The 57671-nt window shown below is 70.0% G+C and carries 53 protein-coding genes (1 of these 53 running past the window's edge); 41 read left to right on the plus strand and 12 right to left on the minus strand.

What is annotated here, in order from left to right:
• Positions 1-192 precede the first annotated feature (192 nt).
• The 5 genes from FHW12_RS20665 to FHW12_RS20685 all read right to left on the minus strand — a co-directional run bounded on the left by FHW12_RS20665 (position 193) and on the right by FHW12_RS20685 (position 4461).
• A complete protein-coding gene (locus tag FHW12_RS20665) occupies positions 193-678 on the minus strand; it encodes a DUF456 domain-containing protein (protein WP_182532973.1) in 486 nt (161 codons plus the stop codon).
• 280 nt (positions 679-958) lie between these two features.
• Positions 959-1621, minus strand: coding sequence for an energy transducer TonB (locus tag FHW12_RS20670; RefSeq protein ID WP_182532974.1), 663 nt, complete (start codon positions 1619-1621; stop codon positions 959-961).
• A 63-nt stretch (positions 1622-1684) separates the two neighbouring features.
• Positions 1685-2506: a hypothetical protein gene (locus tag FHW12_RS20675; protein WP_182532975.1), complete on the minus strand. Its 822-nt coding sequence runs from the start codon at positions 2504-2506 to the stop codon at positions 1685-1687.
• Between the two features lie 54 nt (positions 2507-2560).
• Positions 2561-3637: a DUF4034 domain-containing protein gene (locus FHW12_RS20680; protein WP_182532976.1), complete on the minus strand. Its 1077-nt coding sequence runs from the start codon at positions 3635-3637 to the stop codon at positions 2561-2563.
• Positions 3638-3765: 128 nt separating this feature from the next.
• On the minus strand, positions 3766-4461 hold the full coding sequence (locus FHW12_RS20685) for an SDR family NAD(P)-dependent oxidoreductase (protein WP_182532977.1): 696 nt from the start codon (positions 4459-4461) through the stop codon (positions 3766-3768).
• A 163-nt stretch (positions 4462-4624) separates the two neighbouring features.
• Between FHW12_RS20685 and FHW12_RS20690 the strand changes: the two genes are divergently transcribed.
• A complete protein-coding gene (locus tag FHW12_RS20690) occupies positions 4625-5122 on the plus strand; it encodes a hypothetical protein (protein WP_182532978.1) in 498 nt (165 codons plus the stop codon).
• Between the two features lie 96 nt (positions 5123-5218).
• On the opposite strand, the gene FHW12_RS20695 is transcribed toward FHW12_RS20690, so the two are convergent.
• Positions 5219-7180 (minus strand): acetyl-CoA hydrolase/transferase C-terminal domain-containing protein, encoded by a 1962-nt coding sequence (locus FHW12_RS20695; RefSeq protein WP_310735311.1) that lies wholly within the window; start codon positions 7178-7180, stop codon positions 5219-5221.
• A gap of 221 nt (positions 7181-7401) precedes the next feature.
• On the opposite strand from FHW12_RS20695, the gene FHW12_RS20700 reads away from it, so the two are divergent.
• Positions 7402-7773 (plus strand): hypothetical protein, encoded by a 372-nt coding sequence (locus FHW12_RS20700; RefSeq protein ID WP_182532980.1) that lies wholly within the window; start codon positions 7402-7404, stop codon positions 7771-7773.
• A 98-nt stretch (positions 7774-7871) separates the two neighbouring features.
• On the opposite strand, the gene FHW12_RS20705 is transcribed toward FHW12_RS20700, so the two are convergent.
• Together FHW12_RS20705 and FHW12_RS20710 are read right to left on the minus strand one after the other, a co-directional pair.
• Positions 7872-9140 carry an RNA polymerase sigma factor gene (locus tag FHW12_RS20705; protein WP_182532981.1) on the minus strand — a complete coding sequence of 423 codons (1269 nt, stop codon included), beginning with the start codon at positions 9138-9140 and terminating at the stop codon, positions 7872-7874.
• The gene (locus FHW12_RS20710) at positions 9140-9538 is read right to left on the minus strand and encodes a YciI family protein (RefSeq protein ID WP_182532982.1); all 399 of its coding nucleotides are present in this window, start codon (positions 9536-9538) and stop codon (positions 9140-9142) included. Before FHW12_RS20710 ends, FHW12_RS20705 begins: the two co-directional genes overlap by 1 nt.
• 521 nt (positions 9539-10059) lie before the next feature.
• Between FHW12_RS20710 and FHW12_RS20715 the strand changes: the two genes are divergently transcribed.
• The 28 genes from FHW12_RS20715 (at position 10060) to FHW12_RS20850 (ending at position 45683) form a co-directional block, all read left to right on the plus strand.
• On the plus strand, positions 10060-11097 hold the full coding sequence (locus tag FHW12_RS20715) for a sigma 54-interacting transcriptional regulator (RefSeq protein WP_182532983.1): 1038 nt from the start codon (positions 10060-10062) through the stop codon (positions 11095-11097).
• A gap of 321 nt (positions 11098-11418) precedes the next feature.
• The gene (locus FHW12_RS20720) at positions 11419-11697 is read left to right on the plus strand and encodes a hypothetical protein (protein ID WP_310735312.1); all 279 of its coding nucleotides are present in this window, start codon (positions 11419-11421) and stop codon (positions 11695-11697) included.
• Positions 11698-11732: 35 nt separating this feature from the next.
• On the plus strand, positions 11733-13715 hold the full coding sequence (locus tag FHW12_RS20725) for a phage tail sheath family protein (RefSeq protein WP_182532984.1): 1983 nt from the start codon (positions 11733-11735) through the stop codon (positions 13713-13715).
• Between the two features lie 10 nt (positions 13716-13725).
• On the plus strand, positions 13726-14259 hold the full coding sequence (locus tag FHW12_RS20730; protein WP_182532985.1) for a phage tail protein: 534 nt from the start codon (positions 13726-13728) through the stop codon (positions 14257-14259).
• A gap of 9 nt (positions 14260-14268) precedes the next feature.
• Positions 14269-15015, plus strand: a complete 747-nt coding sequence (locus FHW12_RS20735) for a hypothetical protein (RefSeq protein ID WP_182532986.1) — start codon at positions 14269-14271, stop codon at positions 15013-15015.
• Between the two features lies 1 nt (position 15016).
• The gene (locus FHW12_RS20740) at positions 15017-15772 is read left to right on the plus strand and encodes a hypothetical protein (protein WP_182532987.1); all 756 of its coding nucleotides are present in this window, start codon (positions 15017-15019) and stop codon (positions 15770-15772) included.
• Positions 15769-17100 carry a DUF4255 domain-containing protein gene (locus FHW12_RS20745; protein ID WP_182532988.1) on the plus strand — a complete coding sequence of 444 codons (1332 nt, stop codon included), beginning with the start codon at positions 15769-15771 and terminating at the stop codon, positions 17098-17100. The genes FHW12_RS20740 and FHW12_RS20745 overlap by 4 nt, the downstream gene beginning before the upstream one ends.
• Positions 17097-19181: an AAA family ATPase gene (locus FHW12_RS20750; RefSeq protein WP_182532989.1), complete on the plus strand. Its 2085-nt coding sequence runs from the start codon at positions 17097-17099 to the stop codon at positions 19179-19181. Before FHW12_RS20745 ends, FHW12_RS20750 begins: the two co-directional genes overlap by 4 nt.
• 93 nt (positions 19182-19274) lie before the next feature.
• The gene (locus FHW12_RS20755) at positions 19275-19565 is read left to right on the plus strand and encodes a hypothetical protein (protein WP_182532990.1); all 291 of its coding nucleotides are present in this window, start codon (positions 19275-19277) and stop codon (positions 19563-19565) included.
• Positions 19566-19770: 205 nt separating this feature from the next.
• Positions 19771-22248, plus strand: coding sequence for a DUF4157 domain-containing protein (locus FHW12_RS21120; protein WP_220484591.1), 2478 nt, complete (start codon positions 19771-19773; stop codon positions 22246-22248).
• Positions 22249-22264: 16 nt separating this feature from the next.
• The gene (locus FHW12_RS20765) at positions 22265-22936 is read left to right on the plus strand and encodes a hypothetical protein (RefSeq protein ID WP_182532991.1); all 672 of its coding nucleotides are present in this window, start codon (positions 22265-22267) and stop codon (positions 22934-22936) included.
• Positions 22933-23319 carry a LysM domain-containing protein gene (locus FHW12_RS20770; protein ID WP_220484592.1) on the plus strand — a complete coding sequence of 129 codons (387 nt, stop codon included), beginning with the start codon at positions 22933-22935 and terminating at the stop codon, positions 23317-23319. Before FHW12_RS20765 ends, FHW12_RS20770 begins: the two co-directional genes overlap by 4 nt.
• Positions 23312-24430, plus strand: coding sequence for a hypothetical protein (locus FHW12_RS20775; RefSeq protein WP_182532992.1), 1119 nt, complete (start codon positions 23312-23314; stop codon positions 24428-24430). The genes FHW12_RS20770 and FHW12_RS20775 overlap by 8 nt, the downstream gene beginning before the upstream one ends.
• A 25-nt stretch (positions 24431-24455) precedes the next feature.
• Positions 24456-25088 carry a phage baseplate assembly protein V gene (locus FHW12_RS20780; RefSeq protein ID WP_182532993.1) on the plus strand — a complete coding sequence of 211 codons (633 nt, stop codon included), beginning with the start codon at positions 24456-24458 and terminating at the stop codon, positions 25086-25088.
• An 8-nt stretch (positions 25089-25096) separates the two neighbouring features.
• Positions 25097-25423, plus strand: coding sequence for a hypothetical protein (locus FHW12_RS20785; protein ID WP_182532994.1), 327 nt, complete (start codon positions 25097-25099; stop codon positions 25421-25423).
• Positions 25424-25430: 7 nt separating this feature from the next.
• The gene (locus FHW12_RS20790; RefSeq protein WP_182532995.1) at positions 25431-25790 is read left to right on the plus strand and encodes a GPW/gp25 family protein; all 360 of its coding nucleotides are present in this window, start codon (positions 25431-25433) and stop codon (positions 25788-25790) included.
• Positions 25787-28519: a putative baseplate assembly protein gene (locus tag FHW12_RS20795; RefSeq protein ID WP_182532996.1), complete on the plus strand. Its 2733-nt coding sequence runs from the start codon at positions 25787-25789 to the stop codon at positions 28517-28519. The genes FHW12_RS20790 and FHW12_RS20795 overlap by 4 nt, the downstream gene beginning before the upstream one ends.
• Positions 28516-31572: a putative baseplate assembly protein gene (locus tag FHW12_RS20800; protein ID WP_182532997.1), complete on the plus strand. Its 3057-nt coding sequence runs from the start codon at positions 28516-28518 to the stop codon at positions 31570-31572. The genes FHW12_RS20795 and FHW12_RS20800 overlap by 4 nt, the downstream gene beginning before the upstream one ends.
• A 3-nt stretch (positions 31573-31575) precedes the next feature.
• Positions 31576-33879 carry a hypothetical protein gene (locus FHW12_RS20805; RefSeq protein WP_182532998.1) on the plus strand — a complete coding sequence of 768 codons (2304 nt, stop codon included), beginning with the start codon at positions 31576-31578 and terminating at the stop codon, positions 33877-33879.
• A 9-nt stretch (positions 33880-33888) separates the two neighbouring features.
• Positions 33889-35562, plus strand: a complete 1674-nt coding sequence (locus FHW12_RS20810; RefSeq protein ID WP_182532999.1) for a DUF6519 domain-containing protein — start codon at positions 33889-33891, stop codon at positions 35560-35562.
• Between the two features lie 48 nt (positions 35563-35610).
• Entirely contained in the window at positions 35611-37293 is a 1683-nt protein-coding gene (locus FHW12_RS20815; protein WP_310735316.1) for a DUF4157 domain-containing protein, read from the plus strand.
• Positions 37290-38816 (plus strand): DUF4157 domain-containing protein, encoded by a 1527-nt coding sequence (locus FHW12_RS20820; RefSeq protein ID WP_259393197.1) that lies wholly within the window; start codon positions 37290-37292, stop codon positions 38814-38816. Before FHW12_RS20815 ends, FHW12_RS20820 begins: the two co-directional genes overlap by 4 nt.
• 1 nt (position 38817) lies before the next feature.
• On the plus strand, positions 38818-39150 hold the full coding sequence (locus FHW12_RS20825; RefSeq protein ID WP_182533000.1) for a hypothetical protein: 333 nt from the start codon (positions 38818-38820) through the stop codon (positions 39148-39150).
• Positions 39151-39152: 2 nt separating this feature from the next.
• A complete protein-coding gene (locus tag FHW12_RS20830) occupies positions 39153-41342 on the plus strand; it encodes an eCIS core domain-containing protein (RefSeq protein ID WP_182533001.1) in 2190 nt (729 codons plus the stop codon).
• Between the two features lie 37 nt (positions 41343-41379).
• Entirely contained in the window at positions 41380-42351 is a 972-nt protein-coding gene (locus FHW12_RS20835; RefSeq protein WP_182533002.1) for a hypothetical protein, read from the plus strand.
• A 105-nt stretch (positions 42352-42456) separates the two neighbouring features.
• Positions 42457-44421, plus strand: coding sequence for a DUF4157 domain-containing protein (locus FHW12_RS20840; RefSeq protein WP_220484593.1), 1965 nt, complete (start codon positions 42457-42459; stop codon positions 44419-44421).
• A gap of 120 nt (positions 44422-44541) precedes the next feature.
• On the plus strand, positions 44542-44793 hold the full coding sequence (locus FHW12_RS20845) for a hypothetical protein (protein WP_182533003.1): 252 nt from the start codon (positions 44542-44544) through the stop codon (positions 44791-44793).
• Between the two features lie 137 nt (positions 44794-44930).
• Entirely contained in the window at positions 44931-45683 is a 753-nt protein-coding gene (locus FHW12_RS20850) for a serine aminopeptidase domain-containing protein (protein ID WP_182533004.1), read from the plus strand.
• Between the two features lie 7 nt (positions 45684-45690).
• Here FHW12_RS20850 and FHW12_RS20855 read toward each other — a convergent pair whose 3' ends face one another.
• A complete protein-coding gene (locus tag FHW12_RS20855; protein WP_220484594.1) occupies positions 45691-46356 on the minus strand; it encodes a TetR/AcrR family transcriptional regulator in 666 nt (221 codons plus the stop codon).
• A gap of 156 nt (positions 46357-46512) precedes the next feature.
• Between FHW12_RS20855 and FHW12_RS20860 the strand changes: the two genes are divergently transcribed.
• Together FHW12_RS20860 and FHW12_RS20865 are read left to right on the plus strand one after the other, a co-directional pair.
• A complete protein-coding gene (locus tag FHW12_RS20860) occupies positions 46513-47025 on the plus strand; it encodes a hypothetical protein (protein WP_182533005.1) in 513 nt (170 codons plus the stop codon).
• Positions 47026-47110: 85 nt separating this feature from the next.
• Complete coding sequence (locus FHW12_RS20865; protein WP_182533006.1) at positions 47111-48601, plus strand: PLP-dependent aminotransferase family protein; 1491 nt, start codon at positions 47111-47113, stop codon at positions 48599-48601.
• Positions 48602-48616: 15 nt separating this feature from the next.
• Here the strand turns inward: FHW12_RS20865 and FHW12_RS20870 are convergent, their stop codons facing one another.
• Positions 48617-49171 carry a hypothetical protein gene (locus FHW12_RS20870; RefSeq protein ID WP_182533007.1) on the minus strand — a complete coding sequence of 185 codons (555 nt, stop codon included), beginning with the start codon at positions 49169-49171 and terminating at the stop codon, positions 48617-48619.
• Between the two features lie 262 nt (positions 49172-49433).
• On the opposite strand from FHW12_RS20870, the gene FHW12_RS20875 reads away from it, so the two are divergent.
• The 7 genes from FHW12_RS20875 to FHW12_RS20905 all read left to right on the plus strand — a co-directional run bounded on the left by FHW12_RS20875 (position 49434) and on the right by FHW12_RS20905 (position 52663).
• The gene (locus tag FHW12_RS20875) at positions 49434-50006 is read left to right on the plus strand and encodes a DUF1579 family protein (protein ID WP_182533008.1); all 573 of its coding nucleotides are present in this window, start codon (positions 49434-49436) and stop codon (positions 50004-50006) included.
• 332 nt (positions 50007-50338) lie between these two features.
• Positions 50339-50665 (plus strand): DUF6881 domain-containing protein, encoded by a 327-nt coding sequence (locus FHW12_RS20880; protein ID WP_182533040.1) that lies wholly within the window; start codon positions 50339-50341, stop codon positions 50663-50665.
• 52 nt (positions 50666-50717) lie between these two features.
• Positions 50718-51020 carry a hypothetical protein gene (locus FHW12_RS20885; protein ID WP_182533009.1) on the plus strand — a complete coding sequence of 101 codons (303 nt, stop codon included), beginning with the start codon at positions 50718-50720 and terminating at the stop codon, positions 51018-51020.
• Positions 51021-51065: 45 nt separating this feature from the next.
• On the plus strand, positions 51066-51233 hold the full coding sequence (locus FHW12_RS20890) for a hypothetical protein (protein ID WP_182533010.1): 168 nt from the start codon (positions 51066-51068) through the stop codon (positions 51231-51233).
• A 90-nt stretch (positions 51234-51323) separates the two neighbouring features.
• Entirely contained in the window at positions 51324-51695 is a 372-nt protein-coding gene (locus FHW12_RS20895; protein ID WP_182533011.1) for a tetratricopeptide repeat protein, read from the plus strand.
• A 17-nt stretch (positions 51696-51712) separates the two neighbouring features.
• Entirely contained in the window at positions 51713-51991 is a 279-nt protein-coding gene (locus FHW12_RS20900) for a hypothetical protein (RefSeq protein WP_182533012.1), read from the plus strand.
• 156 nt (positions 51992-52147) lie between these two features.
• On the plus strand, positions 52148-52663 hold the full coding sequence (locus FHW12_RS20905) for a hypothetical protein (RefSeq protein ID WP_182533013.1): 516 nt from the start codon (positions 52148-52150) through the stop codon (positions 52661-52663).
• Positions 52664-52755: 92 nt separating this feature from the next.
• Here the strand turns inward: FHW12_RS20905 and FHW12_RS20910 are convergent, their stop codons facing one another.
• Both FHW12_RS20910 and FHW12_RS20915 read right to left on the minus strand, forming a co-directional pair.
• Positions 52756-53238 (minus strand): hypothetical protein, encoded by a 483-nt coding sequence (locus tag FHW12_RS20910; RefSeq protein ID WP_182533014.1) that lies wholly within the window; start codon positions 53236-53238, stop codon positions 52756-52758.
• A 130-nt stretch (positions 53239-53368) separates the two neighbouring features.
• The gene (locus FHW12_RS20915; protein WP_182533015.1) at positions 53369-54631 is read right to left on the minus strand and encodes a M12 family metallo-peptidase; all 1263 of its coding nucleotides are present in this window, start codon (positions 54629-54631) and stop codon (positions 53369-53371) included.
• 325 nt (positions 54632-54956) lie between these two features.
• On the opposite strand from FHW12_RS20915, the gene FHW12_RS20920 reads away from it, so the two are divergent.
• Together FHW12_RS20920 and FHW12_RS20925 are read left to right on the plus strand one after the other, a co-directional pair.
• The gene (locus tag FHW12_RS20920) at positions 54957-55877 is read left to right on the plus strand and encodes a M23 family metallopeptidase (protein WP_182533016.1); all 921 of its coding nucleotides are present in this window, start codon (positions 54957-54959) and stop codon (positions 55875-55877) included.
• 465 nt (positions 55878-56342) lie between these two features.
• A protein-coding gene (locus FHW12_RS20925) for a GDSL-type esterase/lipase family protein (RefSeq protein WP_182533017.1) crosses the window boundary here: on the plus strand, positions 56343-57671 show its 5' portion. Its footprint extends 273 nt past the window's final position; 1329 of the gene's 1602 nt are visible here — the first part of the coding sequence; its start codon is at positions 56343-56345; the stop codon falls past the right edge of the window.

Here is a 57671-nt window from a genome sequence, read left to right on the forward strand (position 1 = left end):
AGCGATTGCACAGCGCGCTGGGCAACCGCTCACCCGAAGACTTCGCCGCGCAGGCGGTGTCTAATTAGACTGTCCGAGAAACCCGGGGTGGTCCAGGTGCTTGCGCTGGACTGTGCTCCTGTCCGGACCTGCTCACTGTCGAATGTTCTTCCTTCGTGTCCTTCGTGTCCTTCGTGTTTCAATCTTTGCTTCTCACGCCAGGAAGGCGAACGCGAAGATGCCGAGCATCGCGAAGCAGATCGCGAGCTTGGCGATCGCGCCGACGAGGAAGCCGATCCACGCGCCGACGCCGACGCCGGTCGCCTTGCGCAAGGTGCCGCCGGCGACGAGTTCGCCGACGAGCGCCCCGACGAACGGGCCGAGCAGCAGGCCGGGCAGTCCGAAGAACAGGCCGAGCAGGGTGCCGAGCGCGGCGCCGATGACGGCATGGCGACTCGCGCCGACCTTCTTCGCACCGAGCAGGCCGGCGACGAAGTCGATGCCGAGTGCGATCACGGCGAGCGCGCCGAGCACGAACAGCGTGAATGCACCGACGTGGGCGAAGCCGTCGGTCCAGGCCGCGAGCAGCAGGCCGCAGAACACGAGCGGCACGCCCGGCAGCGCGGGCAGCACGGTGCCGACGAGACCGACGACGACGAGGATGACGGCGAGGACGTACCAGAGGGCGTGAAGGTCCATTCGGCGATCCGGTTCGGCGGTGCGGCCACTCTAGCCGATCCGGGTTTCGATCGTGCGCGCGCCGCAAGGCGCGAGTCGCTCGTCCTCACCGGGTTGTCCACGATGTGCTAGCAACGATGGGTGTGCGGTCGTGATGTGTTCAACCCTTCAAGGGGAGGGCTGGGTGGGGATGGTGTTGTTCGAGCGCCGCGCGATTGAAAACACCGTCCCCTCCCGACCTCCCCCTTGAATGGGGAGACTTCAAAGCGCGAAGCGTGGCGTCAGCCTGACGTTCTCGCTCTCATGCGCGATCGAGGCGGAACTCGATCGGCACCGTGCCCCACGCCGCGATCGCCTGGCCATCGCGCAGCACCGGCTTGAAATGCGCACGCTGCACCGCCTCGCGCGCGGCGTTGTCGAGATCTGCATGGCCCGAGCTGCGTGCGATCTCGATGCGCTGCACGTTGCCGCTCGGGTCGACGAGCACGCTGAGCAGCACTTCCCCCTGCTGGCGCGAGCGCAGCGCGGTCGCCGGATACTTGAGCTTCAGGGCGCCGTCGTAGGCGAGGCGTCGCGTTTCGCCGGTACCGGCGCCGTCGGCGACGTCGCTCGTCGCCGACGGCGTCGTCGGCTGCACCGGCGTGGCATCGATCGGCGCGGGCGGCGCCGGTACTTCGATCACGCTGCGTACCGGTACCGGTGGTGCCACCGGTGGCGGTTGCGGCGTCGCGTGATGCACGGGCGCACGCGGCGGTGGCAGCTGTTCCGGCGGAGGTGGCGGCACCGGCGGCGGCGTGTCGATGAGGCTCGCGGCCACCGGCCGCGATTCGATGCGCTCGACCTGCATCGCGAGCGGCACCGCGACCGCCATCGCGGCGACCGCGTGCATGAGGAAACTCGTGCTCAGCGCGGCGATGCGCTGCCAGTCGGGTTGCGGATGGTGTGCGGCTGCGCGGGTCGCCATGGTCGTGCCTCCTCCGGTAGTTGCGAAGGCGGTAACGCGGCAGCGTGCGCGGCGGGGTTGACGTCAGCGCGTGTCGCCGTCGGTCGGCGGCTCGCCCATCGCTCGCGCGAAGCGTTCCTCGAAACGGCCGAGCCTGCGTCCCCAGATCGGCAGGGTCAGGTTCGTCAGCTGCAGGAACAGGCGCCAGCCGACCAGCCAGAACGCGAAGAATGCAGGCGCGACGAGCGGCGTGCCGCGTTGCACGAACGCGTCGTCCGCATGCAGCGCGAACACGGCGATGAGCAGCGCGCCGCCGAGCAGGAAGGCCAGCGCGAACGGATAGGTGAACCCGTAGCGTGCGGTTTCGCGCGGACCGAAGGCGAGGTAGGCGTCGATGTAGTCGCCGCGGCGCACGACGTCGAGCAGCAGGAAGGCGGCCGTCGTCAGTGCCGCAACCGCCATCGAGCGGTGATCGAAACGTTGCAGCAACGGCGCGAGCCAGTCGTGCAGCGAAGCGCCCGTGGGTTTCGGCGCGACGCATTCGATCAGGCCGAGGCCGAGGCCGCCCCACACGACGGCGAGGTGGATCGCGTAGCCGAGCGCGGTGAGCGCGCGCGGTCGTTCGCCCCCCGATGGCGGCGCCGCCGTGGACAGCACGCGCGCGATCACTGCGACGCCGTAGATCGTGCCTTCGGCGAGGTAGAGCAGGATCACGTCGAGGGGTTGCAGCCGCCCGAGGAGCCACAACACGATCGGCAGCCCGCTGCTCGCGACGATGAGTCCGGCCTGGCTCCACAGCCGCGCCGACGGCGGCGGTTCGGGCAGCAGGTGCTGCAGGCCGCGCATCGTCGCCTTGTTCGATGCGGAGGCCTGCAGGAAACGCTGGTAATCGCGCGGTTCGGGCATGAGTCGGGCGTGCGACGCGGCAGAGTCGGTCGACCGTACCGGATCGCGCAGCGATCAGGCGTCCTTGGCCCCGAATGCATAGGTGCGACACGCGTCGGAGTCGTCGTCGAAGGAGTCCCGGCCGTTGGGATCGGCGGCGCGCTTGGCATCCCTCACGGCGTACAGGCGCTTCGCTTCCTCGCGATCGTGCATCTGGCAGGCGAACTGCGCGAACTCATGCCACGTCGCCGGCGCGGCGAGCTGGGGTTCAAGCACGCGAAAGCCTTCCTTCATCAGCGTCCAGTCCGCCTTCGTGTCCGCCAGGGTGTAGCGGCCCTGGTCCCAGGAGGCGAGCGAGTACAACAGCGGATACATGCCTTTGCCCAGGCGCTTGGCGCGCCGGGTCGCCGTCCGCGCCGCTTCGTCCATCGCCTCGAACGAGCCACCCCATTTCGGTTGTGCGAACTCCATCGGCAGGCGCGCGATGTCGACGCTGTCGGGCCAGTGTTTCGCAGCTTCGGCGACGAGCTTCTCGCCTTCGCGCGGATTGGAGGCCTGAAACGCATAGGTCGCCTTGAGCTGACACCAAGCCCCCGATTTGCGAACCTTCGGCGATGCTGCGTCGAGCGCCGCCATGGCCTTGCCGAGATTCTTGCGGAAAAGTTCCCATGCTTCTGGCGCCACCGTGGATGCGAATCCACTGCCGCGAGCAGCCCAGGCGCGCCTACCCCAGAGCATCGCTTCTGCCACTGCGGCGAAGCCGTCGTCTCCCTTGGCATCCTTCCAGCTCTGGATGATCGCCTGGGCTTGTTCGACCGGTTGGCGTAACCCGCCGTTCATCCCCTGTATCCAGGCTTCGAAGAAATAGTCGCCGGATTCGAACTGCGCGTTGGAGTATGCGAGGTCGTCCTCCGCGCGCTGGACCAGATCGAAGTCCGGATTCGCGAATAGCATGCGGACATGCTCGAGCGCGATGGAGTACGTCGGCCATGGCGGCGCCTCCGCACACTGCGTGCCCGGCAATGCATGTCCCCCGTAGGCGAGGCATTTGTTGGGCCGCATGTCCCATGGCCAATGCTTCGCGGCCGGCGCGGGGGATTGCGCGAACACCAGCGGAGCAGCCAGTGCGAAGAGGGCGAGCAGGGGCTTCATCGGTCTCTCCTTTGGTTTACGCGCGATCGTACCCAGCGCCCGCAACCGCGTTCGCGCGGGGCACGATCGTCGTGCCGCTGGTCGCGGCACACTCATGGCGAACGAGCGAAGCGAGGGAAGCGTCGGGCCTAGACGCGCCCCACCACCGGCAGCAGTGCGCCCGTCACCGCGGCAGCCTGGTCCGAGACGAGGAACAGGATCACCTCGGCGAGCTGTTCCGGTTTCACCCACTTGCCGAAATCCGCCTTCGGCATGTCGGCACGGTTCGGTGGCGTGTCGATGATGCTCGGCAGGATCGCGTTGACGGTGATGTTCGCGTCCTTGAGTTCCTCGGCGAGCGCCTCGGTGAGGCGCATCACGCCCGCCTTCGACGCGGCGTACGCGCCCATGCCGGCCGCGGCTTTCGTCGCCGCATTCGCGCCGACGTTGACGATGCGGCCTGCGGCGCTCTTGCGCAGGTGCGGTAGTGCGGCCTTGCTCGCCGCGGCTGCGGTGCGCACGTTGATGCGATAGAGCAGGTCCCAGGTGTCGATGCTGCCGTCGGCGAGCGTTTCCCAGCGGAACGCACCGGCGATGTTGACGAGTGCATCGAGGCCGCCGAGCGTGTTCGCGGCGTCGTCGATCGCCTTGCGCGCGCCGTCGCCGTCGGCGATGTCGGCGCCGCCGATCGCGACGACGCCGGCGTCGGCGAGGCCGGCCGGTGCGCTATCCGCGCGGTCGATCGCGGCCACCTTGGCGCCGGCTGCGCTCGCCACGCGCGCGACCGCCGCGCCGAGCGTGCCGAACCCGCCGGTGATCGCGATGCGCTTGCCCTGCACGTTCATGAAACCTCCTGCACCGACTTTGGAACGAACATCATAGTCGAGCGCGCCCGCATGCGGCGTCGCAGCACGGCGGCTGCGGCGTGTTAAGGCGCGATTGAGGCGGGCAGGACTAGCGTGCAATCGCGATTCCGCCCGGGTCCACATGCGACCGAGGAGGCAGCGAATGAAATTCCGCCAGGTTTTCTGCGCACAGGACTTCGCGACCGCCCAGGCGGCGATGCTCGCCGCACGCGCGGCGGGCGCCGACGACGAGGACATCTCGCTGATCGCGCGCGCGGACATCGAGATGGAGCGTTTGCCGCACGAACGGCTCGACACGTCCACCGACATGCTGCCGTCGGCGCTGCGCGGCGCCGGGCTAGGCGCCGCGCTCGGCATCTTCGGTGCGCTCATCGCGCTGCTGATTCCCGCGGTCGAGATGAACTTCGCAGGTGCCTGCCTCGTCGTGCTCGTCGGCGCGATGGTCGGCGCGTGGAGTGCCGCACTGGTCGGCTCGACCGTGCCGAACCACGTGCGCCGCAAATTCGAACGCGAGATCGACGCCGGCAACATCCTCGTCGTCGTCGACGACCAGCGCGACCACGAAGCGCAGGTGCGCGAGGCGGTGCGGCACGCGGGCGCGACGCCGCTGCCATTCCACGACGCGTCCGTGCTGAGCTGACAGCCGGGCGAGTCCCACCCATTTTTTTGGGCGGCTTCGATCGCGACCGCGTTATTGGGGACGCGCTCCGGTCGAAGTCCGCCTCCCTTCGAGCCTTCAATGTGCGCGCGAACGCTCGATCGCGCCGCGCACGAGCCGCGCCAGTACGCGTTCGCCGACCGACGCGGGTCGCTCGAGATCGAGCCGCGCGAGCAGCGCAGCATCCTCCGCGCGTCCGCCCGGTGCGAGCAGCGCCGCGACGAGCGACGGCCAGCGGCGCGGATCGCCGATGCGCGCCTTCAACCACAACAAGGCCGGCAGCACGCGCAGCTCGGTCGCGTCGAAGTCGCTGCCGAACGGGAACGCGGGCAGCAGGCCGGCCGCCTTCGCCGCGCGCAGGCGCTCGGCGAGCGCCTCCGGCGTGTTCGCACGCCACGCGTCGGGCACGCGGAAATCGCGAGGAAGCTTGCCGTTGCGCACGGCAGTCGCGGCGAGCTCGTCGACGAAGCGCGCGTCGGCGATCGCGAGCATCGCGCGCACGCACGCCTCGTCGGAGCGGCCGCGCAAGTCGGCGACGCCGTACTCGGTCACGTAGATGTCGCGCAGGTGGCGCGGGATCGTCGTGTGGCCGTAGCTCCAGCGGATGTTCGATTCGAGTACGCGCCCGTTCGTTCGCGTCGCGCGCAGCAGCAGCGCCGATCGCCCGCCCGCGAGCGCGTGCGCCATCGCGACGAAGTTGTACTGGCCGCCGACGCCGCTGACGACGCGGCCGTCCTCGAGCGCATCCGAGGTCGCCGCGCCGAGCAGGGTGGCCATCATGCAGGTGTTGAAGAAGCGCGCGTCGCGGCGTTGCGCGGCGTCGAGTTGTTCATGGCCGCCGTAGAGCTGGTTCACGTCCGACACCGCGCTCATCGCGAGCCCGGCGTAGTCGTCGCCGTCGAGCGCGCGCAGCCACGCGTAGAAATCCTTCGAGCCGAGGTAGAACGCACCCTTGAGGTAGTGCCCGCCACGCAACGTGGCCGGATCCACGGCGCGCCCGTCGGCGAGCGCGCGTTCGACCTCGAGGTCGTCATGCACGCGCCGCACGAGGATGCCGGCTTTGCGCAGGTGCATGAAGCCATCCATGATCATCTCGCTGGCGCCGTACAGGCCGCGCTCGAACGGCGCGACGCCGCCCCAGCGCGCGACGAGCGCGTCGTCCGCCGCGTCGCTGCCGCGCAACGCGGCGACGGCCGAGCGATAGTCGGCGTTGCGCTGCTGGCGCAGCAGCAGCGCCTGCACGATCGCGTCGGACAGCGCGCCGATGCCGATCTGCAAGGTGCCGCCGTCGCGCACGAGCGTGCTCGCGTGCAGGCCGATCGCGTACTCGGCGGGGTCGACCGCATTGCGCGGCAGCGCGAACAGCGGCTGCGCCGGCGTGCTGCCGTCGACGAGCCCGTCGAAGAACTCCGCGCCGACTTCGGCCGCGCCGCCGAGGAACGGCAGCTCCGGGTGCACGACGCCGATCACCAGCGGCCGGCGGCCGCCGTTCGCCGCGATCGCTTCGAGCACGTCGAGCGTCACGTCCGGGTTGCACGACAGGCTGTAGCGCGCGTCGGCACCGCTGCCACGCGCGGCGACGAGCTGCACGATCGCGTGCAGCCCGGCGCGCTCGGCGAGATCGCGTGCGACCGAGGTGTAGTTGATGCTCGCGTAGTCGCGCTGCGCACGCGCCGCGTGCATCATCGCGCCGGACTGGAAGTAGAACTCCTCGACGCGCACGTTCGCCGGCACGCGATCCGCCTTCATGTCGACGACGTAGTCGAGCCGCGGATAGTCCGCACCGAACTGGCGCGCGAGGAACGGTCCGAGGAAGCGCCGCTCGAGATCGGTGGCGGCTTCGGGCAGGTCGAGCGACAGTGCGGTGTAGAGCGTCAAGCGGCGTGTCGGATCGGCTTTGAATCGTGCATAGAGCGCATTCAGCAGGTGATTCGGCTTGCCCAGCCCGAGCGGGGCCGCGACCGCGACGCGCTCGCCGCCGCGCTGCACGATGCGTTCGACCGCATCGGCGATGGACAACGAGGCACTCGTCGCGTTCACGCGGGCTCCGTGGCCGGAATCGACGTGACGAAGCGTACCGCATGCGTGGCCGGATCGAGCGTCGTCGCGCGGATCCCGGCATGACGCATGCTTGCGCGAACTGCTCCTGAGGAGATCGACGCATGGGGAACCGCAGTCCGATCGGGTGCTTTCTCCCTCGGCGAACGGCATGATCGTGCCCGATGCGAGGAAGAGCCGGATCGACAGCTGGGAGGAACGGCATGAGGCGCTTGCTTGTCCTGGGATCGATCGTCGCCTGCGCTTCCTGCGCGTCGTCGACGATCGGCATGCGTCCCGACCGCATCGGAGTCGCAGCCCTCGTCGCGGACCCCGCGCACAGGGATGGCACCCGCGTGGACGTGGTCGGGCGGTTCGAATTCTCGCCCGACACGAGCGCCCTGTATGCCGATTCCGGCGGCGCGTCCGTTGCGCTCGACCTGCCGCGATCGGAAGCGGAGATGGTCGACCTCCAACGCAAGGACGGACACAGGCTGCGGGTGATCGGTATGTTCGACGCACGGTGGTGTTCGCATGCCTGCCTGGGCCGTGGGCACATCGGCAGCATCGAGCTGGTCGAGGAAGCGCGGGAATGACGCGACTACACGCCGGATCGTGGCTCTCGTTGCAGGGTCGAGCGATCGATCCGGGCGGCGCGTGCCGGGGCGGTGCCACGCGGCAACTCATGCGTCGATCAGGGTGACGCTCGCGGCGTCCCGCTGCCCGCATCGCCCAGTCGTGCTGCCTGCGCGACGAGGTAGTCGCGCTCCGGCGTACTCGCGGTCTTCGCCGCTGCGGCGAGGTAGTGCTCGATCGCGCGCGCGGGTTCGCCGGCACGCTCGAACAGGTGCGCGCGCACGGCGTCGAGTCGATGATGGCCGGCGATGCGCCGGTCCGTCGACAGCGCATCGAGTCGTTCGAGTCCCGCAGCGGGTCCGTGCACCATTGCCAGCGCGATCGCGTGGTTGAGCGCGACCATCGGGTTGTCGGCGAGGCGCAGCAGCACCGTGTAGAGCGCGAGGATCTGCGGCCAGTCGGTCGCGGCCGCGCTCTCTGCTTCGTCGTGCACGGCGGCGATCGCGGCCTGCAGTTGGTACGCGCCGACCGCGCCGCGTGCGAGCGTCGCCGAGATCAGCGCGACGCCTTCGTCGATGAGCGCGCGGTTCCATAGCCCGCGGTCCTGTTGGTCGAGCGGCACGAGTTCGCCCGCGGCGCCGGTGCGTGCGGGGCGGCGCGCGTCGGTGAGCAGCATCAGCGCCAGCAGGCCGGCGACTTCGCCCTCGCGCGGCAGCAGTGCGTGCACGTCGCGGGCGAGGCGAATCGCCTCGTCGGACAGGTCGGTGCGGTGCAGCGCATCGCCGCTGCTCGTCGCGTAGCCCTCGTTGAACACGAGGTAGAGCACGTGCAGCACCGCGTCGAGGCGCGCGGCACGCTCGTCTGCATCGGGCATCGCGAACGGCACGCCCGAATCGCGGATCGTCTGCTTGGCGCGGCTGATCCGCTGCGCCATCGTCGCTTCCGGCACGAGGAACGCGCGCGCGATCTCGGCCGTGGCGAGGCCGCCCACGGCGCGCAGCGTCAGCGCGATCGCCGACGACGGCGTGAGCGCGGGATGGCAGCACATGAACAGCAGCACGAGCGTGTCGTCGCGATCCACGGGGAAATCGCCGTCGTCGAACACGGGTTCCAGCGCCGGCGCTTCCCACAATGCGAGCAGCGTCTCGCGCTGCCGCCGGGCGAGCTCGCTGCGCACCTGGTCCGTCATGCGCCTGCCGGCGACGTGGATGAGCCATGCGCGCGGATTCTCCGGCCGCCCTTCCGTCGGCCACTGCAATGCGGCGGCGAGCAGCGCTTCCTGCACCGCGTCTTCCGACGCGGCGAAGTCGCCGTAGCGGCGCACGACGGCGCCGAGCACCTGCGGTGCGAGCTGGCGCAGCAGGGACTCGACGCCGGTGCGTTCCATCACGCGTCGACCGGCGGTGCGCTCATGACCTGGCGCACTTCGATCGGCATGTTGAGCGGTGCACCACCCTTGCCGGGCGCCGCCGATGCCTGCGCCGCGATCGCGTAGGCGCGCTCGGTGCTGTCGACGTCGACGATCCAGAAGCCCGCGAGGAACTCCTTCGCCTCGGCGAACGGCCCGTCGGTGTCGGGAGAGCCGTCGGCGCGGGCGCGCACGAGCTTCGCTTCCTCCGGTCCCGCGAGTCCCTGCGCGTCGACGAGCTCGCCGGCCGCCTTGAGCTGCGCGTTGAGATCCATCATGAAGCGGATGTGCGCCTGGATGTCCTTCGGCGGCCAGGTGCCGATGCCCGCGGTCGACCAGCCCGCCTTCGGCGCGTGCATCATGAGCATGTATTTCATGGACTTTCCTCCTTTCGAGCCGACCGGAATGGCTGGCTTTCACGGGTAAGTCGGAGCCGGGCCCGCGTTCTCTACATGCCCGGCGAAAAAAGATGGAGCGATCGAGGTTACGTCGTCGTCGGCGAGCGCGTCCACGCTACGCGTCGCGGCCGCTTTCGCACGGCGGAGTCTGCCCGTACGCGGGCGGCCTGACACCGGCGCGCCGGGCGCTGCTTCGCGCCAAATTGCATGCCAGCAGTAAACGCATTCGCCGGACGATGTCTCAAAGCCGCGCCGTCCGGCGTACGTCGACGCGTGCGGGCGGCGTGCGCTGCAACCTCGTACATCGCGCGTAGGAGATTTCGTACACACGAAGGAACGGTGCGGTCACGAACGCGCGCGATAATGCGACCTCGCACGAATGGAATTTTGCACAGTGCGGATCGGGAGCTCGCCGCGATCCGCACGAAATCGGCACGTCGCGGACGCGGCGACCGGCATCGGCGGGTGCGGGAACACCACGATCCGTGGTGGGAGCTGCAATGATCGGGCGGTCTCGGCAGTTCAATGCGATGCTCGCGCAGCTGCACCGTTTCGCCGCGTGCGGCGCGCCCGTGTTGCTCGAGGGGGAGACGGGCACCGGCAAGGAGCTCGCCGCGCGCGCGATCCACTATGCCGGGCCCCGGCGCGACAAGCCGTTCGTGCCGGTCAACTGCGGCGCGATTCCGGACACGCTCGCCGAGAGCGAGCTGTTCGGCCATCGACGCGGTGCGTTCACCGACGCGCGCAGCGAGCAGCCCGGGCTCATCGAACACGCGCGCGGCGGCACGCTGTTCCTCGACGAGGTCGACAGCCTGTCGCCGAAGGCGCAGGTGACCCTGTTGCGCTTCCTGCAGGACAGCGAATACCGCCCGGTCGGCGGCGGGCCGACGCGCGCGGCGGACGTGCGCATCATCGCCGCGACGAACGCGTCGTTGCAGGCGCTCGTGGTACTCGAACGCTTCCGGCGCGATCTCTACTACCGGCTCAATCCGTTGTACGTGCGCCTGCCCGCGCTGCGCGAGCGCGGCGTCGACATCGCGCTGCTCGCCGAACATTTCCTCGAGGCTTCGGTGCGGCGGCTCGGCCTCGACGCGAAGCGCTGGAGCGACGATGCGCTGCACGCGCTGCAGGCGCACGCATGGCCCGGCAACGTGCGCGAACTCGAGAACGTCGTGTTGCGCGCGTGCCTCTGCGCCGACGGCGACGAAGTCGGCGTGCGCGAGATCGGCGCGGCGGAGCCGGCGCTGCTCGCGCGCGTGCCGCGCGAGCGAATCGAAATCGATGCGATCGACGACGCCGACGACGACGGCATGCTCGAGGCCGTCGCCGATTCGCGTGGCGCCTATTTCAGCGGCAGCTTCAGCGCGGCGAAGGCGTCCGCGATCGCCTCGTTCGAACGTGGCTACCTGACCGAGCTCATGCGCCGCACCTCCGGCAACGTCAGTGCGGCGGCGCGCCTGTCGTGCATCGAGCGCCGCCAGCTCGGCAAGATGCTCAAGCGCCGCGGCATCGAGAAGGGCGACTTCCGCGAGGGTTGATCGCTCCGGGCCGTGCATCATGCCCGCAGCCGAGGATCCGCGTCCGGCCCGAATGTCGAGCCAGCGTCGTGCGCGCGTGTGCGGCGCGCGGCGTGCTACTACCTCAGGCGCCAAGGCGCCCTGCCGCTTCGTCCGCTTCCGCCGCGCGTCGCCGCGCATGGGTCGCGCGCGACCCGGAACGTTCGCGCCGCGGGTCGCCGTTGCCCCGGGTTGCGTAGTCCGCAAAGTATAAAAAACGCCGCTGTGATGCGCCGCGCGGGTGGCTTCGCGCGTGGCACGCCGTTTGCGTTACCCGGTGCATGTGTGCGTGGAGGGGCCGGCGTGAGTGATCGCAGCGAAGGCGGTTCCGACGGCACGGGCCAGGAGATCGAGATGACGGTCGTGAGCTACCTGCGCAGCCATCCCGAGGCGGCGGACACGCTCGAAGGCATCGTGTCGTGGTGGCTGCCGCTGCAGCGCTACGCGCTCGAAAAGGCGCGCATCGAGGCGGCGCTCACGCGCCTCGTCGACGCCGGCGTGCTGAGGCGCGACCCGCTTCCCGACGGCGAGAAGCTCTATTCGCTGGTGACCGACGCGCGACACACGACCCGCGGGCAATGACGGCGGCCACGGCCGCGAAGACGAAGGAGATGACTATGCCAGCTGCGCTCACTTACCCCGGCGTGTACGTCGAGGAGATCCCGAGCGGCGTACGCACGATCACGGGTGTCGCGACCTCGATCACGGCGTTCGTCGGCCGCGCACTGCGCGGCGCGGTGAACGAAGCGATCGTGATCAACAGCTATGCCGACTACGAACGCGAGTTCGGCGGGCTCTGGCTCGACGGCAGCATGAGCTTCGCGGCGCGCGACTTCTTCGCCAACGGCGGCCAGAAGGGCGTGATCGTGCGTCTCTTCCACGCCGCCTACGCCGACGCCGACATCCCGGCGACGAGCGCAGCGGCGAAGAGCGTGGCCGACGCCGCCAAGGGCGCCGCCAACGCCGCCGCCGCCAAGGCCGCGGCGAAGACCGCGTCCGACGCGATCACCAACGACGCGGGCAAGTCGGCGGCGGAGAAGGTGGCCGCGAAAGCCGTGCTCGATGCCGTCGCCGCGCTCGCCGACACGGCGACCACGGCCGACATCGCCGCCGTGGCGGACGCGGCAGCCGCGCCGGCGAGCGTGCTCGCGAGCGCGCGCATCGTCGACGAGGGCAACACGTTCCGCTTCGTCGCGGCGAACCCGGGCAAGTGGGGCGCGGGCCTGCGCGTGGAGATCGACGGCAATACGTCGAAGGACTACGCGCTCGCGCTCGGCCTCGGCGCGAACGACCTGTTCAACCTCGCCGTCATCGACGTCGGCAGCGGTCGCAGCGAGCGCTTCCTCAACCTCAGCACCAAGGCGAGCGCGCGGCGCGTCGACAAGGTGCTGCTCGACGAGTCGGACCTGATCCGCTGGGATACGGCGGCGGTCGACCTCGACGGCGCGGCGCCGACCGTGCCGGCAGCGCTGCACACCAGGAACGCGGACGGCACCTGGCCGGTGCTGCGCGACGCGGTGCGCAAGCTCGAATGGGAGCTCGCCCAGCTCAAGGCGAAGGTCGTGCCCGACACGGCCGCGATCGCCGCCAAGCAGGCTGCGTTGTCGGCCGCGATGCAGGCCGCGCTCGATGCGGTGACCGACGGCGGCCAGGTCGACATCAACGACTTCCTGCCCGACCAGGGCGAGGCGAACAAGCTCGGCATGTACGCGCTCGAACAGCTGTACGCGCGCGACGAGCTGTTCAACCTGCTTTGCCTGCCGCCGTACACGCCGACCTCCGCGGTCGGCTTCGACGCCGACGTCGACGCCAACCTCGTCGCGCGAGCGGCCGCGTACTGCGAGAAGCGGCGCGCGATGCTCATCGTCGACCCGCGCTCGAACTGGGACAGCAAGACCGCGGCGATCGGCGAGTTCACCGACGCGACCACCGAGAAGGTCGGCACGCGCAGCCGCAACGCGGCACTGTTCTTCCCGCACGTCGTGATGCCCAATCCGCTGCGCGGCAACCAGCTCGAGTCGTTCGTGCCGAGCGGCGTCGTCGCCGGCATCTTCGCGCGCACCGACGCGCAGCGCGGCGTTTGGAAGGCCCCCGCCGGCATCGACGCCTCGCTCGCCGGCGTGTCGATGATGGGCGTGCCGCTCACCGACGACGAGAACGGCGACCTCAACCCGCTCGGCATCAACTGCCTGCGCAGCTTCCCGGTCTACGGCCGCGTGCTGTGGGGCTCGCGCACCTTGCGCGGCGCCGACGCGTTCGCCGACGAATACAAGTACATCCCGGTGCGGCGCACCGCGCTGTACATCGAGGAGAGCCTGTATCGCGGGCTCAAGTGGGTCGTGTTCGAGCCGAACGACGAGCCGCTGTGGGCGCAGATCCGCCTCAACGTCGGCGCGTTCATGCACAACCTGTTCCGCCAGGGCGCCTTCCAGGGCCGCTCGCCGCGCGAGGCGTACTTCGTCAAGTGCGACTCCGAAAGCACGACGCAGAACGACATCAACCTCGGCATCGTCAACATCATCGTCGGTTTCGCGCCGCTCAAGCCGGCCGAGTTCGTCGTGATCAAGCTGCAGCAGATCGCCGGCCAGATCGAAGTGTGAGGAGACCGCCATGGCCCAGTTCAAAGCCAATTCGACCCGATTCGATCCGTACAAGAACTTCAAGTTCCGCGTCGTGTGGGACAAGCACACGGTCGCCGGCGTCAGCAAGGTCAGCTCGCTCAAGCGCACGACCGAAGTGGTCAAGCACCGCGAGGGCGCCGATCCGAGCAGCAGCCGCAAGTCGCCCGGTCGCACCGAGTACGAGGCGATCACGCTCGAGCGCGGCGTCACGCACGATCCCGACTTCGAGCAGTGGTGCAACAAGGTGTGGAACTACGGCGCCGGGCTCGGCAAGGAGGTCTCGCTGAAGGATTTCCGCAAGAACATCCAGATCGAGATCTTCAACGAGGCCGGCCAGCTCGTGCTGCGCTACAACGTGCATCGCTGCTGGGTGTCCGAGTACCAGGCGACGTCCGACCTCGACGCGAACGGCAACGCGGTGCTGATCCAGCACCTCAAACTCGAGAACGAGGGCTGGGAGCGCGACTACGCGCTGGCCGAGCCGACCGAGGAAGCGTTCGACGAACCGCCGCTGGTCGCCTGACGCGCCGCCATGCGCATCCCGTCCGACAGCGACCTGCTCGACGCGTGCGAACGAGGGCGCGGCGCGACGCCGGTCGCGCGCGCACTGCTGTTGCTGCGGGCGGCCTGCCCGGAGCACTCGTACGACGAACTCGCGCGCTTGCCGCTCGGTCGCCGCAACGCGCTGCTGATTGCGTTGCGCGCGCGCTGCCTCGGCGACGCCATCGTCGGCGTCGCACCGTGCCCGCGCTGCGGCGCGACGGTCGAGATCGCGTTCGATGCAGCCGATTTCGGCGTCGGCTCCGATGCGGACGCAGACAGCACCGAGGCGGCCGAATACGAACTGCGGTTCGGCCCGTATCGCGCTCGCTTCCGCCTGCCGAACAGCGCCGACCTGCGCGGCCTCGACGAGGCCGGCGACGCGCTCGCGATCGGTCGCGAACTCGTGCGGCGCTGCGTCCTCGACGTGCGCCGCGGCAGCGCGGCGTGCGCGGACGCGCAATGGCCGACCGCGCTGGTCGAGGCCATCGCCGAGCGCTTCGGCGAGCTGGATCCGCACGCGGACATCACGCTCGCGGTGCATTGCGCCGACTGCGCGCATGCCTGGCAGCAGGCGTTCGACGTCGGCGAATTCCTCTACGGCGAATTCGCCGCGCGCACGCGGCGTCTGCTCGACGAGATCGTCCGCCTCGCGAGCGCGTTCGGCTGGACCGAAGGCGAGATCCTCGCGCTGCCGGCGGCGCGCCGGCAGAGCTACCTCGAGCGGCTGGAGGGCTGACATGCTGCGCGCACTCGGCCATCTCGCCGCACGCGAACTCGGCATCGCGCGCACCGATGCGGTGCCGTTGCTCGCGCCGCGACTGCCGTCGCGCTACGAGGCGGTCGAGGCGGCCGCGCCGACGCCGGTCGACGCGGACGCCCCGCACGACGCGGCGCGCCGACCGGTCGTCGACCGGTCGGCGGCGCCGCTCGCCACGGCGAGCGAGCGGATCGACGCGGCACCAGGCATGGACGGCGAACGCGTCGCGCCGACAGACGCCCCCGCATCGGTGCCCGCGGTCGTCGTACACGAAGTGCGCAGGCCCGTGCCACAACCCGACCCGGTGCCACGCGTGGTCGTCGTGCCGTCGCCGCGGTCGCCCGCGTCGACCGAGCGCGAAGCCGCTGCCGCAGTCGCGCCGCTCGCATCACCGCGAACCGCCGAGCCCGCGCGTGGCGATCGCGAACCACCGACGCACGGTCGCGATGAGGCATCGCACGCGCTGCCGCCGTCGCAACCGCGTGCGAAGACACCCGCGCGCGACGACACGTCCGGCCCGCGCGAAGGCGCCGCGCTGCAACCGCTGCTGCCGCCGCGGATGCCCGTGCGCAGCACGTTGCCGACGGCGGCCGCGCCGGTCCACGTCACGATCGGCCGCATCGAAATCCGAGCGGCCAAGGACGCGGCGGCGGAACCGGCATCCGGCGCCCGTCGCGCGAACTCGCCGAGCCTCGCCGCCTACCTGCGCCGGCGCAGCGAAGGAGGGCGCTCGTGAGCAGCCCGCTTGCCATCGCCACGGTCACAGCGACCCTGCTCGACCTGCTCAACGACGGACTCGTCAACAACGACCTCTCCGCAGTCGGCAGCTACAAGGTCAGCGCGATGCCGCCGGACCGCGTGTCGACCGGTGCGCAGGAGCCGAATCAGATCAACCTGTTCCTCTACCGCGTCTCGCCGAACAGTGGCTGGAGCAACGTCGGCCTGCCGTCGCATGCGGCGAACGGTGACCGGCTCGCCAATCCGCCGCTCGCGCTCGACCTGCACTACCTCATGACCGCGTACGGCCAGCAGGATCTCGCCGCCGAAGTGCTGCTCGGCTACGCGATGGAACTGCTGCACGACATGCGTGTGCTGCCGCGCGGCGCGATCCGCAAGGCGCTCAGCCCGGACAACCCCGTCACGCAGGCGCTCGCGCTCACCGACGCGCAGGGCCGCAGCGCGGCCGACCTCGCCGAACAGATCGAACAGATCAAGCTCGCGCCGAACTACCTCGGCTCGGAGGAACTTTCCAAGCTGTGGACGGCGATGCAGGCGCGCTATCGGCCGAGCATGGCCTATACCGTGTCGGTCGTGCTGATCCAGGGCGTGAAGGCGACGCGCGACGCATTGCCGGTGCTGCGCCGCGGCCCCGAGGATCGTGGCGCGCAGGCGTCGACCGGCATCAAGCCGCCACCGCCGAGCATGCCGACGCTGCTCACGCTCGTCATCCGCGACGCGGCGAACCGGCGCAGGACCGCAGCGGAGCTCGCCGACACGCTCGTGCTCGACGGCGTCAATCTCGCCGGCGACACGGTCACCGCGCAGTTCCGCCACGCGCTGCTCGCGGCGCCGATCGAACGGCCGCTCGACGCGGGCGCGACGGCGTCGAGCGTGCGCGTGACCTTGCCCGATCCCGCGGTCGACGCGACCGCGGCGACCGACTGGCCGGCCGGCAACTACACGATCACGCTGCGCATCCAGCGCGCGGGCAAGCCCGATCGCTACACCGACGCGCTGCCGTTCGCACTCGCGCCGCGCCTGCAACCGCCGCTGCCGATCGCCGCCGCGCGTGCGGCCGACGGTTCGCTCGCGCTCGCCCTCGACGTGCTGCCGCAGGTGTGGCCGGGCCAGCGCGCATACCTGCTGCTCGGCGGCGACGGCTACGCGGCGCCGGCGCCTGCGGCGAAGACCGGCACCTTGTCGTTCGCGATCCCGCACGTGGAGCCGACCGAAACCCCGCTGCCGTTGCGCGTGCAGGTCGACGGCGTCGACAGCGTGCTCGTCACCGACGTCGACGCCTCGCCGCCCGCGTTCGATCCCGACCGGAGCATCACGATCACATGAGCACGAAGAGCGAGTGGGAACGGGCGAACCAGGCCTACCTGTCGGCCGCATTGCAATGGCTGCGCGTGCGGCTCGCGCAGGCGAGTCCGGCGACCGTCGCGAGTGCCGCGCCGGTCGTCGCGTCCACCGCGCCCTCGTGGTGGCGGCGTGGCGCAGGCATCGCGCCGGCGGTGGCGCCGACGACGCCTGCAGCGATCCCCGATGACGGCGCGGTCGCCGCCGCGCGCGCGGCGATGGCGTCCGCCGAGGAATCGACACCGCCGCCGGCGCTGCGCCTGCTCGCCGACGCGTGCGGGCTGTCGACGTTCGAGCGGCAGACCCTGCTGCTGTGCGCCGCGCTCGAGATCGACAGCGGCTTCGCCGCCGCGTGCGCGCGTGCGCAGGGCGACCTGGCGAAGCCGCATCCGACCTTCGCGCTCGCGCTCGCCTTGCTCGAGGAGCCGAGCTGGGAAGCCCTCGCGCCCGAGCGGCCGTTGCGCGCGCTGCGCCTGATCGAGATCGCGCCGTCGGGCAGTCAGGCGCTGATTGCCGCGCCACTGCGCATCGACGAGCGCGTCGCTGCGTTCCTCAAGGGGCTCAATTACCTCGACGAACGCCTCGCCACGCTGTGCTCGCCGATCGAGGAACTCGCCGCGCCGGCGTCCGATGCATTGCCGCTCGCACAGCAAGCGGTCGTCGATGCATTCGAGCACGGCGTGCGTTCCGGCGCGTCGCTGCTGCACCTGCACGGCGCGAGCGCGCGCGAGCGCCTGGCGCTCGCCGGTTCGCTCGCGCAGCGACTCGGCCTCGGCGCGCTCACGTTGCCGGCCGACGTGCTGCCCGCACGCGGCGTCGAACTCGATGCATTCATCCAGTTGTGGCGGCGCGAGAGCCTGCTGCTGCCCCTGCTGCTGGTGGTCGAACTCGCCGACGGCGAGACCGCACCGGACGCGGTGTGCGCGCGCGTGCAGCGGCTCGCCGCGCGCATCCACGCGCCGGTGGTCGTGTCGGCACAGGATGCGCTCGGCAGCCTGCCGCCGGAGACGCTCGTCGGCGAAGCGCGTCGCGCGAGCGCGGGCGAACAGCGCGCCGCGTGGCAACACGCGCTCGTCGCGCTCGGCGACGACGCGGAAGCGCTCGCTGCGCGCATGGCGGGACAGTTCGATCTCGATTTCGCCACGATCGCCGCGACCGCCGAACACGCGCTCGCCGAAGGCGACCGGACGGCGCTGGCCGCGCGTCTGTGGTCCGCCTGCACGCAACGCGCGCGCCCGGCGCTGCGGCAACTCGCGCGGCGCATCGAGCCGCGCGCGGACTGGGACGCGCTCGTGCTACCCGCCCACGAGAAGGAGCAGCTTCGGCGCATCGCCGAGCAGGTGCGCCAGCGCGGTCGCGTCTACGACGACTACGGCTTCCGCGCGCGCAGCCACCGCGGCCTCGGCATCACCGCGCTGTTCTGCGGCGAGAGTGGCACCGGCAAGACGCTCGCCGCCGAGGTGCTCGCCGGCGAGCTCGGCCTCGCGCTCTATCGCATCGATCTCTCCGCGGTCGTCGACAAGTACATCGGCGAAACGGAGAAGAACCTGCGGCGCGTGTTCGACGCGACCGAGGACGGCGGCGCGATCCTGTTCTTCGACGAGGCCGACGCGCTGTTCGGCAAGCGCAGCGAAGTGCGCGACAGCCACGACCGCTACGCGAACATCGAGATCAACTACCTGCTGCAGCGCATGGAAGCATTCACCGGCCTGGCGATCCTCGCGACGAACATGAAGCACGCGCTCGACGTCGCGTTCATGCGGCGCCTGCGTTTCGTCGTGAACTTCCCGTTCCCGGGCGCGGCGGAGCGGCGCGCGATCTGGGCGTCCGCGTTCCCCGCGGCGACGCCGCGCGACGGCATCGACCTCGACCAGCTCGCGCGCATCAACCTCAGCGGCGGTTCGATCCAGAACGTCGCGATGAACGCGGCCTTCCTCGCCGCCGAGGGCGGCGCGCCGGTCGACATGCCGCACCTGCTCGACGCGGTGCGCATGGAGATGCGCAAGCTCGAGCGTTCCACCCACGGCGCGCGCGCGCCGGCCACCGCGCCGCGCGCGGTGCAATGAGGACGCGACCGTGGCGCAGGCGAACACGCGCGACCTCGACGGCCACCCGGGCGCGAAGGGCCGTTGCCCTGGGCGGTGGATGAGGGCAGGCGCATGAGCGTGCACCTGCACATCGACCGCCTCGTGCTCGACGGCGTCGCACTCGACCGTGCCGAGGCGCGCCGGCTGCAGCTCGCGCTGGAACGCATGCTCGCCGCGCGCTTCGCCGATCCCGCGTTGCAAGCGGGTCTGCGGCGATCGCCGTCGATCGAGTCTCGCGCGGTGAACGCTGCGGAGACCGTCGCAGCGGCGCCACCCGAGGCCAGCGCGGCACGGATCGCCGACCACGTCGCCGCGATCGCGCTCGGAGCGCGATCACGCCCCGTGCCGCCGCGGAGTCGATGATGAGCCGCCCCTCGCAACCGCGTCGGGAGTGCGCGCCGTGAATGCGCACGCCGCATCGAAGGGCGCCGTCGCGGCCGTGCAGGGAATGCGGCGCGCCTCGATCGCGCGTCCGTGCGCGTGCGAGGAGACCGGGCAGCACTGCGAACGCTGCGCCATGGGCGGCACCGCGCAGCGTGGGATCGCTCGCTCGCATCCATCGCCGGCCATGCCGCGCGAAGCGCGCGACGTCCTGGCGACGCCCGGCGTGCCGCTGGATGCGCCGCTCGCGGACGCGTTCGGACGGCGATTCGACCACGATTTTTCCGGCGTGCGCCTGCACACCGACGCGACGGCCGCAGCCGCGGCGCAGGCACTGGACGCGAACGCGTTCACCGCAGGCCGCCACATCGTGTTCGGTGCAGGACGCCATCGTCCCGAGAGTGGCGACGGCCTGCACCTGCTCGCGCACGAACTCGCACATGTCGTGCAGCAATCACATCTTCGTGACGCACACGTGCGCGTGCTGGGCGTAGGGGCAGCGGCATCGCAGGCGGAAGTCGAGGCGCATCGTGCCGCTGCGCTGGTCACGCGGGGCGGCCGAGCGCGCGTGGCGAGGGTGGCCGAGCCGCTGATACAGCGCGACGGTCCTGCGTCGAAGCAGGGCAACAACGCGCCGGCGCCCGTGGTGCCGCCGTTCGAATCGTTCAAGGAGCTGTGGAATCGCTTCGAAGACCTGCGCCAGGCCGGCCGCGATCGCGAGGCCGAGGCGCTCGCGCCCGCGATCGTCGGCAGCCTGATGGGCGACGACGTGATCGCGCACGCCGGTGACCTCGTGCATTGGCTGCTCGCGCGCGGGCTTCGCGCGCTGGCGCTGCAGGCGCTCGGGCATCTGGAGACGGTCTGGTGGATCCGTTTCGTGGCGGACAAGCCGGCTGCCGCCAAGGCCGCCGGATGGTTCGATCGCTCGAGTGCGCAGGACCTGATCGCCGAGGCGGAGACGAGCGTGGCGGCGAACGACCACACGATGGCGTTCGAGTTGCTCGGCGTCGCCTACCTGATGCTGCAGATCCAGTACCTCATGCTGTCGGATGCGCGGATACGTTCATTGAACGACCTGATGCAGACCCAGCGCCGTTCCGCCGCGCCGGGCAGCCGTGCGTTCGACGTGCCGATCGCCCGCATCATTACCTACTCGCAGATCGGCGGCCTGCTCGCCGACATGCGCAAGATCCTCGCGTTCTACAGCGTGCGCGAGCGCGAGGCGACCGCGAAAGGGCTGACGCTCGACGCGACGCGCTTCGCCATGCTCGGTGCGCGGCTGCGCCAGCGCATCCGCGACCGTTACCTCATCTCAGGCGACGGCGACGCGCAGCGCGGCGTGACGATGGAAGCGACCTTGGGGGACGATCGCCGACGCGGCCCCGGCTACGACCTGCACGGCGCGCGCGGTCCGGACGAGTTCGTCACGCCTCTCCCGGGCGAGCCGCTGCCCGACGAGCTCGGCACGCATCCGACCTACAGTGCGTCGATGGACGACGTCTTCGCGCGCGTCGGCGGCCAGGAGGATTTCCTCACCCAATTGCTGGCGCACCCGGAGATCCGCCGGCGCTTCGGCAGCCGCCGGATCGACATGAACGACGACGCCACGCGCTACGCCGTGTGGAGCGAGATGCTCGCCGTGTTCCAGCGACAGCCGACCGCCGGTTGCTCCAACGCACTCTGCTCGCTGTTGCGCCTGATCGAGCGATACCTGCAGAACTTCACCGTGCACACCGGCTACAACATCGACGACTTCGGCACGTCGTACCTGAACCGGCCGTTCCCCGAGGACTTGCTGGGACGCGTGGTACGCGACTGCGGCGTCTACGCCGTGACGGTGGCGTACGAGGTCTATCGCAGCGCGCGCGCGGCCAAGCCGCAGGTGCCGGTCCACCTGCAGCTGTTCAACACGCTCGAGCACTTCATGCTCGTCGTCCACGACGACACCACGCACGAGCACTACGTCGTCAGCAACGACCAGATCATCGGTCCACGCACCGGCAATCCCGTCGGCAGCGTCGCCACCACGTACGCCGGCGTGATGGGACATCCGTTCGGCGTCAGCGCGGCCGGCAGCAGCCAGCAGCTCGGCATCGATCTGTCCGATGCGGCGTTCCGCGCGCGCCTGTGGCAGAGCTACGAAACCGGTGCGCGGCTCGCGCTCGATGCGGGCAAGCCGCCGCCGGGCAATACCCGCCCGGCGGGGGAGCGCACCCACGAGGCGTACAAGGGCTACTACGACGCGATGACGCGTTTCGATGCCGCGGCGCAGGCGTCACACGCGCAGCTGGAGCAACTGATGGCGACGTTCGCGCAGGCGCCCGCGACGCGCATGCGCGCCGTCGACGCGGCGTTGCCGCAGCTCGACCGGGCCGGAACCGCGATGGCGGCGATCATCGACGCGATCGTCAGCAGCCCGCGCATCGGCCTGCGCCCGGGACCGAACCTGCCGATGCAACGCGAGGCGCTGTTGACCGCGCCCACCGGCGTCCCCGTGCAGCCGCTTGCCCGCATCGGCAAGGCGTTGATGTTCGCCGAACGCAACGGACACGCGTTGACGAAGGACGAAACCGTGTTGCTCGCCTGGTTGCGGAAGTCGCCATTCCCGAGCTTGAGCAGCGAACTCGCGACTTACGACGCGGCCGGGCGGCCGCCGCGCTTCTGACCGACGGATCGATGCCATGCCTGCGCCCGACACCGGTTTCCCCGCCTCCCCGCAGATCCTCAAGGCGGGCCTCGTGCTGCTCGATCCGGTCACCGGAACGCAGCGCAGGATCATCGTGCTGCAGTACAACCCCGACCAGTTGCACCGATCGCTGCAGGTGCAGGCGACGAGCGGCGAAGGGGGCGAGCGTTCCGAAGCGCTGCGCCTCAAGGGTCCGCCGGTCGAGACGATCAAGCTCGAAGCGGAGATCGACGCGACCGACCAGCTCGAGGATCCCGACAGCCACGCGATCGCCGTGCAGAACGGCATCCATCCGCAGCTCGCCGCACTGGAGCTGATGGTCTACCCGACGTCGGGGCAGTTGCTCAACAACCTCGCGCTGTCGATCGCCGGCGCGGTCGAGATCGTGCCGATGCAGGCCCCGCTCACCGTGTTCGTGTGGAGCCGCAGCCGCATCGTGCCGGTGCGCGTGACCGAGTTCTCGATCACCGAGGAAGCGTTCGACACCGAGCTCAATCCGATCCGCGCCAAGGTCAGCCTCGGCATGCGCGTGCTCAGCGTGAACGACCTCGGCTACGAGCACCGCGGCAGCGCGCTCTACCTCGCCCATCTCGCCGCGAAGCAGGTGCTCGCCGCGCAATCGGCCGACGGTGCTCTCGGCGCGTTCGGCCTGGAGAAGCTGCCATGATCGATGCGATGCAGTACCAGCTCGGGGTGGATCCGGCGCAATTGCTGCTCGGGCTCGACGCGCTGCGCGTGCGCCCGTTCCCGGTCACGAGCCGCTACTACAACGTGCCCGTGAAGATCGTCACCGACGCGAGCGGCGAAGACCGTGCCTGCCTCGCGCGCCGTTTCTCGCCCGATCCCGATCGCCTCGCGCTCGTGCGCCTGCACGCGGTAGTCGAGCACGAGCGCCTCGACCTCGTCGCCGCGCGCGAGATCGGCGACCCCGAACAGTTCTGGCGCATCTGCGACGCGAACCGGGCTCTGCGCCCCGACGACCTCGAGCAGGTCGGCCTCGCGCTGCGCATCACCTTGCCGGAAGGCGTGCCGGGAGCGGGCGATGCTTGACGGCATCCAGCTCACGCTGCTGATCGGCGCGCTGTTGCCCGAGCCGGTGCCGCAGGCGCTCGTCGATGCGCTGCAGAGTGCGCAGGTGACGTCGCAGGCGGGCGAACGCAGCGGCTTCCAGCTCGTGTTCGGCGTCGGCAAGGGCGCGCCGGGCGTCGGCGCGCTGCTCGAACAGGGCTACTTCGACCCGCCGCGTCGCGTCGTCATCGTCGCGATGGTGAACGGCTCGCCGAACGTGCTCATGGACGGCGTCATCACGCGCCACGATCTCGCGCCGAGCAACGAGCCGGGCCAGTCGAAGCTGACCGTGACCGGCGAAGACCTCAGCCGCATGCTCGACCTCATCGACTTCAGCTGGCTCATCAAGTATCCGGCGATGCCGGCCGAGGCGCGCGTCGCGCTGATCCTCGCCAAGTACGCGATGTACGGCATCGTGCCGGCGATCGTGCCGAGCATCATGATCGACGTGCCGCTGCCGACCGACACGATCCCCGGCCACCGCGGTACCGACCTGCAGTACCTCAACCTGCTCGCGCAGCGCGTCGGCTACGTGTTCTACCTGCAGCCGGGGCCGCTACCCGGCATGAACATCGCGTACTGGGGACCGGAGATCCGCGTCGGCGTGCCGCAGGCCGCGCTCGTCGTCAATTCCGACGCGCACAGCAACGTCGAGTCGATGAGCTTCAGCTTCGACGGCTTCGCCAAGACCTTGAACGTGATCCTGATCCTGCTCAAGGAAACGCACATCCCGATCCCGATCCCGGTGCCGGACGTCAATCCGATCAGTCCGCCGCTCGGTCCGCGCATGCCGGTACCGCTGCGCATCGAGCCGATGACCGGGCTCGCCAAATTCACGCCGATCCAGGCCGCGCTCATCGCGATCGCGCGCGCCGCGCGCACCGCCGACGTGGTCAGCGGCTCCGGCTCGCTCGACGTCGTGCGCTACGGCCAGCTGCTGCAGGCGCGCCAGCTCGTCGAGGTGCGTGGCGCGGGCCTGCCGCACGACGGCTGGCATTACGTCAAGAGCGTCACGCACCAGATCAAGCCGGGCGAATTCAAGCAGAGCTTCACGCTCGCGCGCAACGCATTCATGCCGTGGACCGGCGGCTGACACACGACACGGAGGAGCCAAGCACATGGCCAAGCGCAAGACGATGCAGGATCTGGGCTACGTCGAGGACATGTCGGGCATGTTCTCGCCGCCGTCACCCGACGACGACGACGCGGGCAGCCGCTCCGGCGTACGCCACTACTACGGCAAGTACCGCGGCACGGTGCTGCAGAACGTCGACCCGATGCGCAGCGGCCGCCTGCAGGTGCAGGTGCCCGACGTGTATGGCCCGAACTTCTCGACCTGGGCGCTGCCGTGCCTGCCGTCCGGCGGCATGCTCACCGGCATGTACGTCGCGCCGCCGATCGGCGCAGGCGTGTGGGTCGAGTTCGAGCAGGGCGATCCCGATTATCCGATCTGGGTCGGCTGCTGGTGGGGCAGCCTCGCCGAGACGCCGAACCAGGCCAAGATCACCACGCCCGGCGTGCCCGTGATCACGCTCGAATCGCTCGGCCAGAAGGCGATCGTGATCAGCGACACGCCGGTGCCGCCGCTGCTGCCGCAGGGCGGCATCCTGCTCAGCGCGGGCCCGCAGACGTTTATCGCGGTCGGCCCCGCCGGCATCAACATCCAGAGCCCGTTGACCAGCCTCAACCTGACGCTGCCGCCGGGCGCGGGCGTGGTCAACGTCAACAACGGCGCACTGCTCGTGAAATGAGGTGTCGCATGCCCGGTTTCCTGCTCACCGTCGCTTCCCCGTGCACCTGCACGCACCTCACCGGCAAGGCGACCACGTCGGCGCCGAATCCGCGCGTGATCGTGATGGCGCAAGCGAGCGTGCTGATCACCGCGCCGTACCTGATCGCGGGTTGCCTCAATCCCGTCGTGAGCGGTGGGCAGTGCACCGCCGCGAAGTTCCTCGCCGGCGCGACCCGCGTGCTGTCGATGGGGCAGCCGCTCGCGCTCGCGATGACGCCGTCGCCGTCGCTCGGCACGCCGACGCCGGCACCGATGGTGACGCCGCCGAGCCAGACGCGCGTGTTCGCGATGTGAGGGCCGCATGGACATCGACTATCCGTTCCGCTTCGGCAACGACGGTCGCACCGCGAGCACCGGGCTCGACGACCACGTGCGCGACATGATCGAGCAACTGCTGTTCACGAGCCCGGGCGAACGCGTCAACCGCCCCGAGTTCGGCAGCGGCCTCATGCAGCTCGTGTTCGCGCCGAACAGCCCCGAGCTCGCGGCGACGCTCAAGTTCGGCCTGCAGGCCTCGCTGGTGCAATGGCTCGGCGACGTCATCGACATCGTCGCGATCGACGTCGCGGCGCAGGACGCCGAACTGCGCGTCGAACTCGCCTATCGCGTGCGCGCGAGCGGCGAACTGCGCAACGACAGCTTCGTGCGGAGCGTGCCATGAGCGAATCGACGATCGCGCGCATCGGCTGCGACGCGCTGCCCGCGTGCGGCGAGCAGCGCCGCCGCGCGACGCTGCATGCCGGCGCCAACCTCAACGGCATCGACTACATCGAGGTCGGCGCCGACATGCGCACGCTGTGCGTGCACCTGTTCGCCGGTGTGCCCGAAGGCCTCGGCGTCGCCAACGTGCGCGTGCGCGGCGGCCGTCGCGTGCAGGGCCTCGTCGCGCTCGAGGTCGACGTCGACGAAGCCGACGACATGCACGACGACGCCTGCCTGCGCGTCGTGCTCGACCGCGCCGGCGACCATTCGCCGTACTGCCTGTGCCTCGTCGAGGCGGATTCGCCGGCCGATCCCGACGCCTGGCGCGCGCTCGCGGGCTTCGATCCACGCTACGCCTGCGCCGAGTTCCGCGTGCGGCTCGACTGCGGCGAGCAGCCCGATTGCGTCGCGCCCGCCCCGCCGTGTCGGGACACCGAGCCGACGCCGCCGATCGACTACCTTGCCAAGGACTACGCGAGTTTCCGCAAGCTCATCCTCGACCGCCTCGCGCAGACGATGCCGCAATGGCGCGAGCGCCACGTGCCCGATCTCGGCGTCACGCTGGTCGAGCTGCTCGCCTATCGCGCTGACCGACTCAGCTACTTCCAGGACGCGGTCGCGACCGAGGCCTACCTCGACACCGCGCACCGGCGCATCTCGGTACGACGCCACGCCCGCCTCGTCGACTATCGCCTGCACGAGGGTTGCAACGCACGCGCGTTCGTCACGCTCGCGCTCGACGGCACGGACGAGCTCGATCTCGCGCTCGCCGACCTTCGCTTCGTCGTGCCGCCGCCGGACGAACCGCTCGCCGTGCCGGGCACGCTCGACACCGCGCGCCTCGACGCGATGCGCGCGCGCGGCGCGCTCGTGTTCGAGCCGATGCCGCTCGCCGCCGGCGTCGACACGCTGCACGTCGTCGCGGCGCACGCCGCGATCCGCATCCATACCTGGGGCGACGACATCTGCTGCCTGCCGCGCGGCACGACGCGCGCGACGCTCGTCGATGCGCGCGACACGCCGCCGCCGACACCCGTGGGCGCGGTGCCGAACGCCGCTGCCGCGCCATCGCGTCCGCTGCAGCTCGCCGCCGGCGACCTGCTCGTGTTCGAGGAGGTCCGCGGCAGCCAGACCGGCAACCCGGCCGACGCCGATCCGGCGCACCGCCACGTCGTGCGCCTCACGCGCGTCGAGCCGGGCGTCGATGCGCTCTACGGCGTCGACCTGCTCGAAGTGGAATGGGACGCCTGCGACGCGCTGCCGTTCGACCTCTGCCTGTCTGTGCGCCTGCCTGCGCCCGGATGCACGCGCGTGCACGACGTCGCGCTCGCGCGCGGCAACGTCGTGCTCGTCGATCACGGCGAAACCCTGCGCGGCGAATGCGATTGCGCACCGCTCTGCGCGCCGCCGGGTTCGGTCGTGCTGCCGCCGGGCATCGCGCGCTCGCTCGCCGCGATGCCCGACGCGTGCGAGCGTTGCGCGAACCTTGGCGAAGAGTGCTGGCTCGTCGACGGCGAAGCCGGCCATGGCTGTTGCGGCTGCGAGGACGGCGTCGGCGACATCATGCAACGACCGGGCGCGCGCACGCGCCGACTGCGCGGCGCGCCGCTCACGTTCGCGGTGCCGCTCGAGCCGGGCGTGCCCGCGTGCCGCCTCGCGCCGCAGGATCCGCGCGCGGCGCTGCCGCAGCTCGCCGTGTACGGCGGCCCGCTCGAACAGATCCTCGTCGCCGGCGCGCCCGACGCGACGTGGCGCTGGCAGGCGCGTCAGGACCTGCTCGCGAGCGAACCGGATGCGCGCGACGTCGTCGCCGAGATCGACGACGACGGCGGCGTGCAACTGCGCTTCGGCGACGGCACGCTCGGCCGCGCGCCGCAGGCGGGCGAGTTCTTCCGCGCGCGCCTGCGTATCGGCAACGGCACGATCGGCAACGTCGGCCGCGACAGCATCGTCTGGCTCGTGCTGCGCGACGGCGCTCCGTCGGGCGCGCGCCTGACGCCACGCAATCCGCTGCCGGCGCAGGGTGGCTGCGCACCGGAGACGATCGCCGACGCGAAGCTGTACGCTCCCGGTGCGTTCCGCGCCGAGCTGCGCCGCGCAATCACGCCCGACGACTACGCCGCGCTCGCGCGCCGCACGCCTGGCCTGCAAGGCGCGGGTTGCGCGTTCGAGTGGACCGGCAGCTGGTACGAGGCGAACGTCGTCGTCGATCCGCTGGACACGGAGCGGCTCGATCCCGCGCTCGCCACGCGCATCGCGCGCGACCTGCATCGCTTCCGCCGCATCGGCCACGACCTCGCCGTCGACGGCGCGCGCTACGTACCGCTCGCGATCACCGTCGCGGTGTGCGTGCAGCCCGATTTCCTCGTCGCCCACGTCGAGGCGGAACTGCGCGACCGCTTCGGCTCCGGCCTGCGCCGCGACGGCGCGCGCGCGTGGTTCCATCCCGACCGCCTTCGCCTCGGCGAAGCGGTGTACGCGAGCCGCATCGTCGCCGAGGTGCAGTCGGTCACCGGCGTCGCGCACGCCGAGGTCGTCGGGCTCGCGCGCATGGATCCGGTCGACGCCAGCGACGCGGTCGCTGCCGGCGTGCTCGTGCTCGCCGCGCGCGAGATCGCGCAGGTCGACGGCGATGCGGATTACCCCGACCGCGGCAGCATCCGCTTCGTGATGGGAGGTGGCCGATGAGCTGCTGTGCATCCTGCGGGCAGCACGCCTGCGCCTGCGGCTGCGGCCCGCGTGCGGGCACACCGCTGCCGCTGTACAACCGGCCCGGCCTCGTTGCGATCGATTACCGCGTCGGCCGCTGGGGCGACTTCCGCGCGACGATGCAGGCACAGCTGAGTTCGGCTGCGCTGCCCGCGCTCGGCGGCCTGCGCACGCGCGAGGACGACGACGCTTCGATCGCGTTGCTCGACGCGTGGGCGATGACCGTCGACGTGCTGTCGTTCTACCAGGAGCGCATCGCCAACGAGGGCTACCTGCGCACCGCGACCGAGCGGCTCTCGCTCGCCGAACTCGCGCGCCTCGTCGGCTACGAGCCGCGGCCCGGCGTCGCCGCGAGCGTGCACCTCGCCTATACGCTCGACGACAAGGCCGAGCCGGTGCGCATCCTCGCCGGCTCGCGCGCGCAGAGCGTGCCCGGCCCGGGCGAGAAGATGCAGTCGTTCGAGACGAGCGACGAACTGCTCGCGCGACCGGAATGGAACCGCCTGCAGGTGCGTTCGGGACGGATCGAGCAGATCGCGCCGGCGGACGCGCTGCTGCGCGGCGGGCTCGTGCTCGCGGGCGCGGCGACGCGGTTAGGCCCGGGCGAACGCGTCCTGTTCGACTACACGCGCAGCGCCGGCCTGCAGATCGTGCGCACGGTCGCGAGTGCGGAATCCGACTTCGCGCCCACGCACGACCGCCTCAACGTGCGCCTGCAGCCGACCGCGTTCGCGCGCAATGCGGCGATGCGCGCGGTCGCCGCGCAGCTCGTCGCGACGGGCGCTGCGGCGCACGATGCGCTGAAGGCGCCGGGCGCCCCCGCGACGCCGCCGGCGTGGGTGCGCGAGGTCGTCGTCGCGCTGCGCAGCGCGCTGCTCGACGCCGACGTCGGCGAACTGTTCGTGCGGCTCGATCGCAACCTCCCCGATGCGCCGCCGGCCGGCGTGTTCCATTCGTTGTTCGTCGCCGCGGCGAAGCTGCACGACATGATCGCGGATGCGACTGACGCACCCGACGACGCCGATCCGCCACCGCCGACGGCAAGCGCGATCACCGACGTGATCGGCGTGCTCGACCATCGCGCGGTCGTGCCGCGACTGCCGGCGCTGTCGCCGGTGACCCTGCTCGCGGCGGGCGGCGACGCGGTGCCGCAGCTCATGAGCCGCTTCGCACCACGCCTGCGCGACGTGCTCTATCCCGCCTGGCGCAACCTGCCGGTCAGCGCGACCGCGGCGACGCTCGACGGCCTGTACGCACTGCGCATCGCCGCGCCGCTGTTCGCCTACAACGCGCCGCAACCGCCGGCAGGACCGGGCATCGTGGCGCTGGCCGCGACCCAGGGTTCGCCACGCGCGGTGATCCATCTCGACAACGTCTATTCGGGCGTGCTCGCCGGCAGCTGGGCGGTCGCGCAGGTCGACACGCGCAGCATTCCGCTGCGCGTCGAGGCGGCGAAGACGGTCACGTACTCCGAGCGCGGCGTCACCGCCGCGACCACGCAGCTCGCGCTCGTCGCGCCGGACGCGTACTCGGGCGCGCTCGTGCGCACCGCGCAGGCGCAGCAGTTCGACCGCATGCTCGTGTTCGCGCAGGGCGAACGCCTGCAACTCGCGCGCACGCCGTCGGCGACGCCGCTCGCCGGCGCGTCGATCGAGCTCGACGAACTCTACGACGGGCTCAAGCCGGGGCGCTGGATCATCGTCGGCGGCGAGCGCCGCGACGTGCTCGATCTCGACGGCAAGCCGGTGCCCGGCATCCATGGCGGCGAACTCGCGCTCGTCGTCGGCGTCGCGCAGGCGCACGATCCGGCCGTTCCCGGCGACTACACGCACACGACGCTGCAGCTCGCGCAGTCGCTGCGCTATGCCTACGCCTACGACGACGAGCTCGCGGTCTACGGCAACGTCGCCCGCGCGACGCACGGCGAGACGCGCGGCGAAGTGCTCGGCAGCGGCGACGCACGCAAGCCGATCCAGCGCTTCGCGCTGAAGCAGGCGCCGCTCACCTACGTCGCCGCGGCGACGCCGCAGGGCGTCGCCACCACGCTCGAAGTGCGCGTCAACGACGTGCGCTGGCACGAGACCGCGCAGCCTGCGTTCGCCGCGCCCGGCGAGCGCGTCTACAGCGTGCGCCAGGACGACGAAGGCAACAGCACGGTGATCTTCGGCAGTCGCGCCGCGCGCGTGCCGAGCGGCAGCGAGAACCTGCGCGCGGCCTACCGCAGCGGCATCGGCCGCGACGGCAACGTGAAGGCGGGCCAGGTCAGCCTGCTCGCGAGCAAACCGAGCGGCGTGCGCGACGTGGTCAATCCGTTGCGCGCGTCGGGCGGCGCCGACCGCGACGGCATCGAGGCGATCCGGCGCAACGCGCCGATCGCGGTGATGGCACTGGACCGCCTCGTCTCGCTGCCGGACTACGCCGACTTCGCGCGCGCGTTCGCCGGCATCGGCCAGGCCGCCGCCGATCGCGTCGGCGACCGCGTGGTCGTGACGATCGCCGGCGGCGACGACGCGCCGATCGACGAGGATTCGGACCTGTACCAGGCGCTCGCGACCGCGCTGCGCCGCTACGGCGATCCGCAGCTGCGCGTCGAGGTCGTGTCGCGTGAGCTCGTCGCACTCGTCGTCGGCGCGAACATCGCGCTCGATCCCGACTACGACTGGAAGGTCGTGCAACCGCAACTGCGTGCGGCGCTGCTGCACCGCTTCGCCTTCGAACGCCGTGCGCTCGGCCGGCGCGCCTACCTCAGCGAGGTGGTGGCCGAACTGCAGCGCGTGCGCGGCGTCGTCTACGCCGACGTCGACCTTTTCGACGGCATCGACGAGCTCGACCTGCGCGATCCGCAGCGCCTGCAGCAGCGCCTCGCCGCGCTCGCCGCGGCCGACCAGCCGCACGCGTTCGTCGCCGCGCGCCACGCGCGCGACGAAAGCGCCGCCGACGGCTCGCGCAGCCTGCGCCCGGCGCAGCTTGCCTACCTCGTGCCGAGTGTCGCCGAGACGCTCGTGCTGAACCTGCTGCCTTCCGCGAGGTGACCCTTGGACAACGGTCTCGACACGCTCTACCAGCTGCTGCCCGCGTTCCATCGCTCGCGCGATGCCGACGCCGGCCATCCGCTGCGCGACTTCCTGCGCGTGCTCGAAGCGCAGGCGCAGGTGATCGACGCGGACATCGCGAGGCTGTACGACAACTGGTTCATCGAAACCTGCGACGACTGGGTGGTGCCGTACATCGGCGACCTGCTCGGCTACACCCTGCTGCCGGAAGCGGCGACGCTCGGCGACCTCGGCCGGCCGGCGCGCCGCCTCGGTCGCGTGCTCGCGCCGCGCCGCGACGTCGCCAACACGATCGCCGCGCGCCGCCGCAAGGGCACGCTGTCGCTGCTCGAGGACCTCGCGCGCGACGCCGCCGACTGGCCCGCGCGCGCGGTCGAGTTCTACCGCCTGCTCGGCTGGATGCAGCACCTCGACCACGTCCATCCGCAGCGCGGCCGCACCGCCGACCTGCGCCGGCCCGGTCCGTTCGAGCAGCTCGGCGGCGCGTTCGATCCGTTCGCGCGCAGCGTCGACGTACGCCGGCTCGGCAGCACGCAACGGCGGGGGCGCTACTCGATTCCCGCGGTCGGCCTGTTCGTGTTCCGCCTGCGCAGCTACGGCGTAACGCGCACGCCCGCCTACTGCCTCGAGGAACGCGGCGCGCATTGCTTCACGTTCAGTGCGCTCGGCAACGACACGGCGCTGTACCAGCGCGTCGTCGCCGAGACCGAGCCGACGCACATCGCGCACGAGGAGAACTTGCCCGTGCCGCTGCGCCATCATCGGTTCGCCGTGCGCGGCGACGATGCGCGCTACGGCGAAGCATCGGCCGCGTGCTACGGCGAAGGTCGCAGCGTGCTCGTGCACGCGCCGGACTGGCCGGCGAAGGGGCAGGGCGTGCCGGTGCCGCGCGAGCGCGTGATCCCGGCCGATCTCGGCCGCTGGAAGGCGCACGTGCCGCGCGACCACGTCGCGATCGACGTGCAGCGCGGCCGCCTGATGTTCCCGGCGGACCAGCGTCCGCGCCGCGGCGTCTGGTGCGACTACCGCTACGGTTTCGCCGCCGACCTCGGCGGCGGCGAGTACGCGCGCTGCACGCCGCTGCTCGACGATGCGGTGCGCTACTACGTGCACGCCGCACAGCCCGACGACCCGGCGCCATCGAAGCCGCTGTCGCCGCAGCACCACGCGAGCATCGACGATGCGCTGCAGGCGTGGACGCAGGCGAAGGACGCTGCGGTCGCCGCGGCCGTGCAACGCGCGCTCGACGCCGGCATGTCGCCGGACGATGCGGCGGACGAGGGACGCCGCCAGCGCCCGCGCGCGTTGATCGTCGAGCTCGTCGCGAGCGGCATCTACGACGGTCGCATCGAGATGCAACTCGAAGCGGGCGAAGCGATCCAGATCCGCGCGGCCGACCGCACGCGACCGATCCTGCGGCTGCTCGACTACCGCGCGAGCCAGGCCGACGGCATCACGCTCGCCGGGCGGCGCGGCAGTCGCGTGATCCTCGACGGCCTGCTCGTCGCCGGGCGCGGCATCGAAGTCGCGCCGCCGACGGGCGACGGCGTGGCCGCGGACGACGACCTGTGCGAGGTCGTGATCCGCCACTGCACGCTCGTGCCCGGCTGGTCGCTGCATTGCGACTGCGACCCGCGGCGACCGGGCGAACCGAGCATCACGCTCTCCGGCTCGCGCGCGGCGCTGCGCATCGAGCACAGCATCGTCGGCCCGATCGCGATCGTCGGCGCGCACGGCGAGGCGCCCGTGCTGAACCTCTGCGACAGCATCGTCGATGCGACCGGTCGCGAGCGCGTCGCGATCGGCGCGCCGGAAGAAGCGGTCGCCCACGTCGAAGCACGCATCGTGCGCTGCACGGTCGTCGGCGAAACCCAAGTCCACGCGATCGCGCTAGCCGAGGACTCGATCTTCGACGGACGCGTGCGCACGTTGCGGCGCCAGCGAGGCTGCATGCGCTTCTGCTGGGCGCCGTACGGCTCGCGCACGCCGCGCCGCTTCCATTGCCAGCCCGACCTCGCGCTCGAAGCCGCCGGCCACGACGCGGCGAAACGCGCCGCCGTGCTGCGCGCGATCGCGCCCGCGTTCATGAGCGAACGCTACGGCACGCCCGACTACGCGCGCCTCGACGACGCCTGCTGCGACGAGATCGCGAAAGGCGCGTCGGACGAAGGCGCGATGGGCGCGTTCCACGACCTGTACGAACCGCAGCGCCTCGCCAACCTCGCCGCGCGGCTCGTCGAATACAGTCCGGCCGGCGCGGGCGCCGGCCTCATCCTTGCGAGCTAGGAGCAGATCATGAAAGGCGATTTCGCGCGCGTGACATTCGACCGCACCCGGCACTACAGCCAGGTGCTGCAGCAGCAGGGACGCGTGCTGCTCGAGGCGGACTGGAACGAGCAGGGCGCGCTCATGCTGCATGCGTTGCGCGCCCTCACGGTCGACCTCATGGGCCCGTGCTGGGCCGCCGGCGACGGCTTTCGCATCGACACCAGCGATCCGAAGAATCCGAACAAGACCGTACCGACACCGGCCTGGCGGCTGTCGCACGGGCGCTTCTACGTCGACGGCATCGCCTGCGAGAACGACCGGCCGTGCGCGCTCGCGGCGCAACCGTACGCGCCGACGCCCGACCACGATCCAGGCAGCGCGAAGTCCGGCTTCGAGCAACTCGACGCGCCGTACGCGCTCTGGCTCGACGTGTGGGAGCGTCACCTGAGCGCGGTCGAGGAGCCGGCGCTGCTCGACGGCGCGCTCGGCGGCATCGACACCGCCTCGCGCGCGCAGGTCGTGTGGCAGGTGCGCGCGTGGACCGAGGAGCGCGCGAAGGCATGGCTGCTCGACCTCGAGGCCGCGATCAAGGCGCGCGCGGACGCGGCCGATCCACAGTCGGCCGAGGCCGCGCAGCTCGGCAAGGTCGGCGCCGAGATCGACAAGCTCGTCAAGGGCGGGCTGCACGCGGCGTTCGGCAAGCTCGGCGGCAATCCGCCGACCGCATCGGACGACAGTTGCGCGCGCCTGCGCTGGTGCCTCGACGCGCGCGCGCGTTACGCGTGCCCGCAACTGCGTGCGCAGATCAAGCCGGCCGAGTCCGACGAGGATCCGTGCGTGATCGCCGCCGACGCGCGCTACCGCGGCTGCGAGAACCAGCTCTATCGCGTCGAGATCCATGCCGGCGGCGCCGCGGGCACGGCGACGTTCAAGTGGTCGCGCGAGAACGGTTCGGTGCTGTTCCCGATCGTCACGCAAGGCACGCCTGGCGAGGCGGCGGCGGACGGCAGCGCGTCGATGACGATCGAACTCGCGCACCTCGGTCGCGACGAACGCCTCGGCTTGCGCAACGACGATTGGGTCGAACTCGTCGACGACGACTACACGCTCGGCCAGCGCGCGTGGGCGCTGCTGCAGGTCACGGCGGTCGACGCGGTGCATCGCGCCGTCACCGTGCGCGTGCCGAAGAACGTGCAGCCCTACCTCGTGTCGGGCAGCCAGCATCCGTTCCTGCGCCGCTGGGACCAGCGCGAGGACCTCGGCGTGGCCGGCGCCGTCGACGTCGTCGAAGGCAAGGCGATCGACCTCGAGTGCGGCATCCAGGTCGCGTTCGAGACCGGCGGCTTCTACGCGACCGGTGACTACTGGGTGATTCCCGCGCGCGTTGCCGGCAACGGCTCGATCGACTGGCCGACCGACCCGGCCGCGCCGGACCCGGACCTGCCCGGCGTCGCACGTCGCGCGAGTGGCCTGCATCACGTCGCCGTGCTCGGCGGCGCGGATGCGGAAGGCCTGTGGCGCGAATGCTGCTGCCGTCACGTGCCGATCTGCCTCGAGCACGCGGTCGCGTTCGATCCCGTCGTCGATGCGGTCGCGTCGCCGGCGAAGCCGCCCACGAAGACCGCACCGGTGAAGAAGGCGCCGGTGAAGAAGGCGCCCGTGAAGAAGGCGCCGTCGAAGTCCCCGCACGGCCACGGCTAGCGACGCATGCACGCGCAGCGCACGGCGGCCGGCGAGACGAAGCGATCGGTGGATTCATCGCTCGCCTGCGCCGCTCGCGCGCGTGCGGCGTCGCACGCGCACGCGACGATCGCCTCGCCGTCGACGCGTGGATTCGATCTCAGCATCGTGCCCGCGTCGGTGTCGGTGCAACGCAAGCCCGCGTTGAGCGAACCCGGCGACGCACTCGAGCGCGAAGCCGACGTCGCCGCCGACCGCGTGATGCGCATGGCCGACGCGCCGGCGATGACGCCCGCATCCGCGCCGCCGCTGCAGCGCAAGTGCACCGCCTGCCAGGACGACGAGCGCAGGATCCACGCGCGCCGCGAGTCCGCCGCGCCGGCGTCCGCCGATGCGGACACCGCGACGGCCGCGCGCGTCGCGAGCCGCGGCGGCGCACCCTTGCCGGACGCGTTGCGCGGCTACTACGAACCGCGCTTCGGCCACGATTTCAGCCACGTGCGCGTGCACACGGACGCGGAAGCCGCGCATGCGGCGCGCGACGTCGGCGCGCAGGCCTACACGTTCGGCCATCACATCGTGTTCGGCGGCGGCCGCTACGCGCCTTCGAGCACGGCCGGGCGGCACCTGATCGCGCACGAACTCGCGCACGTCGTGCAGCAGGGTTCGCGCGGCGCGAGCCTGCAGCGCAAGCTGCTCGTCGACGAGAAGGCGTCGGACGACCCGAAGACCGCGTCGGCGACGATCGACGCGCTGATCGGCAAGCTCTGTCCCGACTTCGAGGTCGCCAAGGGCGGCCTCGTCACGCCGAAGAAGGGCAGCGATTGCGCGAGCTTCAAGTTCGGCGCGATCGCCAAGGGCAAGCAGAAGCTCGGCTGCTGCTGCCTGTGCACGCTGACCGCCGCGCCGGATACCTGGCGCGTGGTCGTGTCGATCAACGAAGCGCCGACCACCGATTCGGCCAAACGCGAAGTGCGCATGACGCCGACGTCGGGCGCGGCCGCGCCGGACCTGCGCTACTGGACCTCGGGACCGACCCAGACCGTGAAGGCGCAAGCGCCGGAGGAAGCGTTCGGCCACGAGCTGTGCGGACACGCGGCGCTCATGCAGATCAAGGCGCACCCGTCGAGCCTCGCCTCGACGCCCGATCGCGCATTCAGCGACGTGCACGATCCGACCGTGCGCGTGCAGGATGCGCTCGGCAAGGAAGTGGGTTTCCCCGGCGATCGCGGACTCGCCGGCGGCGGCTCGCATCGCGGCGAATCACTGCGCGTGTTCTCGATCGGTCCGTTCGGTGCCGACGCCGACGATCCGGCGCCGTTCGCGGCGCAGATCAAGGCCGCGGTGGATTTCATGAACGGCAACGCGAACCTGTTCGTCGACGCGGTCGGCTTGCGCGATGCCAAGGACAAGAAGCCGAGCGTGAGCGGATCGCGCGCGAGCAAGGTGCAGGCGGAACTCAAGACGGGCGTGAAGGCACTCACGACGAAGGTGAAGACGACGCCGAAGGGGCCGGAGGAAACACTCGACCGCGTGCAACCATCCACCGACGGCGGCAGCGGTGCGAGCCCGATCGTCGACCTGCGCATGGCGTTCAGGCCGGCCGGCCTGGTCAGTCCGGTCGGCAAGGCGCCGCCAGCGACGCCCGTGCACGTCGATCCCGAGTTCCCCGCCGTGGTGAAGGCGCTCAAGGCCGGCGGCAAGGGCACCAACGAATGCCACAAGCTGCTGTCCGACACGGCCTGGCCATGACGATGCACGCGCATGCGCACAAGCCGAACGCGCCGGTCGCATCCGCGTGCGTGCCGCCGCCGATCCAGCGCAAGCCGTCGATCAGCACGCCCGGCGACGCCTTCGAGCGCGAAGCCGATGCGGTCGCCGATCGCGTGCTGCGCATGGCCGATGCGCCCGTGTCAGGCGCGACGTCACCAACCGTGCAACGCACGTGCGCCGCCTGCGAGGACGACGCGCGCAAGCGCATGCAGCGTCGCGCGGCGGGCGGCGATGCCGCGCTCGACACGACGGCCGCCGCGCACGCCGCAGCGCACGGCGGCGAACCGCTCGCATCGGAGGTGCGTGCGTACTTCGAGCCGCGCTTCGGCCGCGACTTCAGCCGCGTGCGCGTGCACACCGACGACAGCGCGACGCGCGCGGTGCAGGCACGCGCGTACACCTACGGCAGCGACATCGTGTTCGGTCGCGGCGAGTACGCGCCGTCGACGCACGCGGGCCGGCACCTGCTCGCGCACGAGTTGACCCACGTCGTGCAGCAGGGTGCTGCGAGCTTGCACCCGCACGCACGTGCGGCACCGTCGATCGCGCGCGCGCCATCGGCCGTGCAGCGCCAGGCGGCGCAGGAGCCGCCGCTCGAGTCGGACGATGCGCTGCTCGCCTGCCTCGCGCTCGCGCCGTGGCCGTTGAAGGGCATGTGCTTCGACCTGGCGTCGAAGCCTCGTGCGAAGCCGAAGACGTTCGACGATCCGCGTTGTCGCGATCCGAAACCTCCCGCGCCGACGCCGGCGCCCGCACCGGGCGTGTCGCCGCCGCAGGGACTTCCGCCGCTGCCGTTCTTCCACGGTACCACCTGGGCGATCGCGCAGACGATTCCCGGCAACGTCAAGCCGCTCGGCGGCGGCGACTTCGGCCAGGGCTTCTACACCCATCACGACGCGGACATGGGCAAGGCGTCCGAACGCGCGCGCTGGGAAGGTTGCCGCCTGTGCCAGAAGCTGACGCCGAAGGTGCGCTATGCGGGCGTGATCCGCTTCGACGTCGAGGCCGATGCGTACAAGAAGCTGTTCAGCAGTCGCAAGACGTTCGGCCTCACCTCGACCAAGCAGGCCGACTACGCCGCGCGGCAGAAGGATTGGCTCGACTTCGTCAGCGGCACCGGGCGCGGGCGCGAGGCGAAGCCGGGCTACGACACCGCGCATATGGCGTGGCGCCACCCGCGCGTCGATCCGCCGCCGGACCAGGGCTTCGACCTCATCGAAGGGCCGATGTACAAGGGCGTCGAAGGCCTGCCGGGTTCGAGCGTGCCGGCGCGCTCCGCCTTCGATCCGTACGCCGAAGGCACGGCGTTGCCGCAGCAGGTCGTGTGGAACCACGATCGCGCGCTCGGCGTGCTCAACGCGGCGAAGACCACGCTCAAGCAGTACGACGCGCAGGACCACTGCAAGGAAGTCGATCCGCCGGTCGCGGTGAAGGCCGCGGCATCCGCCACCGAAGATCCGAAGGCGCGCGAGGAAGCGCGCATCGGCATGACCGGACACTGACATGCGCCTCGACGAGCTGACCCGGCGCCTCGACGCGATCGCCTGGCACGAGCAGGTCGAACACACGCTGGCCGAGCGCACCGCGCCGGCGGCCGTACCCGACCACGCGATGGTCGAGCGCGAGCTCGGCACGCTCGCCGGGGAGGTCGATCGCGCATTGCTCGACGCGCTCGAGGCCGAAGACGGCTACCTCATCTGGGCCCTGCGTCTCGCTGCGCACATCGATCCGGCGGCAGCGCGCGAACGAGCACGAGCCTATTGCGACAGCAGCAATGCGCGTGTGCGCTACTGGGCCCGTCGCATCGCGCGTGCGAACGAAGCGCTGGAGCCGTGAGCATGCACGCGAGCGCACGATCGAGCAGCGCCACAGCGGCCGCGGCGGAACCGGCCGCGCGCGATGCGGCGACGCGACCGCGCCTGCCCGGCGCGCCGACGACGGCGACCGCGCACGGGTTCGATCTTGCGCGCGTGCCCGCGCGCGCCGCGCCGATGCAGCGCAAGCCCGCGATCAGCACGCCCGGCGACGCCTTCGAGCGCGAAGCCGACGCGGTCGCCGACCGCGTGCTGCGCATGGCCGATCCGCAGGCGATCGGCGTGACGCCGCCGGCGGTGCAGCGGAAGTGCGCTGCCTGCGAGGACGACGAGAAGAAGAAGCTGCACGCCAAGCACGATGCGCCGACGGCCAACGATGCGACGCTCGATACCGATGTCGCCGCGCATGCGGCGCGGCACGGCGGTCGACCGCTGTCGCACGACCTGCGCGCGTACTTCGAACCGCGATTCGGCCATGACTTCAGCCAGGTGCGCGTGCACACCGACGGCGACGCGGCGCAGGCCGCGCGCGGCGTGCAGGCGCGCGCCTACACGCTCGGCCGCGACATCGTGTTCGGCGCGGGCCAGTACGCGCCGGCGACGAGTTCGGGCCGCCACCTGCTCGCGCACGAACTCACCCACGTCGTGCAGCAGGGCGGCACGCGCCGCGCGACCACGACTACCGCGGCCGGTACCGTGCAGCGCGCGCCGCCCGCGCCGAGTACCGCGGCCGGCAGCGACTTCGACATCGTCGGCAAGCCCGGCAGCGCGGCCGGGCACACGACGCGCATCCACTTCGACAAGAACAGCGACACGATCGACAGCGACGAGGACAAGAAGCTCGCGCCGTTCAAGAGCGACGAGGTCACGCTCAACGCGCACCAGAGCGAGGAGGAGGCGGCGGGCACCGCGGGCAAGCGCGCGACTGCGGCGAAGGCTGCGCTCGTCGCGCTCGGCCATCCGGCGGCGACCATCCACGTCACCGTGGTCGGCGTGACCGCGCAGCTCGACTACGCCAACGCGCGCATCGTCGAGATCGTGCCGAAAGGCAAGAAGGCGACGAAGAGCAAGTGCCCGGTGTCGCCGAAGCTGGCGGACATGGCGGTGTCGTGCAAGGGCGTCAAGCGCAGCGCGCCGTTCCGCGCCGCGGTGAAGGCCGCGCGCGACGCGATCGCCAAGTCGCGCGACAAGCTCAAGAAGGACGTCGCCAAGGGCACGCCGGACGCGGCCACGCTCGCCGTCGTCAAGACGCATTTCGCGAAGCCGTCCAACGCGGACAAGGTGCGCACCAAGCTCGGCGAGATCGACGCGTTCCTCAAGAACCTGCCCGCGATCACCGAATGCCACAACGAGTGCGACCCCGATTGCGCCAACCCCGCCTACTGGGACCCGAACCGCACGAAGATCGTGTTGTGCGCAGGCTTCGACGGTCGCGACCCGCAGGCGCAGGCCGGCCTCGTCATGCACGAGGCGACGCACGGCGTGCCGACGATCCAGAGCCAAGACCTCGGCTACGCGAGCGATCGCATCATCAACTTCCTCGACGAGACGCACGCGTTCAAGAACACCGACAGCTACACCACGCTCGTGCGCGACCTCACCTCGATCGGCAAGTTCGCCGACGACGTGCCCAAGGACACATTCAGCGGACTCGGCAAGCACAAGATCGGCGGCGTCGACGTCGACGACAAGGACACGATCGGCGAAGCCGCCGCACTCGCGGAGAAGTGGTGCATCTGGGCCTACCAGGACCTGCAGTTCCTCTACGGCGGCATCCAGGACGCGATCGCCGGTTCGAAGACGCTCAACGGGCCGAACCTCAAGGAAGTGCAGGGCTCGCTGCACACGCATTTCGGCCTCACCGACGCCGCGCTCAAGCCGACCTTCGCCGACCAGACCAAGGTCGCCGCGCTCGAGGATCACTTCGAGCGCTTCGGTATCAACACCTTCAACCAGCCGGTCGCGTTCGCCAAGGCGGCGCCGGCGAAGGACACGGCTTGGGGCACGTCGAAACCGGACGTGCCCGGCGGCAAGGCCGTCGTGCAGCCGAACGTCGACGTCGGCGACGACTTCTGGGCGAAGTCGTCGCCGCAGGCGCGCGCGCGCCTGCTCATCGAGGCGATGGTGCGCGCGAGCAAGGATGCGAGCGCGGCGAAGGCGAACGCGTACGCGCTGTTCGCGTTCGATCGCAGCAAGACGCCGGAGCGCCTCTGACCATGGGCACGCATCGCACGCCGACAGGAGACGCAGGATGAGCAGCGAAGCGCTGCTCGCGACGGTCGAGCTGCCGTTCGGTGGCGGCGACGGCACCTGCGCGGCGGCGTTCGACGGCCGGCTGCACTTGTTCGTCGTCGACGGCGCGCGCAGCACGCATGCGTCGATCGACGCTTCGGGTCGCGCGAGCGCGTACTCGCACGATGTCGCGTTCGCGGTCGTCGATGCCGCCGCGACCGGCGACGGTCTCGTGCTCGTCGGCGACGTCGACGACGGCCGCCTCGTCGTCGCCGCGCTCGATGCGGACGGCCGCGAGCGCTGGCGCCACGCGCTCGACGCCGCGTCGCCACTGCTGCACGCGCCGATCGTGCGCGCGTACGGCGATCGCGCAACGGTCGCGTGGGAGGAGGAGCGCGGTGACGCCAGCGTGCTCGCGTGGTGCGACGTCGACGCGGACGGTGCGACGCCGGTGCAGCGCATGCCGCTCGCCGATACGACGCTGCGGCTCGCCGCGACGGCGATCGACGACGGGCTCGTCGTCGCGCGCCTCGCCGGCATGCCGCCGCGCGCGACGCTCCTGCGCATCGTCGGCGGCGCGGTCGTCGCGCAGCGCGAGGTCAGCGACGCTTGCAACGGGCCGATCGCCTTGGCGCGCGACGGCGATGGCATCGCGCTCGCCGGATGCGATGACGCGCACCTCGTCGTCTCGCGCTTCGATGCGAAGCTCACGCCGCTCGGACCCGCGCGGACCGTGGCCGCAACGAAGATCGATCGCCTGGGCGCGTTCGACGGCGGCCACGCCGTGTTCGTCGGCACGCGCTGGCCCGCGAAGCCCGCCGTGCACGGCATCGTTCCCGCGGACGGGGCATCCGCGCGCGTCTTCATCGCGCAGCGCGCGTTCGAGTTGCCGCAACCCGTCGGCCGCGTCGAGGCCGGCGGATGGATCGGCGATCGCTTCGTGCTCGTGCACGGCGACGACATCCTCGCGGCCAGCGTCTTCGCGGGCTGAGGCCGCGCGCTCGTCCTGATTGCACTCCCGATGGCGTTCTCCGTAGCGTCGCACCCGCCTTCGCGCCGACGCGATGCGGTGCAGACCCAGCCATGGAGGTGCCTCGTGTTCACAGCCGTCGACAAGGCCCGTTCCCCGACGCCCGGCACGTCGTCGCCGGCGCGCGCGCACGACAGGCCCCCCGCTGCGGCTTCGGCATCCACCGCGCCCGGCTTCGACCTTGCGGCGGTCCCCGCACGCGCGCAACGCAAGCCCGCGGTCAGCCATCCCGCCGACGCAGCCGAGCGCGAAGCCGATGCGGTAGCCGATCGCATCATGCGCGACGCCGCACCCGAGCCGATCGCGCGCGCGGGCACCGGCGTGCAGCGCAAGTGCGCCGCGTGCGAAGACGAAGGCAAGCCCGCGATCCAGCGCAAGCCCGCGGCACACGCGCCCGCGGCTGCGCTCGATACGCCCGCGGCCGCTCGCACCGCGAGCAGCGGCGGCTCGCCGCTGTCGCCCGCCCTGCGCGCGTTCTACGAACCGCGCCTCGGCCACGATTTCAGCGACGTGCGCGTGCATGCCGACGGCGAAGCCGCGCTCGCGGCGCGCGGCGTCAACGCGCGCGCGTATACGTTCGGCAGCCACATCGTGTTCGGCGCGGGCCAGTTCGCGCCGGCGACCCCAGGCGGGCGGCGCCTGCTCGCGCACGAACTCACCCACGTCGTGCAGCAGGGCGGCGCGGCCGCCGCCGACGGCGTCATCGCGCGCGACGCCGAGGAAGCCGAACCGATGATCGAACTCGAGATCGACTCGTTGCCGCAGATGCCGAGTGCGGCCGAGCAGGAAGCGTTCAACCGCGAACGCGAAGCCGGCGTGATGCCGAACGCGCCGCCGGTCGCGTTCCACGACCGCGGCGCGCACACCAACTGGGCGGCCGCGTTCGACTACCGCGACAAGCAGATGCAGGCCTGGAGCCGCCTCGCCCGGCTCGAAGCCGACGTCATCGTCGTGCTCGAGTCCGGCGGCGATCCACCGGGCTTCATCACGACCGGGCCGACGCAACGCTCCGCGGATGCGGACTACAACGTGGTCGAGTACCGGCCACGCATCTTCCACGTGCTCGATGCGATCGAGTGGACGGTCGAGCACATCGACCGCGACGACGCCGCGAGCGCCTACCTGAAATTCGTGTTCGGCGATCTCGGGCGCAAGCCGAACCAGGGCACGCCGGTATCGTTCATCGGCTCCAATCCCGGCTACCTCGACATGCAAGGCCTCGACCCGGACGGCAGCAAGCGCATCGAAGCATTCAAGCGCGGCATCGAGAAACGCAACCGTCGCCTCGGCCGCAAGCCGAAGACCGCCGCCGATCCGAAGCCCCAGCCGAAGATCGCCGTCGACGCCGATTTCCAGGTCGACACCGACCAGCGCCGCAAGGGTCGCAACCCGTGCGAACCGCACCTCACGCTGCCGGAAGCCAAGCGACCGCACTACGGTCGTTACCGGTCCGACGTGCTCGGCTCGCGCCTCGCCGCGTACCCCACGGAGATCATCAACCGCCTGCGCACCACCGCCTACGAACGCGAGTCCGACCAGGTCAACAAATGGCTGAAGGCGATGGACCCCGACACCGGGCTCATGACGAAGAGCGTGTTCCAGCGCGGCATGGACATGCTCACGAAGGACGCGAAATGCGGCAAGGACAAGGACTGCATCGCCAGGCAGCGCAAGCGCGTGCTGAAGCCCGATTGGGCACCCGACGGTTCGAAGAAGCAGATGGACGTCGACCACATCATCGAGCTGCAACTCGGCGGCCTGCTCGGCAACGAGGCGCTCGACCAGTTCGACAACTACGAACTGCTCGACTCCAGCACCAACTCGTCGGTCGGCTCCACGCTCGACAAGGACCTGCAGAAGGAACGCGCGCGCCTCAAGAAGGAATGCCCCAAGTACGTCCCCAACTGGGACCACGTGATGATGGTGTTCTCCCTGCCGATCTTCGCGGGCGGCGGCAAGGCGCCCGGGCAGCGCTGGTCGCGCCAGCAGATCGCGGGGGGCGAGCATCTGGATGCCTACAGGAGACGGTGACAAGTCCGTCCGGTGTGCTCCGATGGATAGCGCCTGCCGGGCATCGTCCGCTTGTGCGCGACGCATGCCGATGTTGGCGTAGGATGGCCGTTCCTCGTCGATGAGTCGGCGCACGGCGCGATGAGCCAGCAGCCCGCCACCACCGGTCAAGTGATCCAGGCCATCGGCCTCGTCCTTGTGATGCTCGCCGCGCTCATTGCGGGGGTCGTCTATCCGGACAGCGCGATCGGAAGCTTGATCGCGACGTCCCATGGGATCTTCGCGATCATCGTAGTCGGCGTCCTGTTTTCGACCGCCGTCGCAGCAGCCTTCGAGCGGTGGAGCTCGCGGCGCGCGCCGCCTGCGCCGGGCCCTGAACGGAGCGAAACGTGAATGCATCGTCGTCCAGACTCATTCATGGGCTCGTGGTTTGCGCCCACCGACTCTTTCGTCCTTGATGGCAAGGCGTTGTCGGCGTGAGGTCGAGCGCCGCTTCCGCGCCACCGGCTCGCCGATACGGGGCTGCACTCGTGGTCCTTCCCGGTCTGGATGGATCGGCGGTCCCGTCGGACGCGTTCGTCGAGGTCGCGCGATCGAGGTTCGAATCCGTCGTCGCGATTTCATATCCGCCGGATCGAATCCTCGACTACGGCGAGCTTGAGGCGTTTGTTCGAGACCTCTTGCCGAACGAGCCCTACATCCTTCTCGGGCAGTCATTCTCCGGCCCCATTGCACTTGCGATCGCAGCGAGCCGCCCACCCGGTCTGATCGGCCTGGTTCTCTCGACGACGTTCTCCCGAAGTCCTTTGCCTTGGCTGTCGCCCCTCGCATCGCTTGCGCGTCTTGCGCCGGTTCGGATGCTGCCGCGGGCGCTGCTGTCGTGGTGGCTTCTTGGTCGTTGGGCTACGCCGCGACTGCAATCGGCGTTGCAACGTTCCCTTCGATCGGTCGAGCCTGCGGTGCTTCGCTCCAGGGCGGCGAACGCCCTGAGGGTCGATGCGTCATCGCGCCTGGGCGCGATCTCGATGCCGGTGCTGTATCTCCGGGCGAGCGGGGACCGATTGCTCTCCGCGGCTGCGGGCGCTCGCATCGTCGCATCGATCCCTCGAGCCGAAGGCGAGGAAATTTCCGGCCCTCACTTGCTGCTGCAAGCGGCGCCGGAGGCATGCGCCGAAGCCGTTTCCAGGTTCGCCTCCCGCCTCGCCATCGAGGAGAACGGAGCGTCGGAGGGAGTGGGGCTTGATCGCAGCGATCAAGGAACAAGCGACAATGACCGGTCGTGATCCAGCCTCAGCCCGCCGTGACCGCCCGGCGACGCCGCGACACCGGCTGCTCCTCCTCCGAACAGAGTCGAAGGAAATCGCGCACGGCGATTCCAACCCGCCGATCGATCTCCTTCGCCCGCGGCGCCTCGCGCGCGCGCAGCAGCAGGCTCACCATCAGGTCGCCCCAGAGCAGCGCGAGGTAGCACGCGGCCATCTCGCTGGCGTCGCCGGCGGCGAGCACGCCGGCGGCTTGGCCTTGCGCGACGAGGTCGCGCACAGCCTTGCGGACGAGCTGGCGCGCGGTCTCGAGCGTCGAAGCGACTTCGGGTGCGCGCTGCGATTCGGTGATCGCGAGGCGGAACACGGCCATCACGCCGGGGTCGCCGACTTCGCGCAGGATCGTCGCGCCGAGCGTCGACAGCATCGCCACGAATTCCTCGCGACTGCTCGGCGGCGGCAGCCGCGCGGGCAGCGGCACGCGTCCCGCGCGGTCGGCGATGCAGGCGGCGAGCATCGCCTGCTTGTTGTCGAACAGGGCGTAGAGCTCGCGCTTGGACACGCGCGCCCGCGTGGCGATCTTCAACGTGCTCGCCTCGGCGTAGCCGAGTTCCATGAACGTCTCCATTGCCGCGCGCAGGACGCGCTCGCGCGCGGAGGGCGGGTCGGGCACGACTTCCGTCGGCGTCTTCACGAAAACTTTCCTTGCGCTGGTACCGGGCGGTACCGTAGCATGATTCCGCTGGTACCGGTCGGTACCAGACCGGTTCGGATGCGCCCGGACAGGCTTGCAAGCCATGCGCATCCAGGGCGCCGTCGACTGCGGCAGCGCCACTCACGGGAGTCGACCATGTCCCCGGCCAACATCTTCAGTCTCCATCTCGTCCTGGGCTACGTCGCCTGGTTCCTCTGTTTTCGCACCTACCTCTGGCCATGGCTGCGGTCGATCGATCCCGTAGATGCACAACGCGTGATCGCGACCCTGCACAGCTTCCGCTTCTTCGGACTCGTGTTCATCGTTCCGGGTGTCGTCGGCATGGGCCTGCCGGCGCACTTCACGTCGTTCGCGGCGTACGGCGATCTCGCGACCGGCGTGCTGGCTCTTCTGGCGCTGCTCGCCTTCCGGGCGCGCGCGGTGTTCCTGCCGCTCGTCGTCGCCTTCAACGTCGTGGGCACGGTCGATCTCCTCGTCGACTACTTCCACGCAGTTCATGCCGATCTGCCCGCGGTCGCCGGTGAGCTCGGCGCGGCGTACGTCATTCCGATCCTCTACGTGCCGCTGCTCGCGATCACGCACGTCGCAGCCTTCGTGCTGCTCGTGCGACCGGCGACGCGCCCAGCGCAAACGCACGCGGGAGCCTGAAGCGGTACCGGGCTATGGACTTGCCACCGCGTGCATCCGAACATGGCGCCCGATCGAGGCGATCGTCGCCGGCACCGTGCAGCGCGTGGGCAACCTGTTCGAAATCGTCCTCACCCCACCGCCGAAGGGAAGCCGCCAGTCGGCGGAATCCATCTACGCGCAGTTGCGCGCGGCGATCCTCGACGGCCGGCTGGTCGCCGCGGCGAAGCTTCCGGTGGAGCGGCAGTCGGCGCTGTTCTTCGGCGTGTCGCGCAACACCGCTGCGCGCGCGTACGCGAAGCTCGCGCTCGAAGGCCTGGTCGAATCGCGGCGCGGTTCCGGCACGTACGTGTTGCCGAAGCGGAAGAGGCCGCCGCGCGAACGCGCGCCGTCACGGCGAACGCCCGATCCGCGCCTGAATCCGCTATGGTCGCGACCCGAGCTGTCGCGCGCACTCGACTTCTGGAACGACCGTCGGCGGACGCCTGCGCCGCGCGCGAGCGCATCGATCGACTTCCGCCCCGCGCTGGTCGATCCGCGCCTGTTCCCGTTCGACGTGTTCCGCCGCGTCAGCGCCGCGCAACTGCGGCGGATGGAATCGAAGCCGCCCGCGTTCAAGAGCCCGCAGGGCAACCAGGGTCACTATCCGCTGCGCGCAGCGATCGCGACGCACATCGGCGTGTCGCGCGCGGTCGCCTGCGAGCCCGACGATGTGCTCGTGACCGCCGGCGCGCAACAGGCGTTCGACCTGCTCGCGCGCGTGCTCGTGACGCCGGGCGAGACGACCGTCGCGATCGAGGATCCCGGCTACCCGCCGATGCGCGCGGCGTGGCTCGCCGCGGGCGCGAACATCGTGCCGATACCGGTGGACTCGCAAGGCCTCGTCGTCGACGCGTTGCCGGACGACGCGCGCATCGTCTGCGTCTGCCCGTCGCACCAGTTCCCGCTGGGCGTGTCGCTGTCCGCGCAGCGGCGCGCGGCGCTGCTCGCGTTCGCGCGCACGCGCGGCGCCGTCGTCGTCGAGGACGACTACGACGGCGAGTTCCGCCATGACGGCTCGCCGCTGCAGGCGCTGCATTCGGCCGCGACCGCCGACGACGTGTTCTACGTCGGCACCTTCTCCAAGTGCATGTTCCCCGCGCTGCGCCTCGGCTTCGTCGTCGCGCCCGCGTGGGCGATGCCCGCGCTGACCCTGGCGAAGAACGGCCTCGACTGGCATTGCCCGACGCTCACGCAGATGGCCGTGGCCCGCTTCATCGCCGAGGGGCACCTGACGCAGCACGTGCGCAAGCTGCGCGACGTGCATCGCCAGCGACGCGACCGCCTGCGCGAAATCCTCCGCGCGGACTTCGCGGACGAGCTGTCGCCGATCGCATCGCACTACGGCATGCACGTCGCGGCGTTCTCGACGCGGTCCGGCCCGCTGGAGCGGGTGACCGCGCACCTGCTCGAATCGAACGTGCACCTGCACGCGTTCGAGCGCTACTTCTTCGGCGCGCCCGCGTCCGAAGGCCTCGTGTTCGGCTACGGCGCGGTCGACCTCGACGGCATCGAGCAGGGCCTGCACGCGTTGCGTCGCGTGCTGCGCGCGCGCTAGCAACGCCCGCGCGGGTCACTTCTGCCGCGTCTGCGTCATGATCCAGTTGGTCTCCCACGTCTTGCCGCCGTCCGCGGAGAACGCCTGCTCGAAGCGCGACGAATCCGGCGTGATGTCGGAGAAGCCGTTGCGCACGAGGATGTTCCGCCCTTCGAAGTTCTCCGCGCTGTAGAACAGCCCGCGCCCGTCCTTGAACTCGCCGATCATCGCGCCGTCGAGCATGCCCACGCTGCTGTTCGTCCAGTTGAGGTTCCACTGGTGCGACTGCGGGTTGTAGAGGCGGAGGCCGACGCCTTCGATGTGGCCGGCCGGGCCTTGCACGTCGAGTTCGAACAGGCTCGCGCGCCCGTTCCACACCGTGCGGACGACCGACGTGCCGTCGTACTCGGTCCACGTCTTCGAATCCGCCAGCGGATGCACGAGGCGCGAAACGTGCGTCTTCCACGTGCCGAAGTTGAAGTCGAAGTCATGCTGGCCGTCATGCTCCGCGGCGCGCGACGGCGCGGCGGCCGCAAGGAATATGGCCGTCGACACGGCGAGTGACGTGCGTGCGTTCGCAGGAAGGATCATCGATGGATACCTGGATGGGTTGATGTGAACGTGCGCCAGGAACGACGCATCGAAGGTCATTGTTGCGATCGCGCGCGCGACGCGAAGGACCACCTTCCGGAAAAGTCGCGGGTCACTTCGCGGAGGTGCCGCGCGTGCGAGGCCGCTCCGGAGCGGCGCGCCCGTCGCGCCAGGGTGGACCACGCAGATTCCTGCCGATTGGCCCCGTTGCGGCGTGCCGCGTTGCCTAGAGTCCCGCCATGGTTCCGGCAACGTGGAGGGTATGACGATGTTCAGGCAATGGTTGCGTGGCGTGGCGATGGCAGGTGTCGTGGCAGGGGCGTCCTCGATCGCGACGGCCGCGACGCCACGCGACGGCGCGCACGATTTCGACTTCGCCCGCGGCGTCTGGCACACGCACGCGACGCAAGTGCTCGACCCGTTCGACGGCGGCACGCACACCGTGACGTTCGACGGCACGAAGACCGCGCGGCCGATCTGGAACGGTCGCGCATGGCTCGAGGAAATCGAAGCGGACGGCCCGCAAGGACACTGGGAAGGCGCGACCCTGTTCGTCTACAACGCCAAGAGCGGGCAGTGGAGCCAGACCTACATCGACAGCGACGGCGGCACCGTGGAGGCACCGACCATCGGCAGCTTCAAGGACGGCCGCGGCGAACTGTTCGGCACGACGGTCCACAAGGGTCGCACCGTGCTAGTGCGCGGCGTCTGGTCCGACATCACCGCCGACGCGCATCGCTTCGAGATAGCCTATTCGCAGGATGGCGGCCATACGTGGGCGACCGCGTTCAAGGCGGAGCTGACGCGCGTCAAGGATGCAGACGCGGGGCATTGAAATGCGCTGCGCGGTGGGCTCGTCGAGCGAAACGTCGGAGTGCGACGTAACACCGTCGCGCTCGACAGGCTTGATCATCGGCCACGGCCGCGGGCGCATGCTTCGTGGCCGTTCGCGTCACGTACCGCACTGACGGCGAGGCTGGCTATACTCGACCGCGAGTGCCGACTCACGCGCGCAGCGCGCGCAACCATGCCACGTGCCAATGTCATGCCGAAGTGGGGCTCATATGAACCGTCAGCACGACGGGCTGTCTACACGAGTACATTGATCAACGCTACGAGCGAGGGCTTTGCAGCCCTGGTGAGGCGCCGATGCCGCATGTGCCGTCGATGACATACGTCAGAGTGGAATGGCGCCATTCATTCCCCACCGAGCCCGTGACGATCTATTCCGAGCTCGACGAGCATCGACGGGAAGTTCGCAAGGTTGAAGTCTTTCCGGACGGCTCGTTCGGCTATGCGAGCAAACGGGCGGAAACGCCTTCGACGGGATTGGGGCTCGTGCCCTTTCCCCCGCCGGCCGAAGTCGCGGAAGATCCGGCGTTCGATCCCGTCGAAATCACTGCTGATGAATTCGAGAAGATGTGGCGGATTGCCTTGGATACGCTCCAGCTATCGAGCGTAGGTGAGCCAGGGCCGGACGATCGGGAGCCGTAGTCTCCGGCTCGCCCTTGCCCGAGTCTTCCCCTATGAACGAGAAGCCCAGCAAATGACCAGCATATCTCTGATGGTGTTCGCAAAGCTGCTTGACGCCGGCCTGATGGCCTCCGAAGGCCGTCAGCTCGACGTTTCCGTGTACCTTGCGTGCTTCGAGGGTCATCCGGCCGTCGAGTTTGCAATCGCGAATCTGACGGATCACCGTGTCGCTATTCCCGATTCCTTTGCGCCGTGGAACTACGCCGGCAAAGGGATGAACTTGCGGCTCGATTTCAAAGGCTCGGAAGACACCTTGTCCGCGGGAGCTGCAAGCAGGAAGAGCCGTGGCATCCGGCCGGGTCGAGCAAAGGTCTAGGTGGATGCAAAGGAAAAGGTCACGCGATACGTGAGATTCTCGGAGATGTTCGGTGACATCGGCGGTGTGTTTGCCGGCCGCACCGCTGATTTGACTTGGGAGTACAGCTATCCGCCTGGGTTCGGCGTGCCGAGCGACGTCGTCGACCTGGGCGGATGGTCGGTAGATGAGGCCAGCATCAAGCGACAATGCGACAAGAAGGGGAATGGTTGAATCGCGCCTCACCTCACCGCGACTGCTCACCCTCCGTCCTTCCTCGGCGCTCCACTCTCCGTCCCTTCTCAACCGCCTCCGTCCTCGGCCATGAACGCGAGCAAGCAGCTATCGAACCAGAAGGACGTCGCCAGGGCGACATTGGAGGCGGGCTGCCATGCGTATGAGGACGGGCACATCGCCAGGGCGGCACGCCTGTTCCTGAAGGCTGCAAGGTTGGGAAGCGTCGAGGCGCAGGTGAACCTGGGAAACATCCTCGCTGCGGGAACCCGGAGCGCCGCGCCGGACTTCGATGGAGCCAGGTTCTGGTATCGGAAGGCCGCAGAACGCGGATCGCCTGAGGCCGCCTGGAATCTCACGATCCGTTATCGCGGCAGGGGAAACGTCCGCATGCATCGGTTCTGGCTCGAACGAGCCGCGCGAATGGGCAGTGAGGATGCGATCGAGCAGATCGGCGTGTAGGCCTGCGGAGACACGGAATGACGACCAACGGAATGAGCAGCGCTTTGTGGAAGTACGTTACCCTCGTCGTCGCTAGCTCCTTGACCGTCGGCGCGATGGTCGGATGCGTATGTGCTTTCTCAGTAAAGCAGGTCGCTATCTTCGCTAAGCCTCATCTAAGCGATAGCCAATTGCATTCGATTTTCTTGGTTGCCTTCACGCCATTCTTCCTCATGGGGCTGCACATGGGATTCGTCGAAATCGTTCGTGTCGTCCGCGCTGCCAGAAGGGACGAAGCATCAAATGACGCGGAGTAGCGTCGGGTTCGGTCGCGGTCAGGTCTGCCGCGCTGCGTTCGATTCGACTGGCGCTCGGAAGCGGCGAGCGGCTCATCTATTCGACACGCCGACAGCACGTCAGCAGGCTGCGTTCGCCGTCGACGAGGCTCGACCGAACTTCAATCAGGAGTGCTGATGCAATTGAAGCCGCTTTGGCGCGCGGTGCCGAGGAGCGCCAGCCTACTGGTGCTAGCGGTGCTCGCGCTTGTGTGGACCAAGACGTTCCTGTGGGCGCCGCTTCTGCTATTGGCCATCTTCTTCTTCGCTGTCGATGTACTCGGCATCCACAAGCGCATGCTCTCGAAAGGCGAATCCATGGAGGAGACGCCATCAACCTACGGTGTACTCGGCGACTATGTGGTCGATGAGGCGCCGTCCCACGGGTTGTTCATCCGGCTCTGCGAGCGGGCGGTCTTCGTCGACATCAAGCAAGACCGAATGGTGGACCTCCGAAAGGCTCGGGCAGCGTTTCTATACGAGCATCAAGCGGCGTTGGACGAGCAACTCTGCCGATTCATGAGGGCCAATCCATCATTCGCGACGCGCTCGATCCGGTACATTGGCCTTCATTCCGAGGATATCGAGCAGGGCGAGGTCTTCCGGGATCCGGACGGCTACACGCTGCTGAAGGGTTTGACCTTCATCGCGTAGAGGGCGATGAGATCGCCGCTCGCTGATTGAGGCCGGAGTTTGAAGGCGGATAGAGCCGGGTCGCGTCGGCCGGATCCGCCGCCGTGCCGCGCTCAATGCGCTTGCTGCTGCAACACCTGATTCACCTGCGGATTGCTTTCCAGCGCCTTGATCTTGTCGTTGTCGAGCAGGCTCGTGTAGTCGCCTTTCTCGATCGCCTGCATGATCGCCGGATCGTTCAGGATGGCCTGGATCTGCGGATCGTTCTGCAGGCTCATGATCGCCTTCATCGTCTCGGGATCCTGGGCAAGGCGCTGCTGGACCTGCTGGATTTCCTGGCCCATTCCGCCATCGCGCGCCGGCGCATCGCTGCGATTCGCGCTGCTGCCGTCGTACACGATCCGCGCGATGTTCTCCTGCGTGACCTGCACGGCGCCCAGGCTGGGTGACATCACGGTGTACACGCCGTCCTTGATGCCCTGGATGTCGCCCTGGATCCGGCTGCCGTCCTTGAGTTCGATCGTCGGCGACGCGAGCGCGACGGAGGCGAGGCCGAGCCATGCGGCGGCGAAGCCTGCTTTGAGGAACGTTCTCATGGGCATCATCCGGGTCGGTCGATGGACCCGCATCCTACTCCCCGGACGATGCACTCGGATGCGAACCGCTTCCCGTGTGCGTGAAGAAACACCCGGGCCTCCCTGCCCGGGTGCCCCTCTCTCTCTCACATCAACGGAACGCCGCCACCGTCGCCGCCGTGTTGTTGAGCACGCGGTGGTTGTCGCTGCGCGTGGTCGTGCCCATCGCGTGGCCGCCGTAGGTGATGCCCGGGTTCGACCAGTAGTTGAGGCGCGTGCAGCCGCTCGTGCAGTCGTAGGCCATGATCGTGCGCCAGCCGCCGGCGGCGTACTGGTAGCCGTGGCCGTACTTGTACGGCGTGTTGGTCGGGTCGTTGGTCGGGTCGTGGCGCGCGGCCTGCAGGTGGCCGATCTCGTGCGCGAACGAGTAGTAGCCGGTCGCGCAGTCCCAGTACACCTCGGCGAACGCGGTCGTCGCGGTCGCCTTGATCGCCGACGCGAGGCCGCAGTACGCGGTGTTCGTCACCAGCAGCACGCCGACGTCCGCGGCCGAGCTGTTGCGCAAGCCGTGGATGCTGTCCATGTAGCCGTCGGACGTGCCGCGGTAGCGCGCGAGGTCGGTGTCGAAGTTGCCGGTTTCGCTGTAGCTCACCTGCGACGTCGTCGCCAGCTGCATCGTGATCGCCACGCCGCTGTTCGCGTAGCCCTGGTTCGACTCGGCCACGGCGAGATTGATCAAGCCCGCCACGTCACCCACCTGCGACGCCACGCCCTGCGTGTAGTTCACCATCACGCGGATCACCGTGTTCGCGGTGACCGCGTCCGGCGCCATCGCCTCGAGGTCCATCGCCTTGGACGCGTCGAACAGCTTGCGGTACGCGGCCGGCGGATGATCCGGCGGCATCGCCGACTGGTCCACCTCGACGATCGCCGTGCGTCCGTCGTGCAGCGGGCGGATCGCGTACAGCTGGCCGAGGATGCGCACGTTGCCGGTGAGCTTGCCGTCGTGCACGACCAGCGTCGCATCGTTCATCGGATCGGTCGCGACTTCGTTCGGGCCGAACGCCGCGCGCGAGGTCGCAAGGTTCGCGACCGTGCCGTGCCAGACGAGCGAACCGTCCTCGCTGCGGTACGACGACACGCGCTGCAGCGGCACGTCCAGCGCGCCGCCGAAGTCGAGGTTGAGCAGCACGGCGTCGGTGCGCTCGTCGAGCAGCGCCGTGTCGGCGACGACCAGCTGCATCGCATGCGTCGACGGCTGGGCCGACAGCGCCTGGAATGCGGAATCCGTCTCCGGCGCCTTCATCACGAGCGGCGCAGGCGAGAACAGCGCCGAAGCCGCGAAGGCGGAACCGAACGGCGCGGCGACGAGTGCGCCGGCCAGACAGCGTGCGAGTTGCGTGGAATGCTTCATCGGTGTGGCTCCCTCAGGTAGTGCCGACGCAACCAGCGGATCCGCCCTCGATCGGCGGCGCTCGGCGGTTTCGGTACCCACGAGCGGACCCGCATCCCCAACGCCCGATCTTCGGCGCGTGCGGTCGCGAAAGGAGCGACGCAGTGCACGGTTTTGGAAAATGAGGGAAAGTTCAGCGGGCGCCCGGCGACCATGCCGATGTCGCGCCGCCTTCGGCGATCCATGAGCCGCACGTGAACGAATCGCCGCGCGCGCCTCCTCGTTCCGCTCACATTGAGCGTGTGCAGCCTACGTTGCTCTCCACGTCGATCGCCGGGGAATCGCCATGCGCACTCGTTCCGTCGTGTCCGCCGCCATCGCGGCGTCGTTGATGGCGTCGTCCGCCATCGGCGCCAACGTCGTCACCGTGCAGCAGGGGGGCGTCGGTCGCTGGACCGGCATGGCCGCGAAGGATTGCGCGATCTACGGCAAGCGCTACGCAGCGGTCGATGCCGCCTGCTACTACCCGGTCGACATCCGCGCCAAGCCCGGCGCGCACGCGATCGCGTTGTGGGACCAGGACGGCAAGAAGCACGACGGCACGCTGCGCGTCGAGAAGAGCGACTTCCCGGACGTGCAGATGACCTTGCCCGATACGCTCGATCGCTTCCTGCACATCAGCAACGACGACCTCGCGCGTGCCAAGGGCGACCGCGCCGCCGTCGCGAAGATCCTCGGCGGCACGCTCGATGCGCCGTCGTTCTCGCTGCCGCTCGCCGCGCCGACCGCGAGCCTGCCCAAGAGCGAGGACGACTTCGGCAGCCTGCGCACGTTCGACGCCGAACACCGCAGCCTGCACAGCGGCCGCGACTATCCCGTGCCCGAAGGCAATACCGTGAAAGCCGTCGCCGACGGCAAGGTCGTGCTCGCCGCGGACCAGTTCTTCTCCGGCAACTCCGTGTTCGTCGACCACGGCGACGGCCTGGTCAGCATGAACTTCCATCTCGCGTCGATCGCGGTGAAGGAGGGCGACGTCGTCAAGCGCGGCCAGCCGCTCGGCAAGATCGGTGCGACCGGTCGCGCGACCGGACCGCACCTGCACCTGGGCTTGCGCTGGCTCGGCAAGCGCATCGACCCCGCGCTCCTGCTCGCTTCGCCGAACGCGCTGCCGTCCGTCGCCGACACGCCGGCGCAAGCGCAGCGCAAGATCGACAAGGCGCAATCGCGCGAGCCGCCCGAGAAGGACGACGTCGACGACGAGGGTTGAGCGGTACCGTCGTCGTAACCCCGGTTCGACTCCGTCACTGGGGCGATCAGGCCGGAACGTCACACCCGTTGGAAACCACGCCCCGCGCAGGGTCGCCATCTCGCGGATCGCCGTGTTCGCGCGATCGCCTCCGGCGCATCGCCCCGAGGTTCATCGTCTCCGACGCGTGAACAGCTTGCGGTACGCCCCAAAGGGGCGACGCAGCGCACGGTTCCGGCTCCAGCGGCGGGCAAATGTGTAGGAATCCACCCGGATCGAGCATTGCTTTCGCCGCATCGGGCGAGTGTCGGATCGCTCCCCACCTCCGGGCGGATACCGTCGCTTCCGGAAGGCGCGCCGGCCGCGTGGCCCCGTTTCACGCGAACCCGCGCGTTGCTGGACGAGCGGGCACTGCGGGTGCGGTCGCCGCTCGGGCGAACTCGCGCCGCGGTTCCAACCACCCTGCGTATCACCGAGGAGAGGTCCATGACATTCCCATCCATTTCCCCGTATCGCGCGGGCAGCTCGCGCGCTCCCCGTGCCGCCGAAGCGCGCGCGCGCCGCACCGCTCGTCTCGGCCATTGCGTCGCCGCCCTGTGTGCCTTCGCGGCGATGTCGCTGGCGGGCGCGGGACCCGTCCACGCGATGAACCTGATGGCGCTCGGCGACTCGCTCGCCGAAGGCCTGTGCGCCAACGGCGGCACCACCGGAGCGACCGCCGACTGCGTCAATCCCTACGGCACCAACCCGGCCTATGCGACGGAGCTCGGCAACTACACCGCCTACCCGGACTTCTGCACCACCTTCGCGCAATCGATGGTGGAGAACTTCAATCCCGGCAACGACAAGGGAGGCTTCCGCGGGCCGTTGCTCGGCAAGCTGCGCAGCGCCGGCACCACGGTCACGATGAAGGGCCACGTGAAGAGCGGCAGCACGCTCGCCCTGGCCGATCGTGCGCACGAAGGCCACGGCGCGTGGGAAACGCGCCACATCAATTATTGCGTGGGCGGCTACATGACCGCGCAGAACCCCGACACGGTGTTGCTCGAGATCGGCACCAACGACCTGCTCGGCGCCACGGCCGTGACCACCATCGCCGACAACATCATGGCGACCAAGACGACGATCGGCAGCGCGCGACGCCTGCTCATCGCGTCCGTGCCCGCCCACTACGTCGCCAGCGGCGCCAACTACGTGCGCGACACCGCGTTCGAGACGCGCCGCAAGGCCCTCGCGCAACAGGTCGCCGACCGCTCCAACTTCAACTATCCCTGCACGGCGCGCAACCTGCCCGACATGAGCGTGCTGAAGGCTTCGGAGATGAACAACGGCAGCGGTGCCGGCCTGCATCCGAACAATGCCGGCTACGAGCGCATGGCCGAGATCTGGAAGTCGTCGCTGCTCACGCCCGAATGCCAGTTCGACACGCGCACGTTCGTGACGATCGGCGGCATCCTCATGGAGAGCATCACCGCGTACGGCCGCTACTGGCTGAACGGCGTCAGCGCCACGTACCACGAGAGCGGCACGCTCAATACCCCGGACATCCCGCGCTACCAGTCCATCTGCGACACGCACCCGGTCTGCACGTTCGACACGCGCCTGTTCATCGACGGCCCGAGCGGTCCGCAGGAAAGCATCACCGCGTTCAACTGGATCTACAACTACACCTCCGCGGGCGCCCTGCAGAGCAGCAGCGCGCTGCGCAGCGTCACGCGCTACAACACCTACATCTGCACCTACGCCGCGCCCAACACCTGCGTGTTCGACACGCGAGCGATCCGCTCCGGCTCGGTCGAGACGATCACGGCGTAC

Origin of the sequence: Dokdonella fugitiva, from assembly GCF_014138265.1 — a bacterium.
Classification (GTDB): Bacteria; Pseudomonadota; Gammaproteobacteria; order Xanthomonadales; family Rhodanobacteraceae; genus Dokdonella_A; species Dokdonella_A fugitiva_A.

Bases quoted from the DNA above. Each gene is read 5' to 3' on its own strand.
- FHW12_RS20700 (WP_182532980.1), top strand. From the start codon at position 7,402: ATGAGGCGCTTGCTTGTCCTGGGATCGATCGTCGCCTGCGCTTCCTGC.
- FHW12_RS20750 (WP_182532989.1), top strand. From the start codon at position 17,097: ATGAGCACGAAGAGCGAGTGGGAACGGGCGAACCAGGCCTACCTGTCG.
- FHW12_RS21120 (WP_220484591.1), top strand. From the start codon at position 19,771: ATGCCGCGCGAAGCGCGCGACGTCCTGGCGACGCCCGGCGTGCCGCTG.
- FHW12_RS20825 (WP_182533000.1), top strand. From the start codon at position 38,818: ATGCGCCTCGACGAGCTGACCCGGCGCCTCGACGCGATCGCCTGGCAC.
- FHW12_RS20670 (WP_182532974.1), bottom strand. From the start codon at position 1,621: ATGGCGACCCGCGCAGCCGCACACCATCCGCAACCCGACTGGCAGCGC.
- FHW12_RS20895 (WP_182533011.1), top strand. From the start codon at position 51,324: ATGAACGCGAGCAAGCAGCTATCGAACCAGAAGGACGTCGCCAGGGCG.
- FHW12_RS20820 (WP_259393197.1), top strand. From the start codon at position 37,290: ATGACGATGCACGCGCATGCGCACAAGCCGAACGCGCCGGTCGCATCC.
- FHW12_RS20900 (WP_182533012.1), top strand. From the start codon at position 51,713: ATGACGACCAACGGAATGAGCAGCGCTTTGTGGAAGTACGTTACCCTC.
- FHW12_RS20835 (WP_182533002.1), top strand. From the start codon at position 41,380: ATGAGCAGCGAAGCGCTGCTCGCGACGGTCGAGCTGCCGTTCGGTGGC.
- FHW12_RS20730 (WP_182532985.1), top strand. From the start codon at position 13,726: ATGGCCCAGTTCAAAGCCAATTCGACCCGATTCGATCCGTACAAGAAC.
- FHW12_RS20715 (WP_182532983.1), top strand. From the start codon at position 10,060: ATGATCGGGCGGTCTCGGCAGTTCAATGCGATGCTCGCGCAGCTGCAC.
- FHW12_RS20735 (WP_182532986.1), top strand. From the start codon at position 14,269: ATGCGCATCCCGTCCGACAGCGACCTGCTCGACGCGTGCGAACGAGGG.
- FHW12_RS20770 (WP_220484592.1), top strand. From the start codon at position 22,933: ATGATCGATGCGATGCAGTACCAGCTCGGGGTGGATCCGGCGCAATTG.
- FHW12_RS20685 (WP_182532977.1), bottom strand. From the start codon at position 4,461: ATGAACGTGCAGGGCAAGCGCATCGCGATCACCGGCGGGTTCGGCACG.
- FHW12_RS20740 (WP_182532987.1), top strand. From the start codon at position 15,017: ATGCTGCGCGCACTCGGCCATCTCGCCGCACGCGAACTCGGCATCGCG.
- FHW12_RS20780 (WP_182532993.1), top strand. From the start codon at position 24,456: ATGGCCAAGCGCAAGACGATGCAGGATCTGGGCTACGTCGAGGACATG.
- FHW12_RS20680 (WP_182532976.1), bottom strand. From the start codon at position 3,637: ATGAAGCCCCTGCTCGCCCTCTTCGCACTGGCTGCTCCGCTGGTGTTC.
- FHW12_RS20860 (WP_182533005.1), top strand. From the start codon at position 46,513: ATGTCCCCGGCCAACATCTTCAGTCTCCATCTCGTCCTGGGCTACGTC.
- FHW12_RS20810 (WP_182532999.1), top strand. From the start codon at position 33,889: ATGAAAGGCGATTTCGCGCGCGTGACATTCGACCGCACCCGGCACTAC.
- FHW12_RS20880 (WP_182533040.1), top strand. From the start codon at position 50,339: ATGACATACGTCAGAGTGGAATGGCGCCATTCATTCCCCACCGAGCCC.
- FHW12_RS20920 (WP_182533016.1), top strand. From the start codon at position 54,957: ATGCGCACTCGTTCCGTCGTGTCCGCCGCCATCGCGGCGTCGTTGATG.
- FHW12_RS20795 (WP_182532996.1), top strand. From the start codon at position 25,787: ATGAGCGAATCGACGATCGCGCGCATCGGCTGCGACGCGCTGCCCGCG.
- FHW12_RS20765 (WP_182532991.1), top strand. From the start codon at position 22,265: ATGCCTGCGCCCGACACCGGTTTCCCCGCCTCCCCGCAGATCCTCAAG.
- FHW12_RS20845 (WP_182533003.1), top strand. From the start codon at position 44,542: ATGAGCCAGCAGCCCGCCACCACCGGTCAAGTGATCCAGGCCATCGGC.
- FHW12_RS20725 (WP_182532984.1), top strand. From the start codon at position 11,733: ATGCCAGCTGCGCTCACTTACCCCGGCGTGTACGTCGAGGAGATCCCG.
- FHW12_RS20800 (WP_182532997.1), top strand. From the start codon at position 28,516: ATGAGCTGCTGTGCATCCTGCGGGCAGCACGCCTGCGCCTGCGGCTGC.
- FHW12_RS20905 (WP_182533013.1), top strand. From the start codon at position 52,148: ATGCAATTGAAGCCGCTTTGGCGCGCGGTGCCGAGGAGCGCCAGCCTA.
- FHW12_RS20890 (WP_182533010.1), top strand. From the start codon at position 51,066: ATGTTCGGTGACATCGGCGGTGTGTTTGCCGGCCGCACCGCTGATTTG.
- FHW12_RS20775 (WP_182532992.1), top strand. From the start codon at position 23,312: ATGCTTGACGGCATCCAGCTCACGCTGCTGATCGGCGCGCTGTTGCCC.
- FHW12_RS20915 (WP_182533015.1), bottom strand. From the start codon at position 54,631: ATGAAGCATTCCACGCAACTCGCACGCTGTCTGGCCGGCGCACTCGTC.
- FHW12_RS20705 (WP_182532981.1), bottom strand. From the start codon at position 9,140: ATGGAACGCACCGGCGTCGAGTCCCTGCTGCGCCAGCTCGCACCGCAG.
- FHW12_RS20910 (WP_182533014.1), bottom strand. From the start codon at position 53,238: ATGAGAACGTTCCTCAAAGCAGGCTTCGCCGCCGCATGGCTCGGCCTC.
- FHW12_RS20790 (WP_182532995.1), top strand. From the start codon at position 25,431: ATGGACATCGACTATCCGTTCCGCTTCGGCAACGACGGTCGCACCGCG.
- FHW12_RS20830 (WP_182533001.1), top strand. From the start codon at position 39,153: ATGCACGCGAGCGCACGATCGAGCAGCGCCACAGCGGCCGCGGCGGAA.
- FHW12_RS20690 (WP_182532978.1), top strand. From the start codon at position 4,625: ATGAAATTCCGCCAGGTTTTCTGCGCACAGGACTTCGCGACCGCCCAG.
- FHW12_RS20755 (WP_182532990.1), top strand. From the start codon at position 19,275: ATGAGCGTGCACCTGCACATCGACCGCCTCGTGCTCGACGGCGTCGCA.
- FHW12_RS20785 (WP_182532994.1), top strand. From the start codon at position 25,097: ATGCCCGGTTTCCTGCTCACCGTCGCTTCCCCGTGCACCTGCACGCAC.
- FHW12_RS20675 (WP_182532975.1), bottom strand. From the start codon at position 2,506: ATGCCCGAACCGCGCGATTACCAGCGTTTCCTGCAGGCCTCCGCATCG.
- FHW12_RS20885 (WP_182533009.1), top strand. From the start codon at position 50,718: ATGACCAGCATATCTCTGATGGTGTTCGCAAAGCTGCTTGACGCCGGC.
- FHW12_RS20875 (WP_182533008.1), top strand. From the start codon at position 49,434: ATGACGATGTTCAGGCAATGGTTGCGTGGCGTGGCGATGGCAGGTGTC.
- FHW12_RS20870 (WP_182533007.1), bottom strand. From the start codon at position 49,171: ATGATCCTTCCTGCGAACGCACGCACGTCACTCGCCGTGTCGACGGCC.
- FHW12_RS20710 (WP_182532982.1), bottom strand. From the start codon at position 9,538: ATGAAATACATGCTCATGATGCACGCGCCGAAGGCGGGCTGGTCGACC.
- FHW12_RS20665 (WP_182532973.1), bottom strand. From the start codon at position 678: ATGGACCTTCACGCCCTCTGGTACGTCCTCGCCGTCATCCTCGTCGTC.